At 49.7% G+C, this 56,343-nt stretch carries 61 protein-coding genes and 1 pseudogene (2 of these 62 cut by a window edge); 39 read left to right on the top strand and 23 right to left on the bottom strand.

Annotated elements, in window-relative coordinates; translation table 11 throughout:
* The 11 genes and pseudogenes from R3E63_04470 to R3E63_04420 all read left to right on the top strand — a co-directional run.
* Positions 1-216, top strand: partial view of a methyltransferase domain-containing protein gene (locus R3E63_04470; GenBank protein MEZ5539208.1) — the final stretch only. Its footprint begins 345 nt before the window's first position; 216 of the gene's 561 nt are visible here — the last part of the coding sequence; its start codon lies off the left edge, out of view; it ends in the stop codon at positions 214-216.
* 43 nt (positions 217-259) lie between these two features.
* Positions 260-478, top strand: a complete 219-nt coding sequence (locus R3E63_04465) for a hypothetical protein (GenBank protein ID MEZ5539207.1) — start codon at positions 260-262, stop codon at positions 476-478.
* Positions 460-693, top strand: coding sequence for a hypothetical protein (locus R3E63_04460; protein ID MEZ5539206.1), 234 nt, complete (start codon positions 460-462; stop codon positions 691-693). Before R3E63_04465 ends, R3E63_04460 begins: the two co-directional genes overlap by 19 nt.
* A gap of 33 nt (positions 694-726) precedes the next feature.
* Complete coding sequence (locus tag R3E63_04455) at positions 727-1,830, top strand: DegT/DnrJ/EryC1/StrS family aminotransferase (protein ID MEZ5539205.1); 1,104 nt, start codon at positions 727-729, stop codon at positions 1,828-1,830.
* Entirely contained in the window at positions 1,830-2,363 is a 534-nt protein-coding gene (locus R3E63_04450) for a glycosyltransferase (GenBank protein ID MEZ5539204.1), read from the top strand. Before R3E63_04455 ends, R3E63_04450 begins: the two co-directional genes overlap by 1 nt.
* Before the next feature lie 76 nt (positions 2,364-2,439).
* Positions 2,440-2,724, top strand: a complete 285-nt coding sequence (locus R3E63_04445; GenBank protein ID MEZ5539203.1) for a hypothetical protein — start codon at positions 2,440-2,442, stop codon at positions 2,722-2,724.
* 386 nt (positions 2,725-3,110) lie between these two features.
* Positions 3,111-3,235, top strand: a pseudogene (locus tag R3E63_04440) (isomerase).
* Positions 3,236-4,021: 786 nt separating this feature from the next.
* Positions 4,022-4,261, top strand: a complete 240-nt coding sequence (locus R3E63_04435; protein ID MEZ5539202.1) for a hypothetical protein — start codon at positions 4,022-4,024, stop codon at positions 4,259-4,261.
* Between the two features lie 713 nt (positions 4,262-4,974).
* The gene (locus tag R3E63_04430; protein ID MEZ5539201.1) at positions 4,975-5,181 is read left to right on the top strand and encodes a hypothetical protein; all 207 of its coding nucleotides are present in this window, start codon (positions 4,975-4,977) and stop codon (positions 5,179-5,181) included.
* A 1,191-nt stretch (positions 5,182-6,372) separates the two neighbouring features.
* Positions 6,373-6,756 (top strand): hypothetical protein, encoded by a 384-nt coding sequence (locus R3E63_04425; protein ID MEZ5539200.1) that lies wholly within the window; start codon positions 6,373-6,375, stop codon positions 6,754-6,756.
* Positions 6,757-8,279: 1,523 nt separating this feature from the next.
* Complete coding sequence (locus R3E63_04420; protein ID MEZ5539199.1) at positions 8,280-8,408, top strand: hypothetical protein; 129 nt, start codon at positions 8,280-8,282, stop codon at positions 8,406-8,408.
* A gap of 146 nt (positions 8,409-8,554) precedes the next feature.
* On the opposite strand, the gene R3E63_04415 is transcribed toward R3E63_04420, so the two are convergent.
* Positions 8,555-9,994 (bottom strand): sulfatase, encoded by a 1,440-nt coding sequence (locus R3E63_04415; protein ID MEZ5539198.1) that lies wholly within the window; start codon positions 9,992-9,994, stop codon positions 8,555-8,557.
* Between the two features lie 135 nt (positions 9,995-10,129).
* Between R3E63_04415 and mpl the strand changes: the two genes are divergently transcribed.
* From mpl to R3E63_04390, 5 genes are read left to right on the top strand one after another with little or no spacing between them, the layout of a single operon-like run.
* Positions 10,130-11,485 carry a UDP-N-acetylmuramate:L-alanyl-gamma-D-glutamyl-meso-diaminopimelate ligase gene (gene mpl, locus R3E63_04410; protein ID MEZ5539197.1) on the top strand — a complete coding sequence of 452 codons (1,356 nt, stop codon included), beginning with the start codon at positions 10,130-10,132 and terminating at the stop codon, positions 11,483-11,485.
* Positions 11,486-11,497: 12 nt separating this feature from the next.
* Positions 11,498-13,192, top strand: a complete 1,695-nt coding sequence (locus R3E63_04405) for a hypothetical protein (protein ID MEZ5539196.1) — start codon at positions 11,498-11,500, stop codon at positions 13,190-13,192.
* Entirely contained in the window at positions 13,189-14,046 is an 858-nt protein-coding gene (locus R3E63_04400) for an SIS domain-containing protein (GenBank protein ID MEZ5539195.1), read from the top strand. Before R3E63_04405 ends, R3E63_04400 begins: the two co-directional genes overlap by 4 nt.
* A gap of 19 nt (positions 14,047-14,065) precedes the next feature.
* The gene (locus R3E63_04395; protein MEZ5539194.1) at positions 14,066-14,767 is read left to right on the top strand and encodes a glycosyltransferase family 2 protein; all 702 of its coding nucleotides are present in this window, start codon (positions 14,066-14,068) and stop codon (positions 14,765-14,767) included.
* Positions 14,760-16,214 (top strand): NTP transferase domain-containing protein, encoded by a 1,455-nt coding sequence (locus R3E63_04390; protein ID MEZ5539193.1) that lies wholly within the window; start codon positions 14,760-14,762, stop codon positions 16,212-16,214. The genes R3E63_04395 and R3E63_04390 overlap by 8 nt, the downstream gene beginning before the upstream one ends.
* Here R3E63_04390 and R3E63_04385 read toward each other — a convergent pair whose 3' ends face one another.
* On the bottom strand, positions 16,215-16,493 hold the full coding sequence (locus tag R3E63_04385) for a DUF5665 domain-containing protein (GenBank protein MEZ5539192.1): 279 nt from the start codon (positions 16,491-16,493) through the stop codon (positions 16,215-16,217).
* Between the two features lie 100 nt (positions 16,494-16,593).
* On the opposite strand from R3E63_04385, the gene purE reads away from it, so the two are divergent.
* From purE to R3E63_04345, 8 genes are all read left to right on the top strand, one after another.
* A complete protein-coding gene (gene purE, locus R3E63_04380; protein MEZ5539191.1) occupies positions 16,594-17,097 on the top strand; it encodes a 5-(carboxyamino)imidazole ribonucleotide mutase in 504 nt (167 codons plus the stop codon).
* On the top strand, positions 17,094-18,185 hold the full coding sequence (locus tag R3E63_04375) for a 5-(carboxyamino)imidazole ribonucleotide synthase (protein MEZ5539190.1): 1,092 nt from the start codon (positions 17,094-17,096) through the stop codon (positions 18,183-18,185). The genes purE and R3E63_04375 overlap by 4 nt, the downstream gene beginning before the upstream one ends.
* Positions 18,182-18,841, top strand: coding sequence for a carbonate dehydratase (can, locus tag R3E63_04370; protein ID MEZ5539189.1), 660 nt, complete (start codon positions 18,182-18,184; stop codon positions 18,839-18,841). The genes R3E63_04375 and can overlap by 4 nt, the downstream gene beginning before the upstream one ends.
* Positions 18,842-19,062: 221 nt before the next feature.
* A complete protein-coding gene (locus tag R3E63_04365; protein MEZ5539188.1) occupies positions 19,063-19,272 on the top strand; it encodes a cold-shock protein in 210 nt (69 codons plus the stop codon).
* Positions 19,273-19,367: 95 nt separating this feature from the next.
* Positions 19,368-20,327 carry a glycine--tRNA ligase subunit alpha gene (glyQ, locus tag R3E63_04360; GenBank protein MEZ5539187.1) on the top strand — a complete coding sequence of 320 codons (960 nt, stop codon included), beginning with the start codon at positions 19,368-19,370 and terminating at the stop codon, positions 20,325-20,327.
* Positions 20,327-22,429 carry a glycine--tRNA ligase subunit beta gene (gene glyS, locus R3E63_04355; protein ID MEZ5539186.1) on the top strand — a complete coding sequence of 701 codons (2,103 nt, stop codon included), beginning with the start codon at positions 20,327-20,329 and terminating at the stop codon, positions 22,427-22,429. Before glyQ ends, glyS begins: the two co-directional genes overlap by 1 nt.
* Positions 22,426-23,019: a D-glycero-beta-D-manno-heptose 1,7-bisphosphate 7-phosphatase gene (gene gmhB / locus R3E63_04350; protein MEZ5539185.1), complete on the top strand. Its 594-nt coding sequence runs from the start codon at positions 22,426-22,428 to the stop codon at positions 23,017-23,019. Before glyS ends, gmhB begins: the two co-directional genes overlap by 4 nt.
* Complete coding sequence (locus tag R3E63_04345) at positions 23,009-23,797, top strand: lysophospholipid acyltransferase family protein (protein ID MEZ5539184.1); 789 nt, start codon at positions 23,009-23,011, stop codon at positions 23,795-23,797. The genes gmhB and R3E63_04345 overlap by 11 nt, the downstream gene beginning before the upstream one ends.
* A gap of 4 nt (positions 23,798-23,801) precedes the next feature.
* Here the strand turns inward: R3E63_04345 and R3E63_04340 are convergent, their stop codons facing one another.
* A complete protein-coding gene (locus R3E63_04340; protein ID MEZ5539183.1) occupies positions 23,802-24,407 on the bottom strand; it encodes a TetR/AcrR family transcriptional regulator in 606 nt (201 codons plus the stop codon).
* A gap of 92 nt (positions 24,408-24,499) precedes the next feature.
* On the opposite strand from R3E63_04340, the gene R3E63_04335 reads away from it, so the two are divergent.
* The 6 genes from R3E63_04335 to R3E63_04310 are packed head-to-tail and all read left to right on the top strand — an operon-like array spanning position 24,500 to position 29,960.
* Positions 24,500-25,066, top strand: coding sequence for a hypothetical protein (locus R3E63_04335; GenBank protein MEZ5539182.1), 567 nt, complete (start codon positions 24,500-24,502; stop codon positions 25,064-25,066).
* 30 nt (positions 25,067-25,096) lie between these two features.
* A complete protein-coding gene (locus tag R3E63_04330) occupies positions 25,097-26,422 on the top strand; it encodes a cytochrome P450 (GenBank protein ID MEZ5539181.1) in 1,326 nt (441 codons plus the stop codon).
* A 9-nt stretch (positions 26,423-26,431) separates the two neighbouring features.
* A complete protein-coding gene (locus tag R3E63_04325) occupies positions 26,432-26,635 on the top strand; it encodes a ferredoxin (GenBank protein MEZ5539180.1) in 204 nt (67 codons plus the stop codon).
* 3 nt (positions 26,636-26,638) lie between these two features.
* Entirely contained in the window at positions 26,639-27,667 is a 1,029-nt protein-coding gene (locus tag R3E63_04320; protein MEZ5539179.1) for an NAD-dependent epimerase/dehydratase family protein, read from the top strand.
* Positions 27,664-28,527: a TIGR03619 family F420-dependent LLM class oxidoreductase gene (locus tag R3E63_04315; GenBank protein ID MEZ5539178.1), complete on the top strand. Its 864-nt coding sequence runs from the start codon at positions 27,664-27,666 to the stop codon at positions 28,525-28,527. The genes R3E63_04320 and R3E63_04315 overlap by 4 nt, the downstream gene beginning before the upstream one ends.
* 53 nt (positions 28,528-28,580) lie before the next feature.
* Positions 28,581-29,960, top strand: a complete 1,380-nt coding sequence (locus R3E63_04310; protein ID MEZ5539177.1) for a DUF1329 domain-containing protein — start codon at positions 28,581-28,583, stop codon at positions 29,958-29,960.
* Between the two features lie 15 nt (positions 29,961-29,975).
* On the opposite strand, the gene R3E63_04305 is transcribed toward R3E63_04310, so the two are convergent.
* From R3E63_04305 to R3E63_04240, 14 genes are all read right to left on the bottom strand, one after another.
* Positions 29,976-32,162: a primosomal protein N' gene (locus R3E63_04305; GenBank protein MEZ5539176.1), complete on the bottom strand. Its 2,187-nt coding sequence runs from the start codon at positions 32,160-32,162 to the stop codon at positions 29,976-29,978.
* A complete protein-coding gene (gene ribBA, locus R3E63_04300) occupies positions 32,149-33,258 on the bottom strand; it encodes a bifunctional 3,4-dihydroxy-2-butanone-4-phosphate synthase/GTP cyclohydrolase II (GenBank protein ID MEZ5539175.1) in 1,110 nt (369 codons plus the stop codon). Before ribBA ends, R3E63_04305 begins: the two co-directional genes overlap by 14 nt.
* A gap of 32 nt (positions 33,259-33,290) precedes the next feature.
* Positions 33,291-33,770 carry a VOC family protein gene (locus tag R3E63_04295; GenBank protein MEZ5539174.1) on the bottom strand — a complete coding sequence of 160 codons (480 nt, stop codon included), beginning with the start codon at positions 33,768-33,770 and terminating at the stop codon, positions 33,291-33,293.
* Positions 33,771-33,787: 17 nt separating this feature from the next.
* Positions 33,788-34,990, bottom strand: coding sequence for an acetyl-CoA C-acyltransferase (locus tag R3E63_04290; protein MEZ5539173.1), 1,203 nt, complete (start codon positions 34,988-34,990; stop codon positions 33,788-33,790).
* An 18-nt stretch (positions 34,991-35,008) separates the two neighbouring features.
* Entirely contained in the window at positions 35,009-35,467 is a 459-nt protein-coding gene (locus tag R3E63_04285; GenBank protein MEZ5539172.1) for a MaoC family dehydratase, read from the bottom strand.
* A gap of 16 nt (positions 35,468-35,483) precedes the next feature.
* Entirely contained in the window at positions 35,484-36,281 is a 798-nt protein-coding gene (locus R3E63_04280) for an SDR family oxidoreductase (GenBank protein MEZ5539171.1), read from the bottom strand.
* Positions 36,282-36,407: 126 nt separating this feature from the next.
* On the bottom strand, positions 36,408-37,592 hold the full coding sequence (locus tag R3E63_04275; GenBank protein ID MEZ5539170.1) for an acyl-CoA dehydrogenase family protein: 1,185 nt from the start codon (positions 37,590-37,592) through the stop codon (positions 36,408-36,410).
* Positions 37,593-37,602: 10 nt separating this feature from the next.
* Positions 37,603-38,784 carry an acyl-CoA dehydrogenase family protein gene (locus tag R3E63_04270; GenBank protein ID MEZ5539169.1) on the bottom strand — a complete coding sequence of 394 codons (1,182 nt, stop codon included), beginning with the start codon at positions 38,782-38,784 and terminating at the stop codon, positions 37,603-37,605.
* A 13-nt stretch (positions 38,785-38,797) separates the two neighbouring features.
* Positions 38,798-39,682 (bottom strand): SDR family oxidoreductase, encoded by an 885-nt coding sequence (locus R3E63_04265; protein ID MEZ5539168.1) that lies wholly within the window; start codon positions 39,680-39,682, stop codon positions 38,798-38,800.
* A 33-nt stretch (positions 39,683-39,715) separates the two neighbouring features.
* The gene (locus tag R3E63_04260) at positions 39,716-40,864 is read right to left on the bottom strand and encodes an acetyl-CoA C-acetyltransferase (protein MEZ5539167.1); all 1,149 of its coding nucleotides are present in this window, start codon (positions 40,862-40,864) and stop codon (positions 39,716-39,718) included.
* A gap of 120 nt (positions 40,865-40,984) precedes the next feature.
* On the bottom strand, positions 40,985-42,034 hold the full coding sequence (locus R3E63_04255) for an acyl-CoA dehydrogenase family protein (GenBank protein MEZ5539166.1): 1,050 nt from the start codon (positions 42,032-42,034) through the stop codon (positions 40,985-40,987).
* A gap of 13 nt (positions 42,035-42,047) precedes the next feature.
* On the bottom strand, positions 42,048-43,217 hold the full coding sequence (locus R3E63_04250; protein ID MEZ5539165.1) for an acyl-CoA dehydrogenase family protein: 1,170 nt from the start codon (positions 43,215-43,217) through the stop codon (positions 42,048-42,050).
* Positions 43,218-43,342: 125 nt separating this feature from the next.
* Positions 43,343-43,912, bottom strand: a complete 570-nt coding sequence (locus R3E63_04245; protein ID MEZ5539164.1) for a hypothetical protein — start codon at positions 43,910-43,912, stop codon at positions 43,343-43,345.
* Positions 43,913-45,105: 1,193 nt separating this feature from the next.
* On the bottom strand, positions 45,106-45,531 hold the full coding sequence (locus R3E63_04240) for a hypothetical protein (protein MEZ5539163.1): 426 nt from the start codon (positions 45,529-45,531) through the stop codon (positions 45,106-45,108).
* 103 nt (positions 45,532-45,634) lie between these two features.
* Between R3E63_04240 and R3E63_04235 the strand changes: the two genes are divergently transcribed.
* The 3 genes from R3E63_04235 (at position 45,635) to R3E63_04225 (ending at position 47,666) form a co-directional block, all read left to right on the top strand.
* Positions 45,635-45,760: a hypothetical protein gene (locus R3E63_04235; GenBank protein MEZ5539162.1), complete on the top strand. Its 126-nt coding sequence runs from the start codon at positions 45,635-45,637 to the stop codon at positions 45,758-45,760.
* 282 nt (positions 45,761-46,042) lie between these two features.
* On the top strand, positions 46,043-46,627 hold the full coding sequence (locus tag R3E63_04230) for a glutathione S-transferase N-terminal domain-containing protein (GenBank protein ID MEZ5539161.1): 585 nt from the start codon (positions 46,043-46,045) through the stop codon (positions 46,625-46,627).
* Positions 46,628-46,634: 7 nt separating this feature from the next.
* Positions 46,635-47,666, top strand: coding sequence for a class I SAM-dependent methyltransferase (locus tag R3E63_04225; GenBank protein MEZ5539160.1), 1,032 nt, complete (start codon positions 46,635-46,637; stop codon positions 47,664-47,666).
* An 11-nt stretch (positions 47,667-47,677) separates the two neighbouring features.
* Here R3E63_04225 and R3E63_04220 read toward each other — a convergent pair whose 3' ends face one another.
* Positions 47,678-47,974: a type II toxin-antitoxin system RelE/ParE family toxin gene (locus tag R3E63_04220; GenBank protein ID MEZ5539159.1), complete on the bottom strand. Its 297-nt coding sequence runs from the start codon at positions 47,972-47,974 to the stop codon at positions 47,678-47,680.
* A complete protein-coding gene (locus R3E63_04215; GenBank protein ID MEZ5539158.1) occupies positions 47,962-48,258 on the bottom strand; it encodes a hypothetical protein in 297 nt (98 codons plus the stop codon). Before R3E63_04215 ends, R3E63_04220 begins: the two co-directional genes overlap by 13 nt.
* 131 nt (positions 48,259-48,389) lie before the next feature.
* Between R3E63_04215 and R3E63_04210 the strand changes: the two genes are divergently transcribed.
* The 5 genes from R3E63_04210 (at position 48,390) to metK (ending at position 51,845) form a co-directional block, all read left to right on the top strand.
* Positions 48,390-48,800 carry a rhodanese-like domain-containing protein gene (locus R3E63_04210; protein MEZ5539157.1) on the top strand — a complete coding sequence of 137 codons (411 nt, stop codon included), beginning with the start codon at positions 48,390-48,392 and terminating at the stop codon, positions 48,798-48,800.
* A gap of 4 nt (positions 48,801-48,804) precedes the next feature.
* The gene (grxC, locus tag R3E63_04205; protein MEZ5539156.1) at positions 48,805-49,068 is read left to right on the top strand and encodes a glutaredoxin 3; all 264 of its coding nucleotides are present in this window, start codon (positions 48,805-48,807) and stop codon (positions 49,066-49,068) included.
* 19 nt (positions 49,069-49,087) lie between these two features.
* On the top strand, positions 49,088-49,525 hold the full coding sequence (gene secB, locus R3E63_04200) for a protein-export chaperone SecB (GenBank protein ID MEZ5539155.1): 438 nt from the start codon (positions 49,088-49,090) through the stop codon (positions 49,523-49,525).
* 101 nt (positions 49,526-49,626) lie between these two features.
* Positions 49,627-50,628, top strand: a complete 1,002-nt coding sequence (locus tag R3E63_04195; protein ID MEZ5539154.1) for a metalloregulator ArsR/SmtB family transcription factor — start codon at positions 49,627-49,629, stop codon at positions 50,626-50,628.
* A gap of 23 nt (positions 50,629-50,651) precedes the next feature.
* Positions 50,652-51,845 (top strand): methionine adenosyltransferase, encoded by a 1,194-nt coding sequence (gene metK / locus R3E63_04190; GenBank protein MEZ5539153.1) that lies wholly within the window; start codon positions 50,652-50,654, stop codon positions 51,843-51,845.
* A gap of 2 nt (positions 51,846-51,847) precedes the next feature.
* Here the strand turns inward: metK and R3E63_04185 are convergent, their stop codons facing one another.
* On the bottom strand, positions 51,848-52,351 hold the full coding sequence (locus R3E63_04185; protein ID MEZ5539152.1) for an excalibur calcium-binding domain-containing protein: 504 nt from the start codon (positions 52,349-52,351) through the stop codon (positions 51,848-51,850).
* A 4-nt stretch (positions 52,352-52,355) separates the two neighbouring features.
* The gene (acs, locus tag R3E63_04180; GenBank protein ID MEZ5539151.1) at positions 52,356-54,302 is read right to left on the bottom strand and encodes an acetate--CoA ligase; all 1,947 of its coding nucleotides are present in this window, start codon (positions 54,300-54,302) and stop codon (positions 52,356-52,358) included.
* A gap of 160 nt (positions 54,303-54,462) precedes the next feature.
* Here acs and R3E63_04175 point away from each other — a divergent pair, with 160 nt between their 5' ends.
* Positions 54,463-54,825: a DUF805 domain-containing protein gene (locus R3E63_04175; protein MEZ5539150.1), complete on the top strand. Its 363-nt coding sequence runs from the start codon at positions 54,463-54,465 to the stop codon at positions 54,823-54,825.
* A 70-nt stretch (positions 54,826-54,895) separates the two neighbouring features.
* Here the strand turns inward: R3E63_04175 and ychF are convergent, their stop codons facing one another.
* Complete coding sequence (gene ychF / locus R3E63_04170) at positions 54,896-55,987, bottom strand: redox-regulated ATPase YchF (GenBank protein ID MEZ5539149.1); 1,092 nt, start codon at positions 55,985-55,987, stop codon at positions 54,896-54,898.
* Positions 55,988-56,029: 42 nt separating this feature from the next.
* Positions 56,030-56,343, bottom strand: partial view of an aminoacyl-tRNA hydrolase gene (gene pth / locus R3E63_04165; GenBank protein ID MEZ5539148.1) — the 3' portion only. It continues 274 nt past the right edge of the window; only the last 314 of its 588 coding nucleotides appear in the window; the start codon falls outside the window, past its right edge — the gene reads right to left on this strand; it ends in the stop codon at positions 56,030-56,032.

The following is a 56,343-nucleotide window of genomic DNA, read 5'->3' as shown; positions in this document are numbered from 1 at the left end:
CGTTTTCCTTTTATGTCGGTCAGTGCCTGCGATATTTCTACGAAGTTTTTGCAGAAAGCGGCAGGAGTGGTTGGTACAGATGGCGTGCCTGTTCGCTATTACGCCTGTGATGCCAATTTTTTACCGTTTCGCGATAACAGTTTTGATTTGGTTGTAGGCCACAGTGTTCTGCATCACTTTATTGATTATCAAAAAATTATTCAAAAAGCTCAGTAAATTATTGCGCCCAGGCGGCCAGGCGATTTTTTATGAGCCGGTTTTGCAAGGGAAAATTATCATTGCTTTTGTCGGTGATTTGATGCGTCGCATTGAGCGGCGCACTGAATGGGGTGTTTTAAGCGAGAAAGATGATCAGCGTATCAATCGCATGACGCGTCACATCATGAAAGGAAAATGGATAGGCGATAATCGTGAGCGCCTAGAAAAATGGAAGACAAATATGTCTTTGATATTCATGAAATGCGAAAAGTTGGCATAGAGGCTGGTTTTGAAATCATGGATTACAACAATGTGGAGATGACGGAAAAGGGCTATCGTCACTATGTAAACCAGCATTTATTAATGGAAGGCTTGGCGCCAGACACGATCCAGCAGTTTGCATTTATTGCCAATGCTTATATGAGCACGATCGGAGAGATGACGCCTAATGATATGGTGACACCGATGGGCTATTTTATTTTCAAGAAAAAATAATTTAATAAAACAGATGATTCAGGAAGCAGAAGAATGAGCATCAACAAAATTAACGATCTTTCTTTGCACAACAGCGCCATTGCAGCCGAACTGCACAACGCAGCAGGGCGGGTTATTGATAGCGGCTGGTATGCCATGGGACCAGAAGTCACCGCATTTGAAAAATCTTTCGCTGCGTATTGCGGTGTGGCAGACGCTATTGGTGTTGCTAATGGCACCGAAGCCATTGAGTTGGCGCTGCGCACCGTAGGTGTGGATTGCAATGATGAAGTGATAACGGTTGCCAATGCGGGTTTTTATTCCAGCACGGCGATTCGTGCCATCGGTGCAAAGCCCGTGTATGTGGATGTGTTGGAAAAAAACTTTTTAATGGATCCTGATTGCGCGGCAGCAGCCATCACGCCAAAAACTAAAGCAATCATTGTCACGCATTTGTTCGGTCAGCTGGCGGATATGGATCCGCTGTGTGCGTTAGCCAAAAAACATGGCATTGCTTTAATTGAAGATTGCGCGCAGTCGCACGGTGCACAAGCAGCAAACGGTAAACGCGCAGGTAGTTTTGGTGATATTGCCGCCTTCAGTTTTTTCCCAACAAAAAATTTAGGCGCGTTGGGTGATGGTGGCGCAGTGGTGACATCCAAGGCTGAATTGGCGGCGCGCGTGCGGAGCTTGCGGCAGTATGGCTGGACAATGAAATACACAGTCGCTGATAGCGGTGCGCGCAATAGTCGTTTAGATGAAATGCAGGCAGCACTGCTGTCCGTAAAATTGCCACTGCTTGATGGTTGGAATGAAAAACGCCGCGCAATCGCCAAGCGTTATGCAGAAAAAATTCAACACAAAGCAGTACGAGTCCCGAGCATTACCAGTGTTGATCATGTAGCACATTTGTATGTTATTCGCACTGCGCAACGTGATGCACTGAAAAAACATTTACACGATCATGATATCGCCAGCGATATTCACTATCCGGTAGTGGACTACCATCAGCCTGCGGCTCGTGCAGCGTATGCCACCGTTTCTTTGCTCGTCAGTGAAAAACTGCGCGATGAAATTTTGACGTTGCCGTGTTATCCAGAGCTGACATTGGATGAAGTGGATGTGGTTGCGCAATGCATTAATAGCTGGATTGTCTGATGTACTCGCTCATCATTCCGGTTTATAAAAATGAAGGATCCATTCCTGATTTGTTAGCTGTTTTGTCCGATATGAACACTAAGTTGGCGGATAAGCTGGAAGTGGTGATGGTGGTGGATGGCAGTCCTGACAATTGCTACAGCATTTTGCGTGAACGACTGCCAGAAATGCCTTTTACTTCGCAGTTATTGCTGCATTCGCGCAATTACGGCTCATTCGCCGCTATTCGCGCAGGTATGCAAGTGGCGAGTGGTAATTATTTTGCTGTGATGGCAGCAGATTTACAGGAGCCGCCGGAGTTGGCGTTAGAATTTTTTCAGCTGCTGGAAGCGGATGAGGCAGATGTGGTGGTGGGTACGCGTGATGCGCGCAATGACCCGCTACGCAGTCGCTGGTCATCCGAAATTTTTTGGTGGGTTTATCGCAAATTTATTATTAAAGAAGTTCTACTGGCGGCGTTGATATGTTTGGCTGCAACCGCCAGTTTCTGGCAAACGAGTTATTGTCCTTGGATGAATCTACCAGCCCGCTGATTTGGCTTGTTGTTTTGCTAGGGATTTCGTCGCAAAACCGTCGCTCATCAACGCGAGAACGACACGGCGTCAGTGCGTGGACATTCAAGAAAACCAATTATTAATACAGCATTTTTCTTTCGGATTTGCCATTAAAGTTGTTTTGATTTTGGTGGGTGCAGGTATTGTTCTCTGTACTTTTGGTATGCTAGTTCTTCTATTGAAAGTAACAGGTTGGGTAGTAGAGGTGCCAGGTTATACCGCTACAGTGTTGATCGTGTTGTTTTTTGGCGCACTGAATACCGCAAGGTATTGGATTGCTCGGTGCGTATGTGCGGGCGCGCTTATGCCAACACGCAAGGTAGACCGATATCCGTTGTGATGTGCAGAGTCTTTACAGGAAAAAGCGCGATAACACCTACCCGCAGATAAAGAACTATAAGAGGGGATTCCGTGGATTATTTTGTTCATGCACAAGGTATTTTCGTGATAGCAATAACATTGGCAAAGGCTCGTTATTTGGGCTTTGCGCATGTACTGCCTGGCGCGAGATTGGGCAGTGAGCTGCAATATTTGTGATCATGTTTTTACGAATGATGTAATTCTGGCGATCGTGTTACCGAAATGTGGCGTGCAGCTGGGATGGCATTACTGTTGAAGACGATGTTTTTATCGGCCCTAATGCCACTTTTTGCTCAACGATCCGTTTCCGCGCAGTAAACAATATCCAGAAAAATTCCCGCGCACAGTGATTAGTCGTGGTAATCCATTGGCGCAAATGCCACTATTTTGCCAGGCTCACCATTGGCCAACACGCCATGATTGGCGCGGGCTCTGTGGTAACGCGCTCAGTGCCGGCGAATGCGATTGTTGTTGGAAATCCTGCGCGTATTGTTATTACAGGCATTGGAAGACAATTCGCCAAAACAACTGATGTCGGCGCTGCATTTGCGGATACAGATAAGCCGGGTGTGCGTGAAACCACGTCAAAGGTGTAACGCCAGACACCATGCCACTCGTTACTGATTTACGCGGTAATTTAACGCAGGTGAGTTTAAACAACATATTCCTTTTCCTGTGAATCGTTACTTTATGGTGTTTGATGTGCCGAGCGCAGAAAACACGCGGTGAGCACGCCCACAAGATCTTGCCATCAGTTTTTAATCTAGCAAAGGTAGTGTCAGTGTCGTAAGGAGACGATGTGAAAACGCATAGAGTTTTTATTACAGAGACCTAATCAAGGTGTATTTTTACGGCAAGGACTTGGGGTATTCAGTACAAATATTCTGCAGATGCTGTTGTTGGTATTTACATTACAGCGCTGAAGACTATATTCGTAATTACAACGATTTTTGCATTTGTTAATCAAGATATAAATAGCTGTGCATACAGCGGCGGAAGAAGTATGTCTGATTTAAAACAATGAGATGCAGCGTTGATAAAATTGCCGGCTGTGGCTTTACTGGTTTTGAGTGCTTGTCTCAGGGTATAGTCAATAACAAAGCTGACTAGGTTTTTACTCCTCTGTGTATTGGTGTGTTGGTCACGCTGGCGATATTTTTACATTCTCTGGACCAGATTCAGAAAACCACGCTGAATTCGGCGCAAAAAGGCGGTTGGTCAAGCAGGGCGCTGGGGAATGTATGTGCTGAGGTGCATTGCTGTTGCCTGATGCGGTTATGCCTATTATTCCTATACTCGATAGCCGTGGCTGGTGCCGTGGTTGGCGCAGTATTTTGTGTATTACTTTATCGCCAGTACGCAGTGGCGGCAGATTATGTCGCCGCGCCGTTTCTATCACGGCCCAGTTATTTACTTTGCGTTTTATTTCACAACGCTACATGGCTTGGTATTGCTTTCGCGGTATCTGGCTTTGGTATGTACCTGCTAACAAAAAAGAGTATGGTCGACAACAATAGCTGCTGCAGTATGTTTCTGTTTTAGCATAGCCATCTATCAAGCCATACTGCCATTATTGGCTGCTATTTTTTCCTTGTTTATTGTTTCTTTGATTATTGCATCCGATGCAAGGAAATTGAGATGCTTAATTGTCTACGCTATTCATTTTGTAGCAGCAGTTATTGTCGGGTATGTTGCGATCGTCCTGATTAATAAATTGTTGGTGTTGCATTACAATCAATGGCCGTTTGATTCTTGGTTACATTACAATTTTATAGAACTATCAATTCACAAAGAGCTATTTAATCGAGGCTTTAGAAAAACCTTATTGCGGCAAAACTACTACGTTATACGGGCGGAAAAAGATTACTACCTGTATAATCCTTGGTTAGTTTGAAACTTTTGTTTGCTGCACCTGTCTGGCGACATTGTTCCGCATCATTTGTGCGCCTGTGGCATGGGGATTTCGTGTATTGGCATTGTTGTTGTTGTTGCGCAGCCATTGCCGCTCCGATGGCGATGATAGCGGCGAAACAATGGCTATATGCCGCCTCGTACCGTACTGGTGTTCCACAAGTGCTAGCAGGGCTTGTGTTTTTTATGGATGGGTGTGCGCAGCAATGTAGTGCGTCTATCGCTGCGCTACTTCAACCGTTGGTGCCCGTTCTCTATACAATTTTTGCGTGGCGAATAACGTTACGCATTTTTCAAACCATATGGTGGTAGGCAGATCGTGAGTTGTTCCACCAAAATTCAACAGCAAATTGCTAAGGTGTTGCCAAAAATTGCTCCAGTGAATGACCCTAACGCCTCGTATCCCATGGAGCTGGTTGGATGGATTGAATATCCAGAAACACCCATCTTCACACAGCGAGAAGTGGTTGGTGCTTCTTTTTATAAGGGCTGTTGGCGATGTTGGGCGCACGGAAGGCTTATTTAAAACGATGGGTATTGTGAAACATCGCGCTGCAACCCGGTGAAGAGCGCTTGTCTGTAATTGAACAAGGCAAAGATGATGCCATCGTAGCCTATGAGGGCTCAGTGGATGTAATTAATGGCGTCATTGTGATCAAGTTTCGTGGAAGATAACCAATCAGCTGATGGTGATTTGCCAGCCACCATTGAATGCAACGGAAGTGTGTAAAAAATATTACCCGGCAGTGACGCACAGAGATAGGCGCTATGACAACTTTATTTGATGCATCACCACAATGCTGTGATGCCGACGGTTGAGTTACGGAAGCTACGAATGCGCCGAAAATATTCGTGATATGGCAGACTTGCGCTCCCGTCGGAGACTATCTTTGGTTCAGCCTGCCAATGTGCTTCGATGAAAAAGGCTGAGAGTATTGTAATTCTTCAGTGTAGCATTTGCGCTTTAGTGTTCTTTGTGCGCATATGTATGGTGGCGCTTTATTGAAACAGCATCAAGCCTGTCAGCGCAAAAAAGTCATGACTTATTGCTGATGAGTTTGCTAGTGCATGCAGTATTTTTGTGACCAACAATTTTTATCACGCTGTCCGACCCACCTTCAGCGGTAATGCTGTTGTTTGGTTTGGGTCTGCTGGTTCTCTGTAAACTCCATAAAGGGTCAGAACACGGCAAGTCTGGATTGCTGCTACTGGCGGGTATTTTTCTAGGGTTTTCTGCATGGGTGCGAGCGTTCTATCTTTATCCTGTTTTGTTTTGTGCTGGTATTTTTCTTGGCTATTCCATAAAGGTCGGCAGTGGAAAGAGCTTTTGTTGTTGGTTGCATTGATTCCAGGCGACACAGTTTTTTGTTATGCACGTTTATGGGACATTCAGTTATTTACAGCAGGACACGCAAAACGAGTGGGATGGTGCATCTTAATGCGCCTTTTATTGGGTTTTGATACTGTGATGCCGAGGAATGGGTATTTTTGGTATCCGCAACACTGCGAATCACAGGTGGGGATTTTGGGGGGCTTGATAAGGTAAACATAGAGAAGTCTTATGTGTTATCTCCGAGTGTATTCGCTTTATTTGGGAACATATGAAAATAAAACCTATATTTATTCCGATGCCGGAAGTTACTTGGTGCGCTAATACCTCGAGAATGTCGGCGATATTAAAGCGGATTGGTTTTCAAATTTAGCATGGGAAGGTGATGTGGCAATGTCGCCTAATGGGCAGCAAACGGCGGATAACCTCAATGTTGTTACTCAGAAAAGGGGGGGAGTGGTGATACTGTCTTGCGGTGCTGCCGCTAAGGGACGCCAGACATTTACTTTAGTGTTGGTTGGTGGTCGCCAAAGCCTAAAACAATCAATCGGCAACTGCTGCATGAAGACGACCATGCTATTTGCAAAGAAGCAGTTTTTTATATCGGAAAAACCTCCCACGCTACTTTGTTACGGGTACAACAACAAAGACTGGCTATACGATGTGAATATTGGGCGCACTCCTTACGCAGAGGATGTGACTTCAAGTTCGGTCGCGAAGCAGGTGATTTTTTCTATGTGGGGCGCGGAATTAGAACGGGGTGATAGATAACACGGCATATTGATGCCGCAGGAAAATTACACCAAGCAGTGTGCGTCAGTGGGCGCCTTGGTTATTGGTGATAAATGCGTTTGCATTCTTTATCGTTGCGATAATGCTGTTTAGGTTGTGTTGCTTTCTGGTTCAGAACGAAGGTGGGCATTGCCAGTTACATTTTTTGCTGCTGAAAGTTGGCAGAAAGTGTTGCCATTATTCCTGAACAGCGGTTTGCAACGGGCTGGATGATTGTGCTTTGGTTGTCCACGAGTGCAACGCTACTGGTATTTTTTCGATACACATTACCATCGTATCTAAAAAGGTATACTCAATAGCTATTCTGTTAGTTTTTTGCTGGGCATGATGAGATACACAGTGGCCGGTATGAGTGTACTAGTAGAAATAGCAAAATAACATAAATTTTTCGCAGCGTTTACCGTGCCGCTTTGGAAGATGACATAAAAAATAATAAATACTTTGTGACAGATGATCGAAAGTAGCTGGCTGATAGAAGAAATTTTATTGTTATTTTGTGAGCGTCTTGTTGCGAATCACAAGCAAGACGAGAGCAATCAGGATGACCATTACAGGAGGGCCGCAAAAAACTGTAGTTGGCGGATTTTCAATGCGCTGCCCAGTGCGTTCTTTGATAGTGCGCAACAGGCGCGTAACGCCCTTTTTCAACTTGGCCACATGTAAATCAAATACCCAGTTTTTTGTTGTCGGAGAACTTTAATGGCAAGCAGCCCAAATGCGGTGGGCTGGTTAATCAATGCGTTCAGTTTGCTGCAGTCGTCGGTGGGCGCATCTAACTCTGGACAGGCGTGTGTTTTTTGTAGCGCTGCATCGTAGCCATTCTTTCCGCCATTACTTTACAGCTTTTTGGCAGGTCAGAAATTTCTTAAGGTGATTTCGTAGCCAGAAACTGCCAGCAGTGAACCAGTAAAAGTTAATATTATTAGTGAACCATGGATGCATTGCGAGGCGTATACCAATTGGCCGCCTGCAATATCAGAGGAAGTGTTGTGCACAGCAGTAAGGCGGGAATAATGCTCCAGCGTTTCTTGAGAGAGCATAATTGATATAGCAAGCACAGCAATACGCACAGAGCCAAGGCATGTATTGTTGTTTAGAAAAGCTTAAGCCCAGCAGTCCTTATTAAAAGCACCCATGAAGCCGTAACTGGTATTGCTAGCGCTCAAGTTACTACACCACTAAAATTAATGCCAATACAAAAAGTACACCGCAGAGAATTCTGTGTAGAAAGTGCTCATATACAGTGATGCTTTGGGTCTGACAAAATGACTGCAGTGATTTACAGCGGCATTGGTTAGTAATGCGGGATATCGCGTTCCGATAGAAAAAAATAGACTGGCTAATAAAATAGTCACAGAAAGAAAAATGGCTTTCACAAGGCCAATATTAATGGAAACCAGTGTTTCATCAGTGAAATGATTTTTAAGTTTTGCTAACCTTTATTCCGATACTGGTAAACACATCTGAGCTGGGAAAGCAAGGCGTATTGACGTGCTTATTCAATGAATAGCGTCGAATTGAAAGTATTGTGCTTTATTGGTAATATCAACAAACTTATCGGCAGGCCAAATTTGATGGCAGGTCAGGCGAATCATGTCGTAGTTATTCGCATACGAGCAATGGGGCTGTGAGTGACTAAATCCGAATATGCGGCCGATGCCCATAACAAAACAAACAGGTGCAGCCACGTAATAAGGCGCCACAGGTGAGGTCTCGACGGCGTGTTCATTCGCTATCCTTGCCGTGATAAATGTGGTAGCCGTCAAAGTCTGCGCCCTTACCGCCAACGGCCTGCTTTCGGATCTCCCGTTTGCTGCATCTCTTGCTGTAAGCGTTGTTTCAAAGATTCTTTGATCGCTTTAAATTCTGGGTTGTTAGCAAGGTTATTTAATTGATAAGGATCGCGATCAATGGCGTACAGTTCTTCTGCGGGGCGTTTATCTGCTGCTAAGCGCCAGAATTTTTCGTATTGCGCGCGGTCTGCAATGGTTACTTTACTCGGGGATCCGTCATCAATATCTGCCAAGTTTGGTGGTCGCCCGGCAGGCCAGCGATCGGGTGCCAAGTTGGCAATATAGAGAAATTTATCTGCATGAATAGCGCGAGAAGGATAGCCGCGTCGTTCTAGACGCGCGCCGCCAATGTGGCGCTCAAAACCAGAAAACGCACTATCGCGATTTTTATCAATGCGCCCAGATTTTTCGGCAAATAATTGTTTGCGAAAGCTGCGTCCAGTCATTGCGGCAGGCGGTGTAATGCCTGCGAGATCAAGAAATGTAGGAGCGATATCTGTCAGGCTAATAAAGTCGGTTATGTCTCGATGCTCGGTAACAGCATCGCCCCAGCGCACAGCAAAGGGTTCGTGCGTACCGTATTCATAGTTGGTGCTTTTTGAGCGTGGAAACGGCATGCCGTTATCAGAGGTGTAAACAATGACAGTGTTATCCAACTCACCGCGCGATTCCAATAATTGCAAAATATCGCCCAGTTGTTTATCAAAATATTGAATCTCGTAGAGGTAGTCCGCAATGTCATTACGCACCGTTGGAACATCAGGGAGAAATGGTGGCACGATAATTTTATCTAATTTTATTTCCCCACTTTTTGCGCCAATGCCTGTTTGAAATTCGCGATGAGGTTCGGTGGGTGAAATCCAAAAAGAAAATGGCTGATCCGGTTTTTTTTCATCAAGAAATTGCTTGAAGTTATTGAGCATGTCGAACTGCGTGTACTCAGGTCGTGCATTACTTCTAATTTGGTTATACGCAGGGCCTGCTGGGTTGCCTAGTAATGCTTTGCCAGGTCCCCAGCCTTTACCGGTGTAGCCAATTTTGTAGCCATTTTTTTCTAAAATTTGCTGATAGGTAGTTAGCGATGAGGGAAACTCTCCCCATAATTGTCCAGCAGACCCTAAACGCCAAAAATGTTGCCCAGTCAAAATGGCTGAGCGCGATGCAGTGCAAGTGGGTGCGCTGGCGTAGGCATTGCGAAAGTAAACACCTTCGCTGGCGAGGCGATCAAAATTGGGGGTGCTGACGGCTGGATAGCCAGCAAATGAAGTGTGCTTCCAAGATTGGTCATCGGTGATAACCAATAAAAAATTGGGGCGCTCTAGGGATTTTGGCGGCGGCGTTTTACTAAAGAGCGTATTGCCCAGTAGCAGGCCAATAACAGCCGTAGTAGCCAGTAGAAATTTGAAGCGTATTGAAGAAGACAAAGTGTTGCTCCTCGATGTATGGGGCGCGGTGCAGAATCGTGGAAGTGTAACCACAAGCGCGAGTAGCGTCAGCACTTCCATTCTTGTGCGCGGCAAGCTGCTAGAATTCTTTGACTATTTTGTGGAACAAGCTGTATGCATCTTCATTTTCTCGGCATTTGTGGCACCTTCATGGGCAGCCTCGCCATGTTGGCGCGTGAGTTAGGTCACACCGTGACCGGCTCGGATGCCAATGTCTACCCGCCCATGAGCACGCAATTGCAGCAGCAGGGCATTGCACTCACCGAGGGCTACGATCCCGCGCAGCTGCAACCAGCGCCAGATTTAATCATCGTCGGCAACGCCATGAGTCGTGGCAATCCTTGTGTGGAATACATGTTGGATGCTGGGTTGCCCTACACATCGGGCCCGCAGTGGCTGTGTGATCATGTGTTGCAAGGGCGCTGGGTGCTGGCGGCGGCGGGCACGCACGGTAAAACCACCACGGCAACCATGCTGGCTTGGGTGTTGGATTACGCAGGCATGAAGCCCGGATTTTTAATCGGCGGCGTGCCGCAGTGTTTTCCTGTATCAGCTCGCCTAGGCGAGAGTGATTTTTTTGTTATCGAAGCGGATGAATACGACAGCGCATTTTTTGATAAGCGCAGCAAATTTATTCACTATCGACCTCGTACCGCGATCTTAAATAATTTGGAATTTGATCACGCTGATATTTTTGATGATTTGAGCGCAATCCAAAAACAATTTCATCATTTAGTGCGCACAATTCCACAAAATGGCTTGGTGATTTCACCGCAGGGTTGTGATGCATTGGATAATGTGTTGGCGATGGGCTGCTGGACACCTTCACAAAAAATAGGTGAAGGTGGTGATTGGTCTGCGAAAAAATTGCTCAGTGATGGATCGCATTTTTCGGTGTTGCTACAGGGTGAGGTAGTCGGCGAAGTGCAGTGGCAGCACAGCGGTGAACATAATGTTAGTAATGCCTTGGCGGCTATTGCAGCTGCGCGGCATGTCGGTGTTGCACCTAATGTTGCTTGTGCTGCATTGAGCGCGTTTGCTGGTGTGAAGCGACGATTAGAATTATTGTGCGATGTGAAGGGTGTGCGTGTTTACGATGATTTTGCGCATCACCCAACCGCTATTACTACGACGCTGAATGGTTTGCGTGAACGCGTCGGTAAAGAAAAAATTATCGCTGTATTAGAACCGCGCTCAAATACTATGCGCATGGGTGTGTTTCGCGAACAAATTGCTCCTGCGCTAGATGTGGCAGACGAAGTGGTTTTTTATCAGCCTAAAAATGTGGATTGGGCGCTGTCGGATGTTGCAGCGCAATGTCGTGCGCCAGCACGAGTGGTAGACGATATTGATCAACTGGTAAAAGAGTTGGCAGCTAGTGCAGGTGCTACACATATTTTGATTATGAGCAATGGCGGCTTTGGTGGCTTGCATCAAAAATTAGTCGCTAGTTTAAATTTGCACGCTTAGCGTTCGCTCTCTATGAAATATCCATGGCAAAGTTCACATGCAGGGTGCAAAAAAAGCTGGTGGAATATTTATGGATGGCTAATAAGTGGTTTGTGCGTCTGGCTATCTCTGCGCGTTCTTTACTATGCGATGTTTATTTGGCTGACGCCGATGCGGGAAGAGGTCAGCCTCCTGCATTATATGGCGTGGTTAATAGATGAAAGAAGCTTTACCCCTTATAAAGATGTATTAGACCCAGCATTTCCTGGTTCTATTCTTTTTCATATGGCGATTGGACGCAGCTTGGGCTATAGCGACATTGCCTTTCATTTTGCTGATTCTTTTTGGCTTTCTTTGATGTGCGTTGCGACTGGATTCCTCGTTCGTCCATTTGGACTTCGTATAGTTGCAGTATGCGTTACTGCATGGATGGCAGTTTATTTTAGCTATGGACCTGCAATGTCATTGCAGCGCGACTATGTAGGTATTTTGCCCGTAGTGTTGGCGCTTGTGTTGGCTATAAATATAAAAAATAGGTGCGCGTGGAAATTGTTTTTGATAGGCGCTTTATTTGGACTTGCCACATCCATTAAGCCCCACCTAATTATCGGCGCGCCGGTGGTTGCTTGTGCGTATTTTGCCCAAAGAAGTGGTGATAAATATCTAAATGCAAAATCGGTTCTTGTTGACACTTTCTGGGCAATTTCTGGATTGTTATTCATCTTCGCAGCTTTGGTCTTTTGGTTGTATAGCCAAAATGGGCTCGTAGCTTTTATAGATATGCTTTCGCAGAATATGTTGGTGTATATGCGGGACGATGGGATACGGAGTGATCTGTGGGCGATGCTGGCGCAAACATCTTTGTCTGATTGGGTAAATCAAAATATACCCACTGATTTGGGTGGCGGAAATATAACGGCATCACCTTTGTTTTGGCAATTTAGCAACATTTCCGCACACTTATTGATGGCTTTTTTAGATTGGGGTATTCCTGCTTGTTTGGGCTTGGGTTGGGCATTTTCTCAAATAGATAAGAAGGCGGAGCAGAGGGTATATATAAAAATTTTGTTAGCAATGACGGTTGTGTATTGGTTGTATCCAGTATTGGCGAATAAATACTGGAATTATCATTGGATGCCCTTTCGATATTTTGCATTGTTGTGTTTTTGTTTGCTGTTAGTGCCTTCAACTAAGTCAGGCATGCGAGGAGTAGTTTCATCTTCCATGGCTTTGATATTATTTATTTGGATCATGTATGGAAAAATGTGGCCGCCCAATGGCTCAAGCGTACAAGAAAATTTTGCAGAGTGGCAGAAAAATAAATTTTCTCAAAACAGAGATTCATCTGACGATATTGCACAATTTTTACAAATGCATCTTAATGCTGGGGATGTCGTGCAGCCTATCGACGAAGGTGGTCCTGTCATGCGAGGGATGTTATTGGCCAAAGCTACACTGGCAACGCCCTATATGACATATCGCCAACTACTCGTGAATGAAAGCCATCCCGTTGTGCAGCAGGCTCGCCAACAGTTTCTTGATAAAATTCACCAGAATCCACCTCGATTTTTTATTAATACCTACACAGCGCCTCAAGCTTCATTTTTCGGAGAGCGTTATCGATTTGAGGTATTGGATACGCTGTTGCAGCAGGACTACCATCCAGTGTTGAATAACTGTGGGTCGACGCGATGCTTCCTGACAATCTGGGAGAAAAACAAGCCATGAAGTTGACGACATTGACAGAGCGCATCCGCGAAAACAGCAAAGCGATGCGAAAATCAGAACGCAAAGTTGCCGATTATGTGCAAAACAATTTAAGTGATGTGATCAATATGCGCATCGTAGATTTGGCGGCGCAGGCGGATGTCAGCGAGCCAACAGTGGTACGTTTTTGTCGCGCCGTTGGTTGCGACGGTTTTCAAGAGTTTAAGTTGGCATTAGCGCAAGAGTTGGCCTTGAGTCAGCGGTTCGGGCGCGTGGCGGTGACCGATTCTGATTCCGTTGCTGATTTCAGCCATAAAATTTTTGATGCCACGATTGATACGCTGTTAAAAGTGCGTGATGGCTTGAATGCCGCTAATTTGAGCAAAGCAATTACAGCATTGACGAATGCTAACCGTGTGGAGTTTTACGGTTACGGCGCTTCGGCTGCCGTTGCTGCTGATGCACAGCACCGTTTCTTTCGGTTGCAATTGGCTGCCGCTGCTTACGCGGACACACACATCCAAACCATGTCGGCTTTGTCATTGCAAAAAGGCGATGTAGTCGTGGCAATTTCGCAAAGTGGCCGCACGCGTTCACTGCTGGATATTATTGAATTGGTAAAAGATGTCGGTGCCACCGTCATCGGTATGGCGCCATCGGGAACGCCGATTGCGGAAGCGGCGAGCATTCCTCTGTGTATTGATGTGGAGGAGGAACTGGAAATTTATACGCCGCTGTCGTCGCGTATTGCGCATCTGACGGTCATGGATGTTTTAGCCGTGGGTGTGGCGCAGCGCAAAGGTTCTCGTCTGCAAGGACATTTATTCCGTTTGCATGCAGGTATGAAATCATTGCGTGTGCCGGATGCTGAGTGACGGAGTGCGATAAAACAGCATGACAAAAACAGCGGATGTGATTATTCCTGTCTATAACGAGAGAGAAAACTTGCAGCCGTTATTGCAGCGCCTCTCTGCGTTACCTGTTTTTGATGCCCTGCATTTAATTTTTGTTGATAACGCCTCGACCGATGGCAGCGCCGATTTTTTGGCGGCGGTCCAAAACATTTCTCTGGTTCGACATGGAAGTAATCGCGGTTACGGTGCGTCTTTGCGCAGTGGTATGGCTGCCGCGATTACTGATCGTTGGCTAGTATTGGATGCAGATGGTGAATATCCACCGGAGTGCATTCCTGATTTGTTGATGGCTTTGGAAAAATCTCAGGCTGTGTATGCCAGCCGCTTACTGGGTAAATCTTCAGCGGTAAGTGCGGGTATGCCTTGGTTTAAATGGTTGGGCAATAAAATTATTTCTGGTTTATTTAATGTGTTGTTTCGGCAACAGGTGACAGATTTGTATACAGGCTGTAAAGCTTTACGGCGCGAGAGTATGCAAGGGATTTATTTGCAGCGCGACGGCTTTGAACAAGTGTTGGAGTTGGCTGTTGGCTTGGCGCAGCGCGATATTGTGATTGCAGAAGTTCCTGTCAATTTTTCACCGCGTCAGTGCGGTGCGTCAAAAATGTCGCACGGTGCGGAAACGCTCAAGTTTATTTTTTGGTTGTTGTTTTATCGGTTAAGGAAGCGGCCCAATGAGTGATGCGCCTGAACCTCTATGGGGACTGATTCCCGCTGCGGGCAAAGGTTCGCGCGCCGCGCCGTATACAGAAAATCAACATAAAGCATTGTTAGCCATCAATGGTATGCCGAATATTGAGCGCATCATTGCCATCATGCGAGATGACTTAGCAATCAAAAATATTGTGATTGTGATTGGTCATCTCGGTGAGCAAATTTGTCAGCATTTGGGTGATGGTTCTCGTTTTCATGTGCATCTGCATTATGTAGAGAACACGGATCTCGACAAAGGTTGGGCGTGGTCGGTTTTGTTATCACGGCAATATATTGCTACACATTTTTGTATCATGTTGTGCGATGAATGCTACCTCAGTGCGAATCATGCGGAGTTATTGGCTGTGCCTTGGCGCGAGGCTTTATTCACTTGCGCAAGTATGAAAGTGGATGATGCGGAGTTGATTCGCAAAAATTATGCGTTGATTGCATGCAATGGCGTCTTGCAACAATTGCAAGAAAAACCCGTGGTAGTGAGTAATGATGCAATGGGAACGGGAACTTTTATCTGTTCGCCAAAGATTTTCCCTTGTATTGAACAAGCGTACCAAAAATCTTCTACAGTAGATTTTGTCACTCTACTGAATGATCTATTGCAAGCGGGTGAGCGCGGACAAGCTTTTTCTCTAACAGGCACTTATGTGAACATCAATGATCGCGACTCCTTGGCTTTAGCGCGTTATCACGATCGCAATGTGCATTTTGCAAGCAGTCGAAAAGCGCTGCTGATTTATGCGGAAGGTGACGAAGAAAATATTGCTTTTACGATAGAGCGATACCGTGAGCTATCAGTATTTGATGAAATTTTCGTGGTGCTGCCTGAGCAAAATTTGTTGTTATCTGTCGTGCAAACGATGGGCGTATCTGCCATTCTCTGCCCTACTGGCTGTGTGCGTTATGGTGAGAAATTGCATTACGCCATAAAAAATGTGCAGGCCGATATAATTGCGTTGACGGAAGCGGATTATTCTTTTTCTGCACGCGACATCAGCAAACTGTTTGCTTACTTGTGTGATGCTGACATGGTGATCGGCACGCGCACCACGCGACAGTTGATTGAGCAGGATTCCACGATGCGCGGCTTATTGCGCATGGCGCATACCGCACTAGGTAAGCTGGTGGAAATGTTGTGGTGGGATCGTGAGGCTCGGTTTACCGATGCAGGCTGCACGCTGCGCGTTTTTTGGCGCAGCACTTGGGATGCCATTGCGCCTGAGTTATCGGCGCGTGGGCCAGAGTTTTCTGCCGAGATGATGATTGCTTGCTTGGATAAACGCCTGCGTGTGATTGAAATTCCTGTGAATTATTTCAATCGTAGTGCTTCGCAGATCCGCGCGTATCGCAATCCACGTTCTTTTTGGTCATTTGTGCAATTGATTTTTCGCAAGCGTTTCCAGAAAAAACATGCATTTTGATCAATGCGTCGGCGGTTGTATCTGCGCCAAAATATCTTTGATGAACTCGCCCAAGATGGGCACAAATTGAATTTGTGACAATAAAAAAACAATCAGCGACAAAATAATCCCCGCACCAGCCACGCTACCTAAACCAAACGCCGCTCCTTTCAAAAATTGCAGCAGCAACTCGCGCCAGGTAGAGGGCGGTTTGACAATCAACGGGTGAGTGGCAATTTTTTCGATATGTTGTTCGATGGCGCGGATGCTGCGCTGTGTGTCGTGCTGTGCTTCGCTCATGATTTCCCTCTCGGCTGGTGTGATCGCGCTGTTGCCTGAAGGTTACGGGAGTTTACCCCTTGCGGTAAACTGTGCCGCCTTTCTGCCACGGTTTTAGGCGATGAACGCAAATACTCCTCTTGTCGGTGTCATCATGGGTTCCAGCAGTGACTGGGATACGCTGCAGCACACCGCAGAAACGCTCAAGGAACTCGGCATTCCCCACGAAGTGGAAGTGGTATCGGCACATCGCACGCCCGATAAATTATTCAGCTATGCCGCTGCGGCTGCCGAGCGCGGCTTGGCCATCATCATCGCTGGAGCAGGCGGTGCAGCACATTTGCCTGGTATGGCAGCCTCTAAAACACAGCTGCCCGTACTCGGTGTGCCAGTGCAATCCAAAACACTGAATGGCGTGGATTCGCTGCTTTCTATTGTGCAAATGCCTGCGGGCGTACCTGTGGGTACGATGGCGATTGGCAAAGCGGGTGCCATCAATGCCGCACTGCTTGCCTGTGCCATGCTCGGCAACCAATACCCTGAATATCGCACCGCTTACGAACAATATCGCCAGAAGCAGACGGACAAAGTCCTCGCCCATCCTGATCCGCGGCACCCCGCATGAAAGTAGGCGTGTTGGGTGGCGGTCAATTGGGTCGCATGCTGGGCGTTGCTGGATTGCCCTTGGCGTTGGAGCCTGTTTTTTGGGAGCCGGAAGCAACAGCCTGTGCAGGTTTGATCGGCAACCATCTCTGCGCGCCCTATGAAGATGCCGCTGCACTGGCGCAACTCGTCAGCGCGGTGGATGTTTGTACTTACGAATTTGAAAATGTGCCCAGCGCGGTGTTGAAAACACTCGCTGCACAAGTGCCGGTGTATCCGCCGTTGCGCGCCTTGGAAGTCAGTCAAGATCGTCTGCACGAAAAACAACATTTTGCTTCGTTAGACATTCCAACTGCACCGTATGTTGCTGTAGACAGTGAAGCGGATTTACGCACTGCAGTTGCGCAGTTGGGCTTGCCTGCTATTTTGAAAACGCGTCGCTTTGGTTATGACGGCAAAGGGCAATTTGTATTACGCGGCGAAGCCGATATTGCTGCTGCGTGGCAAACACTCGGCGGCAAGCCGTTAATTCTGGAAGGCTTTGTGCGCTTTCAACGCGAGGTGTCCATCATCGCGGCACGTGCCAAAAATGGCGACTGCGTTTTTTATCCATTATCAGAAAATGTGCATCGTGACGGTATTCTTTTTACTTCACGCGCACTGCTAGCTGATCCATTACAAAAAAAAGCAGAAGCGATTGCTAAACGCTTGCTGGATGATTTGGATTATGTCGGTGTGTTGTGTTTGGAATTGTTTGATGTCGATGGTGCATTGGTCGTGAATGAATTTGCGCCTCGTGTACATAATTCAGGGCATTGGACGATAGAAGGCGCAGAAACATCGCAATTTGAAAACCATGTGCGCGCTGTGGCTGGCCTACCCTTGGGTGAAACAAGCTGCGTGGGTTTTCCAGCGATGGTGAATATTATTGGCACGCTGCCTGTGCTGGATGCCGTGTTGCGCTTGCCGCAAGTACATGTGCATTTTTACGGAAAATCAGAAAAGCCGCTGCGAAAAGTTGGTCATATCACCATTCGCGCGAATAGTATCGAACAGCGTGAAGAAAGAATTACTGCGGTCTTGCAGTTGTTAACGGGAGAACCATTATGAAGTTGTTACCCAATCTTTTTGAGAATAATCGTCAGTGGGCGGAGTCCATCAAGAAAATCCATCCCGATTTTTTTGGTAAGTTGTCTGAGCAGCAGTCGCCAGAATATTTGTGGATAGGTTGTTCCGATTCGCGTGTGCCAGCGAATGAAATTGTCGGTTTGATGCCGGGTGAAGTATTTGTGCATCGCAATGTGGCAAATGTGGTGGTGCATACCGATCTCAATTGCTTGTCAGTGTTGCAATACGCCGTAGAAGTGTTGAAAGTAAAACATGTGATGGTGGTAGGGCATTACGGTTGCGGCGGTGTGCGTGCAGCGATGAGCAATCAAAAATTTGGTTTGATTGATAACTGGCTGCGCAACATCAAAGATATTTATCGCCAACACCATGAAAAATTAGATGCCATTGAAGATGAAGAGCAGCGCGTTAATTTGTTTTGTGAGTTGAATGTGGTGGAGCAGGTCAACAATGTCTGCCATACCACCATCGTGCAAGATGCTTGGGATCGCGGTCAGGAGTTGGCGGTACACGGCTGGATCTACTCGCTGCGCAACGGTTGGCTAAAAGATTTGAATGTATGCATCACCGGCAAAGAGCAGTTGGACGATATCTACCGCGTAGGCTCTGAGCTGGAAGGGAACGAAGCGAAGAACTGAGCAACGGCGCTGGAAAAAACGCTTTACATCCGATGTCAACTGCATACACTGGAACGACTGAAAAACTACAGTTACACAGAAATACCGAAGGCTCGTTAGCAACATCGCTTGTCAGCAGTAGTACCGCTTGGTTTCTTCCCGAGTAAGTGCTGGATTTTCAGATAAACCGTCCGCTTTGCGGATTATCTTCATTTATCTGGGCAAGACCCGGGAGTAATAAAATGTCTAACCAAGCTACTGGCAAAGTTAAGTGGTTCAACGAAAGCAAAGGCTTCGGCTTCATCGAGCAAGACAATGGCAAAGATGTGTTCGTACACTTCAGCGCTATCCAAGGCTCAGGCTTCAAAACTTTGGCTGAAGGCCAACGCGTCAGCTTCGAAGTGACTCAAGGCCAAAAAGGCCCACAAGCTAGCAACGTACAAGCTATCTAATACGCTGCTCAGCCAGAAGAAGCCGCCTCCACAGGCGGCTTTTTTTATGCCTGTATAATGCGCGCTTCCTTAAAAATGTAGCGGATGTCACTGTCGTGAGCTCTTCCTCTGTTGATGTTTCCACCTTCCAAGGGCTGATACTCGCCCTGCAACAATACTGGGCGCGCCAAGGTTGCGTGATTTTGCAGCCGCTGGATATGGAGGTGGGTGCGGGCACTTTTCACCCCGCCACTTTTTTGCGCGCCATCGGCCCTGAAACTTGGAACGCCGCCTATGTGCAGCCCTGCCGCCGTCCTGCGGATGGTCGCTATGGTGAAAACCCCAACCGCTTGCAGCACTACTATCAGTTTCAGGTGGTGTTGAAGCCATCGCCCGACAACATCCAGCAGTTGTATCTCGATTCGCTGACGGCGCTCGGTATCGACACCACCGTGCACGATGTGCGTTTCGTGGAAGACAACTGGGAATCGCCTACACTCGGCGCTTGGGGCTTGGGTTGGGAAGTATGGCTGAACGGCATGGAAGTTACGCAGTTCACTTACTTTCAACAAGTCGGCGGTTTGGAATGTTTTCCTGTCACTGGCGAAATCACTTACGGTTTGGAACGCATTGCGATGTATTTGCAGGGCGTGGATTCGATTTTTGATTTGGTGTGGACGCTGGGGCCCAATGGCAAGCCAGTCACTTACGGCGATGTGTTTCATCAAAACGAAGTGGAGATGTCACATTTCAATTTTGAAGAAGCCAATGTCGATTTCTTGTTTCAATGTTTCGATACCTACGAGCGCGAATCTAATCGCTTGATGGAAAAATGCTTGCCATTACCTGCGTATGAAATGGTGATGAAAGCCTCGCACGCATTTAATTTGCTGGATGCGCGCCACGCGATTTCTGTGACAGAAAGGCAGCGCTATATTTTGCGCGTACGCACTTTGGCGCGCGCTGTCGCACAAGCGTATTTCGATGCGCGATTGGCGTTGCAGTTTCCACTCGCACCCGCTGCATTGCGCGATGAAGTGATAGCGCGCGCTGCACAACAAAAGGGAGATCTGTGATGTCTAACGCTCCTCTCGCACAAGATTTTTTGGTGGAAATTGGCACAGAAGAATTGCCGCCGAAAGCTTTAAAAGAACTGTTAAAAAGTTTTGCGTTAACGCTGTATCGCGAATTGGATGCCGCTGGACTTCGTTACGACAAACAGGCGTCGCAATTGTTTGCTGCACCGCGCCGCTTGGCTGCGCGCGTAGTTGCGTTGTCGGCTACGCAAGCGGATCGCGCGGTAGAAAAGCAAGGGCCGTTTGTGGCACAGGCTTTTGCAGCGGATGGCAAACCGACACCAGCGGCGGCGGGTTTTGCCAAAAGCAATGGTGTTACGGTAGAGCAACTAGAGCGCGCGCCTTCCGATAAAGGTGAACGCTTGGTTTTTCGCGCGCTGGAAAAAGGTCGCAGTGCAGTCGAGCTGCTGCCGGCGATGGTAGAAAAAGCGCTGCAAGAATTGCCAATTCCTAAACGCATGCGCTGGGGTTCGCGGCGTGTGGAGTTTGTGCGCCCTGTGCATTGGTTGGTGATGTTGTACGGCAGTGATGTGATTGATTGCGAAATTTTGGCGCAAAAAGCAGGGCGCATCACGCGCGGGCATCGCTTTCATGCGGCGGGCGATTTATCGATAGCTACGCCTGCTGATTATCAGCAGTTATTGCGCGATCATTTTGTCGAAGCCTGTTTTGCCAATCGCCGCAAAAAAATTGTCGCGCAAGTAGAAAAAGTAGCAGAGAACTTGGGCGGCAAAGCCGTTATCGAGCGCGAATTGCTGGATGAAGTCACCGCGTTGGTGGAATGGCCGGTTGCGTTGGCGGGAAAATTTGAAGAGCGTTTCTTGGAAGTGCCGCAAGAAGCCTTGATTTCATCCATGAGCGAGCATCAAAAATATTTTCATGTGGTGGACGCGCAGGGCAAGTTGCTGCCACATTTCATCACTGTGGCAAATATTGAAAGCAAAGATGCCGCTAAAGTAATCGATGGCAATGAGCGCGTGATTCGTCCGCGCTTATCGGATGCCGCTTTCTTTTTCAATACCGATTTGAAAACAGCGTTGGCTGATCGCTGTGAAAAATTAAAAACAATCGTGTTCCAAGCAGAATTGGGTTCGTTGTTTGATAAAAGCGAGCGCGTGGCTGCGTTGGCAGAGTTTATTGCAGAACAAATTGGCGGCAATCGTGACTGGGCTGCGCGTGCCGGTCAGCTCAGCAAATGCGATTTGGTGTCCAACATGGTGCAAGAATTTGACACCATGCAGGGTATCGCAGGCAGTTATTACGCTAAACACGATGGTGAGCCGGATGAAGTGGCTGCCGCGATGCGTGAGCAATACTTGCCAAAATTTGCCGGCGATGCTGTGCCGCAAACGCTGACGGGTTGCGCGGTGGCGCTGGCAGATCGCTTGGATACTTTGGTAGGCATTTTTGGTATCGGACAAATCCCCACCGGTTCGAAAGACCCGTTCGCACTGCGTCGCGCCAGTATTGGTGCGCTCAATATTTTATTGAAACGCGAATTAAATTTGGATTTGCGTGCATTAATTACGCAGGCGCGTAAAAACTTTGCTGTGCCATTCAAAACAGCGGATGTCGAAGAAAAAGTATTGGATTACATGCTGGAACGATTGCGCGGTATTTGTTTGGATGAACAAATCGCCACCGAAACTTTTAATGCCGTTGCAGCTAAACAGTTATCCGTACCTTTGGATATTTATCAGCGCGCTCTGGCAGTGCACAGCTTTACCCAGTTGCCACAAGCCGCGAGTTTGGCGGCGGCGAATAAACGGGTATCGAATATTCTCAGCAAATCGGCTGATGGTGTTTCCATTGCGTCGAGTGTGAATGCAGCTTTGTTACAAGAAGATGCTGAAAAAGTGTTGGCGGCTGCGTTAGCAGAAAAAACAGCATTGGTTGCACCATTGTTTGCCAGTAAAAATTACACACAAACACTGGCAGCGCTGGCGGATTTGCGCGAGCCGGTGGATGCGTTTTTTGATGGCGTGATGGTGATGGCAGAAGACGCTGCGCTGCGCAGTAATCGCTTGGCGCTACTGGCGCAGTTGCAAGCGCTGTTTTTGCAAGTGGCCGATATTTCACAATTAGTGCCGGATAAAAAATGAAATTAGTCATACTCGATCGCGATGGCGTCATCAACGAAGATTCTGATACCTTTGTCAAAACACCGGACGAATGGATTCCGATTGATGGCAGCATCGAAGCCATCGCGCGTTTGTATGAACACGGTTTTGTAATTGCGGTAGCCACCAATCAATCGGGCATTGGTCGCGGTTTAATTACCGAAGATGCCTTAGATGTCATGCACGAACATTTGTTGGATTTAGTGCGCGATGCCGGCGGCGATATCGCCACCATCGCGTGGTGTCCGCACAAACCAGAAGATTTGTGCGATTGTCGCAAACCGCAATCGGGTTTGTTTGATCAAATTGCCAATACTTTGGGTTGTGATTTGGAGGGTTCTTTCGTCATTGGTGACAGCCTGCGCGATTTGCAAGCGGGCGTGGCGCGCGGTTGTATTCCTGTGTTGGTGCGCACCGGCAAAGGTGAAAAAACGGAAAAGAAAATGCTGGAAGACGACAGCGACGAATTTGAAGGCGTAGAAGTTTTCGATAATTTAAGCGAAGCGGCAGATTTTTTAATTGCGCAAACGCCGCGCGACATCGTGCAGGAATGGCTAGACGATGAGTATTGAGAAAACACCAGCTTCTGATGCGCCTGATTTTTCGCCAAAAGTCAGCGGTGCTTTCCGCTTGTTTTGTGCGTTGCGCTCACTGATTTTTTATATTGGTTACGGATTGTTGACGGCCTTTATTGCCACCACAGCCGCTTTGTTCGTGAGATGGTTGGGTTATCGCGCTTGTATTTACTACATTAACTTGTGGAATCGAGGTGTGATTGTGTGGTTGCGCATCGTGTGCGGTGTGCGTTATCGCGTGGAAGGTTTGGAAAATATTCCTGCGCGCCCTTATGTGGTGGTGGCGAAACATCAAAGCCAGTGGGAGACTTTTTTTCTACAGTTGCCGTTTACTCCGGTATGCACAATTTTGAAAAAAGAGTTATTAAAAATCCCCGTGTTTGGCTGGGGTTTGGCAACCGTTAAACCGATTGCAATTGATCGCAGCGCGCAGCGAGAAGCCTTGAAATACATTATCGAAGCAGGGCGCGCGCGCTTGGCTGAAGGTATTTGTGTGCTGATTTTTCCTGAAGGCACGCGCACACCAGTCGGCAAAGTCGGACGCTATGCGCGCAGTGGCGCGGACCTCGCCATCAAAGCGCAAGTGCCGTTGTTGCCGGTGGCGCACAATGCCGGTGAATGTTGGCCGGGAAAACAATTTGTTAAATATCCAGGCGTAGTGACTGTTGTTATTGGCGCGCCGCTGCTGCCCGATGGCTGTGACAGCAAAACGCTGATGACGCGCGCCGAGCAGTGGATAGAGAGCGAAGTGCAGCGCGTGTCGCAGTATCGCTAACTCGCTATACCAACAACGCCGCACACGCAGTGACTAGCGCGGGAAAAACATCCTCCGGCACGCTGCGTTTCGGCCACTGGCCGATCAGTCTGTTATCGACAAAGCCGCGCAAGGCGGCGAAGAAAATCTGCCGTGCGGCATTATTGCCTGCGTGATCCGCAGCAAACTCGGGAAAAATCCCCTGCCACAATTCCGCCATCCGCAGTGACCAGCGTTTCACATAGGTTTTGGTGTTGAGCGTCAGCTCAGGGTCGCGCGGCAAATTCAGCAGCAGCTCCATGGTGGCGAGGTAGGCGGGGTGGTTGAGCAACTGCCACGAGCGTTCCGCCAGTAATTGCAGGCGCTCACGCACGGTTTTGTCTTCACCGCTGCGCGCCAAGTTGTCCAACTCCGTGATGTAGGCGGCGATAATGCTGTCTAGCACGGCGCGGTAGATGCCGGCGCGATCGGCAAAATGGTACTGAATCACCCCCCAGCTCAAGCTAGCTTGGCGCGCGATGCGGTTGCTAGTGGCGCGGTGGTAGCCCTCGTTGGCGAGGCAGTGGATGGCGGCGTCGATCACGGCGAGGCGTGTTTTTTCACTGGTGCGCGATACGGCTTTGCGGGGCATTCCTCGTATTCCTATAGCTGATTGTTGCGTTGACAATAAAATTATAGCTTGTACTATAATTTTTTCATCACCATTCAGGAAAGGAGCAGGGCATGGCTTACGCGCGCGAAGAATTAGAAAAAACTATGAATATCTGGTTGCAGGCAAACGAGAAAGCGGAAGCCACGGGCGACTGGCGCTGTTTGGCGGATTGCTACACGGAAGATTGCTATTACGCATGGGATATTCCAACGGGTTTGTACGAAGCGCGCGGTCGCGAAAATATTCGCGCCACTTGTGTCGGTGATGCAATGGATCCTTATGCAGGTTGGACTTATCCCTACGAAAAAATTGTCATTGATGAAAAAAAAGGTGAAGCATTTTGTTGGTGGTGGCAAACACCGCCGAAAGATGGCAGCGGCAATGCCTTAAAAAATACGGATGGCTCACCGATGCGTGTGATTGGTGCCTCGTGGTTCAAATACGGCGGCAATTATCAATGGTGCGAACAGCGCGATTTTTACGATTTTGGCAAAACCATGGAGTTTATTGATCAATGCGCAGATAAAGGTGCGCTGAGCCCGTTGGCGATGGAGCGCAGACAAGAGCGCAACAAAATGATGATCAAAATGTTAGAAGCGCGTTTGGCGTATTTGAAAAAAAGTGTGGGCGAAGCTTAATTTTTTGGAGATAACCATTTGGAGATAGCCATGAGCAAGCCGATTCCAAAACTCAGTGGTGCAAAACCAGAAACTGGTCACTACGAAGAGTATCAAGTTAATCAACCAAAATTTTTGATGCGCGTGCGGCAAGAGTGCGGTGATGTTGGCGAATACAATTTGATGGGGCAGCCGCATGTGTTGATGTCTGGGCCTGATGCGCAGGAAGCGTGGTGTCGCGCGCCCGATGAAGTGTTAGGACAGTCGGCAGCGTATAAAGGCATGGTGCCTGTGTTCGGTAAAGATGTTTTATTTGATACGCCGCTGGAGCGTTTGAAGCAGCAATTAAAAATTCAAGTCGATGCGCTGCGTTATCAAAACATGAAAGCTTACGCCGGTGTGATTGCGGATGAAGTGCGCGACTTCACCAATCAATGGGGTGAAAGCGGCGAATTGGATATGGTGGACGAGTTTGTGCGTCTCACTTTGTACACTTCCACCAGTTGTTTGTTGGGTGTGGATTTCCGCCGCGACATGACGGATGAATTCAGTGCACTGTATCGCGATTTAGAGCACGCGGTCATTGCGATTGCATTTATCGACCCGTATTTGCCGCTGCCAGAATTTGAAGCGCGCGATAAAGCGCGTGTGCGTTTGGGTGAAATGGTGGAGGAAATTGTCGCGAAGCGCCGTGCGTCTGACAAAGAGTACACAGACGCACTGCACACTTTTATGACGGCCACTTACAGTGACGGCTCAAAAATGTCGCCGCATGAAATTACTGGTTTGCTGATTGCCACTATGTTCGCCGGCCATCACACCAGTTCCGGTACAGCGACTTGGACGCTGGTGGAGTTTTTGCGCAATCCGCAATTTATGGCTGAAGTAAAACAAGAATTGGCAGAAGTATTTGCCGATGGTGGTGAAGTCTCGCATCACGCCATGCGCGGCATGCCAAAAATGGAAGCGTTTATTCGTGAAGTTCTGCGCGTGCATCCACCTTTATCGACGCTTATTCGCGTGGTGGAAGAAGATTTTCACTATCAGGATTTTGTGATTCCAAAAGGTTATCGCGTAGTGATGTCGCCAGGGGTGGCGCACAAAATTGCGGAAGTGTTTCCTGAACCAGAAAAGTTCGATATGCACAGACCTGAACCTGAGCATTTATTTGCATGGATGGCTTTCGGTGGTGGTCGCCATAAATGCGCGGGCAACGCCTTTGCGATTTTGCAGTTGAAAGCGATTTTTGCCACGCTGCTGTTGGATTTTGATTTTGAGTTGTCAAATCCGAAAGAATCTTATGTCGATGATCACAGCGGTATGACGGTCAAACCTTTAGCGCCGATGACGGTGCGCTACAAACGCAAGAAAAAATAGGTGGCGACAATGCGCATCACAGTTGATCTCGATTTATGCCAAGGGCACAGCGTGTGCATGGAAGAATGCCCAGAGGTTTTTACGGTTCAGGATACGCCTGACGGTTACCCGCAAGTGGTGGTGTTGCAAGAATCGCCAGACGAATCACTGCGTGAAAAAGTGATGAATGCTGTGCGCGGTTGTCCCAATCGTGTGATTCGTATTGAGGATTGAACAATGCGCGTACTGGTCACAGGAAGTACCGGTTTTGTTGGCTTTCATGTGCTGCGCACCTTAAAACGCAACGCGCATGAAGTGGTGGTGTTGGTGCGCAACACAGAAAAAGCACAGCAATTATTTTCGCGTTACGGCGTGACGGTTGATCGTATGGTGGTGGGTTCTATCACCGATGCTGCTGTGGTGCGTGATGCATTGCAAGGTTGCGATGCGGTTGTGCATGCAGCGGCAGTAACGCCCACGCAAGTAGCGAGTGAAAAAGAATTATTTTCCACCAATGTCGATGGTGTAAAAAATGTGATTGATGCAGCGTGTGAGTGCGGCATCAATAACATCGTGTATGTTTCCAGTATCACAGCAATTTTTAATACCAATCCTGCGCGCATGAGTGCGGATGCACCGATTGCTCAATCCAAGCACGCTTACGGACAAAGCAAAGTGCAAGCAGAGCGATATGTACGCGACATGCAGGCAAAAAATAAGGGCATCAAAACCGTTTATCCGGGTGGCATTATTGGGCCGGATGATCCGGGGCGTTCTGCAACATTGATGTCGCTGTTGTATCGCATGACGCAAGGTTTTCGCATCACCAGCGGTGGCACGCAACAAATTGATGTGCGTGATCTCGCTGCGTTTATTGTTGCATTGTTAGAAAAAAATGACGGCAAAGCTGCGCGCCATCTCACTGCGGGGCATTACATGGCGTGGGAAACTTTTGCTGATTTGCTCGATGACATCAGCGGCAAAAAATTGCCACGCAGTGCAGTGGCAGGCTGGAAGTTGCGTCTGTTTGGTCGTGTCACGGATTTCAAACGCTTATTCAAACCTGATCCTTCGCCGATTTCTGCAGAAACGATGCGCTATGCCACGCAGTGGCCTTGTGTAAAAAATAGCGAAACCATGCAAGAGCTTGGGGTGCATCTGCGCAGTACACAGGAAACTTTTACCGACACTCTGCGCTGGATGGGTGAAACCGGTTTGTTGGATAAACGCGCGCTACCTAAATTATTCATGGAGACTTCATCATGAAGTTCTGGCAATCGCTCGCTTTTTGCGAATTGGATCAAGTGGTTGAACTGGCTAAGTTTTCGGAAGATTTAGGTTTTTACGGCGTGTCGTTTGGCGACCATTTGATCACCACGAAAACGCAAGTGGATGAATATCTTTATACACAAAACGGACAAGTGTTTTGGCATCCAGAAACGCATTGGCCTGACCCTTGGGTCATTGCCGCCGCGATTGCGCAGCAAACCCAAAAGCTACAATTTTTGACCACGATTTATGTGTTGCCAATGCGCGACAGTTTTAATGCGGCAAAGGCGATTTCCACCGCCGCGTATTTGTCCAATAACCGCATCATCATGGGGGTGGGGATTGGTTGGCAGAAAACGGAATTTGCATTAACAGGGCAGGATTTTCACACGCGCGGCAAACGCACAGACGAACAATTAGCGGTGATGGCGAAATTGATGTCGGGTGAAATGGTGGAGCATCACGGTGAGTTTCACAATTTTGCGCCGCTGCAAATGTCACCAGGTACCACAAAACCTGTGCCGGTTTTTATCGGCGGCGATAGCGATGCTGCGTTTCGTCGCGCCGCGCAACACGATGGTTGGTTGGGTTTGCGTTACACGGAGGAACAACTGCCAGCGGTGCTGCAAAAAATTCACGCAGCGCGTGCAGAGGCGGGCACTTTAGAGCGAGCGTTTGATGTGTGGACTGCCGTTCTCAATCCCAGCGCAGGCACTTTTGAGCGTGTGGAAGCGATGGGTGTCACCATGACCAATGGCGCGAACTTTATGGTAGATGGCAAAATTGTTCCCACTGACATCGACTTCAAGAAAAAACGCATTGAGGCGTTTGCAAAACAATTTATTGCGGTATCCTAGCCAAAGGACAGACAAGCAATAGTCTGACAATAAAAATAAAGGCTAGGAGAAAAATGATGCGTCGCAATGCGTTCGTCGGTTTATTGGGCGGTAGTTTGTTGTTGCTATCGGTGTCGAGTTGGGCTGCGGTTTCGCAAGTGGAAGCGGATAAATTAGGCACAACACTGACACCGATGGGCGCCAATCCTGCGGGCAATGCGGAGGGCACGATTCCGAAATGGACAGGCAGTCTTCTCGGCGTTCCCTCCGGTGTAAATTACAAAGGCACAGGTACGCATTACCCCAGCCCCTACCCCGATGAAAAACCCTTATTCACCATTACGGCAAAAAATTACACGCAGTATTTAAAAAATCTGACCGATGGTCAGATTGCGATGTTCAAAAAATACCCTGAAACTTTCTACATGCCAATCTATCCATCGCATCGCGATGTGCGTTACAGCGATCGCGTGCATGAAAATACTAAATTGAACGCGCTGTATACCGGCTTAGGGGCAGACGGCAATAGCGCAACGGATGTGTATTTTGGTGTGCCGTTTCCTATTCCAAAAAATGCAGCAGAAGTATTGTGGAATCACATGGCTTCGCCCATGTTGGGCGCAACAGAAGGCATAGTAGATGCGGCTGCGGTTTACTCTAATGGTGAAGTCAATATGCGGCAGTCTATTGAAAATCGCTATGTGCAGTATTATTCAAAAAATACAACGCGTGAAGAATTTAATAAATCCAATATTGCTGCGATGGTAATGGTGCAGCTCACAGAGCCGGCACGAGAAAAGGGTACCGTGGTTTTGGTACACGAATACAAAAATGTGAGTGATACTTCGCGCGATGCGTGGGTGTATTTACCTGGCGTGCGCCGTGTGCGTCGCTCACCGAGTATTGCGTATGATTTTCCTGACAGCGCGGGTGGTTTGCGTACAGTAGATGATGCGATGTTATTTAATGGCGCCAATTCGCGTTACACCTGGAAATTAGAAGGACAGCGTGAATTATTTATTCCCTATAACAACAACGATCTGGATGATCCAAAAGTTACTTACAAAGAATTGTTAACACCAAACCATCTCAATCCAAAATACATGCGCTATGAGTTACACCGTTGCAATGTGATTTTGGCAGAACTGCGCGAAGGGAAACGACATATTTATTCTAAACGCAGACTGTATACCGATGAGGATACTTGGGCAGCAGTGCTGGCCGATAACTACGATAGCCAAGGACAATTATGGCGCACCAATTTTCGCAGCATGGTCGATCAATACGATCTCCCAGGTATGGGTGCGCGTATGGAGGTGTATCACGATTTACAAAAAGGCGCGTACTTGGCAAATTATTTAATCAATGAACAAAAAGGCCCGCCGCGTTATGTGGATCCTGCGTTGCCGACAAGTTTTTACACGCCAGCGATGGTACGGCAGTTAGGGAAGTAATTTTTTCGGAATGCGTTAACTCGCTGGATCCACATCCAGCGACCAGCGCAACCCTTTCGGTAATTTTTGTTGTTCCGCAAATGCACAAAACTTGGCGAGTGTTTTTTGTAACTCGCTGCGGTTGCTGCTTTTGATTTGTATATCAAAACGATAAAAACTCGCGCGCTTTTCCATGAGTGCAGGCCAAGGGCCTGCAAGTTGTACGCCTAATTCACACGCCGCTTGCAAGGCAGGTAGCCAGTTTTTTAATAGTTGTTGTGCATGGTGCGGATCGGTGTGCTCTGCACGCAGCAGTGCGAGATGTGTGTACGGCGGCAATGCCGCAGCTTGCCTTTCGCCCAATAATTGCCGCGCGAGTTGTTGATAGCCTTCTTTGAGCAGCGTACGCAACAGCGGGTGTTCTGCATAGCGACTTTGTATTAAGACTCTCCCTGGTTTTTCTGCACGCCCCGCACGCCCCGCAACTTGCTCGAGTAACTGCCCCATTTTTTCTGCGCCGCGAAAATCAGCAGAAAATAAACCGCTGTCGATATCTAAAATGACTACCAGCGTGACATGCGGGAAGTGATGACCTTTCGCCAACATTTGCGTGCCAATCAACAAGCTGGGATTGCCCTGATGAATTTTTTCCAATGCATCGTGCAGTGATTTTTTGCGCGACATGCTGTCGCGATCAATGCGAATGACAGGATATTCAGCAAATTGCTCGTTAAAAAAATGCTCGCTGCGCTGTGTGCCAATCCCAATAGCATCTAAACGCGTACTCTCACATTGTGGGCAATCGCGCGGTAGTTTTTCGTAATAGTCGCAGTGGTGGCAGCGCAACTGCTGTGTTTTTTTGTGTACGGTTAATTTGGCAGAGCAGTGCGGGCAACTGGCTTGCCAGCGGCAGTCGGCACACAGCAATGCGGGCGCATAGCCGCGACGGTTAAGAAAAACCAACACTTGATTGCCAGCCGCTAATTCATTGCGCATCGCTTGCAGCAGTGGTGCGCTAATGCCTTCAGTCAGCGCAATACGATTGGTGTCGATCACTTCAATCGTCGGTGGTTTTGCATTGCCGGCTCGCTGCGTTAATCGCCAATGTTGATAGCGATTGTGCATGGCGTTATGTAGCGTTTCTAAGGATGGCGTTGCGCTGCCGAGTACAACGGGAATGTTTTCGCGCTGTGCGCGCAAGACAGCGAGATCGCGCGCGGAATAGCGGAAACTATCCTGCTGTTTGAAAGAGCTGTCGTGTTCTTCGTCGACAATAATAATGCCGGTGCGTGCAAGCGGCGTGAATAAAGCCGAGCGCGTGCCGATCACAATGCCGACTTCACCGCGCCGCGCGCGCTGCCATGCAGCATAGCGTTCGCCTGCGGCTAGCGCAGAGTGCAATACCACGACGGGGCAGCGAAAGCGGCGACGAAAACGCGCCACTGTTTGCGGCGTTAAACCAATTTCTGGCACCAACACCAATGCTTGTTCACTGCGTGTTAAAACTTTTTCGATCAGCTGCAAATACACTTCTGTTTTGCCGCTGCCAGTAACACCTTCCAGTAATGTGGCAGAAAATTTTCCCATGCTGACGCCAGTAACCGCAACGCGCTGTTCTTCGTTTAATGCAAGATGGGGTTCGGCTAATAAATTCTGCGTATCAAATGGCGTGGGTGTTGGTATGAAAGATTCCAATAAACCGCGATCGCACAGCGTTTTGATTTGTGCGCTGGAATAGCCTGCTTCTGTGATGGCTTCTCGTGTTGCGCTTTCTTGTAGCAACCATTGATAAAGCGAAAATAATTTACTGCCGGTACGTAAACTATTTTCTGCACACGGCACGGCGCGCCATTGCAAATCACTGGCGAGTTCAGTGGATTTTCCTGCTCGCAAAGTGTGCGGCAACAATGTGTGTAACACTTCACCCAATGGATATTGGTAGTACTGCGCTGCCCACTGCGCCAACTCAAACAACACGGGTGTTAACGGTGGTTCGTCGTCGAGTATTTCATGCGCGCGTTTAAGTTTTTCTAGTGGAAATTCGCTGTGCTCGCTGCATTCAACTAAAACACCAATCAGTTCTTGGCGACCAAACGGCACGCGCAATCGCACGCCAGCTTGCAAAGTGTGCGATAAAGTATTTTCAGGAGCGAGATAGTCGAACAGGCGCCGCAGCGGAACCGGCAGTGCTACACGCAATACCGTTGCCTTATTCGCAGGCAATGTGCTCGACCACTTCGAGATCGTAGCCGGAAATCGCGCGGTAACGCAGCGGTTGACCGAGTATGCGCATTTTCCCTACGCCCAACTCGCGCAAAATTTGCCCGCCGACACCGACGGTTTTGTGTACATTCGGGCTGGCTGCGGTTTTTTGCAGCGGTTTTTTGCCGAGCATCGTTAACGCACTGTCGTGTAATTCTTCCACCGACTCGGATTGATGAATCAGCACCAACACGCCTTTGCCTTCGGCGGCAATTTTTTCCATACAGCGGCGCACATTCCAAATTTTTGCGCCTGGCGGTTGTGCGCAAAATAAATCGCGCATTGCGGTGGCTAAATGTACGCGCACTAGCGTCGGTTCATCGGCACGAATATCGCCTTTGACTAAAGCGTAGTGATATTCAGCGTCTGTTTTGTTGATAAAAGTGACGAGCTCAAATTCGCCGTAATCGGTTTGTATCGGTGCGCGGTGCGCGATTTCTACGGTGCGCTCATTGGCTAAACGGTAGTGAATTAAATTGGCGATGGTGCCAATTTTTAAGCCGTGTTCTTTGGCGAAAATTTCTAAATCAGGGCGGCGCGACATGGTGCCGTCGTCATTCATAATTTCACAAATCACACCAGCGGATTCCAAACCGGCGAGGCGCGCCAAATCGCACGCCGCTTCGGTGTGGCCCGTGCGCGATAACACGCCGCCAGGCTCTGCCATCAGTGGAAAAATATGACCAGGTTGTACGATGTCGCTTGCCTGCGCATTTTTTGCGGCAGCAACTTGCACAGTGCGTGCGCGATCAGCGGCAGAAATGCCCGTGGTAACACCAGTTGCCGCTTCAATCGACAAAGTAAATTTGGTGCCAAAACCGGAAGCATTTTTTTGCACCATCAAGGGCAAACCTAAACGCTGACAGCGCTCGCGCGACATCGGCATGCAAATCAAACCGCGCGCATATTTCGCCATGAAGTTGATGTGTTCAGCGCCGCAGTGTTCAGCGGCCATGATGATGTCGCCTTCGTTCTCGCGATCTTCATCGTCCATCAAAATCACCATTTTTCCGGCGCGGATATCGGCGATCAATTCTTCGGTGGTGTTCATTTGCATGCTGCCGTACTCAAAAAAGTTTTAGGCTGTTTTTAGATAGAAACTGTTGCGCCATAACGCGCCAATTCGGCGTTGATGTCTAAACGCTCAACGGTGCCGCCGTGTTCCCACTCGCCCCAATCGTGGCGCGGAATGGTGAAGGCAATTTCCAATTCGTTGCCGTCGGGATCCGTACCGTACACCGATTTGGTCGCGCCGTGGCTGGAGGCGCCCGTCAGTGCGTTGGCGGCTTGCAGCGCGTGCATAGCGGCGGCGAGATCTTCGATGGTATTCACTTTCCAAGCGATGTGATACAGACCGACAGCGCCGCGTGCGGAGCGGCGGGTGGCGGGGTCCGTTTGGAATAGGCCGAGGTCGTGATGCTGCTCACTGTTGGGTGCGCGCAGCAGGCAGGCGCCGCCGTCCGTAACCACTTCCCGCAGACCGAGCACGCGGGTGTAGAACGCTTTCGATTGTTCTACATCGCGCACCCAGTACACGGCGTGGTCGATGCGACTGACGGCGAAGCTCATCGCGCAGGGCAGCTGTGTTAGAACACTTCGAACAGACCGGCTGCGCCTTGACCGCCGCCGATACACATGGTCACCACGACGAACTTCGCGCCACGGCGTTTACCTTCCAGCAGCGCGTGGCCAACCATGCGCGCGCCGCTCATGCCGAAGGGGTGACCGATGGAGATCGCGCCGCCGTTCACATTCATGATGTCGTTTGGGATGCCCAATTTGTCGCGGCAGTAAATCACCTGCGATGCGAAAGCTTCGTTCAATTCCCACAGACCGATGTCGCTCATTTGCAAACCGTGACGCGCCAGTAACTTAGGCACAGCGAATACAGGACCAATGCCCATTTCGTCCGATCTACAGCCCGCCACCGCCAAGCCGCGATACGCACCCAATGCTTGCAGACCTTGTTTCTGCGCGAGTGTGCTGTCCATCAACAAGCAAGCGGCAGCGCCGTCAGACAACTGCGACGAATTGCCTGCGGTGACGAATTTGCCTTCTTTCACCCACTGACCGTCTTTCCACACCGGCTCCAATTTTGCCAAGCCTTCGAGCGTGGTGTCGGCGCGGTTGCAGTCGTCGCGATCAACAACCGTTTCTTTGAAAGTGGTTTCTTTGGTTTCTTTATTGAACACCGACATCGTGGTTTTCATCGGCACGATTTCGTCGTTAAAGATGCCATTTTTTTGCGCCGCCGCTGTGCGCATTTGGCTTTGATACGAATATTCATCCTGCGCTTGGCGTGAAATGTTGTAGCGCTCAGCCACTACTTCGCCGGTTTCCAACATCGGAATGTAAGCGGCAGGGTCGAGCGCTTTCACCACTTCCGATTGCGAACGGAAAGTATTTTTATGTTTGTTTTGCGTGAGAGAAATGGATTCCACGCCACCAGCCACGGCGATGTCGATTTCGTTGCACATAATCGCTTTGGCAGCAGTGGCAATCGTCATCAAACCAGAAGCACATTGTCTTTCCATCGCCATGCCAGCCACCGTTTCTGGCAAACCGCCAGCAATCGCCGCCAAGCGTCCCAAACAATACGCTTGCGTACCTTGTTGCGCCGCTGCGCCGAACAACACATCTTCAACAGATGCAGGATCAATACCGGCGCGCGCAACCACAGCGCGCACGACATGACCTGCCATGGCTGGCGCTTCGGTTTCGTTAAAGCCGCCGCGAAATGATTTGGCTAAACCGGTGCGAGCGGTGGATACGATGACTGCTTCTCTCATGGCGATTACCTTTTTGATTTATTCAGGAAAGTAGCGCGAAATGGTGTCTACCACACACGCCGGTTTATCGGAGCCTTCAATTTCCACGGTGACGCGAATCACGGCTTGAATGCCGCCTTTTTCTTCGCTGGCTTCTACCAATTCGCCAACACCGCGAATGCGTGAATCCACTTTTACGGGCATGGGGAAACGAATTTTTCCGCAGCCGACATTCACACCCATTTTGATGCCTTGCACATCGACGATTTGCGGCAGAAATAAATTCACCAGCGACAGCGTGAGATAACCGTGTGCAATGCACGCGCCGAAAGGACCTTCTTTGGCTCTCACCGGATCAACATGTATCCATTGGTGATCGCCCGTCGCATCCGCAAAAGTATTGATGCGTTGTTGATCGACCAACAACCATTCGCTGCTGCCGAGTGGCTTGCCTACGGCTTGCAATAATTCATTGGGGTGTTTGAAAACAGTCGTCATGTTTTTGCTCTCGTTTTTAAGCACGCTGCGCTGAAACGGCGAGAATTTCGCCTGTCATGTAAGAGGAATAATCTGAGGCGAGGAACATCATCACATTCGCCACTTCCCACACTTCTGCGCCGCGACCGTAGGCTTCTTTGCCTTCCAGCTCTTTCAACAATTCTTCTGGTGCGGATTTTTTTAACATCGGATGCACCGCTAACGATGGCGCTACTGCGTTGATGCGCACACCAAACTCTGCGCCTTCCACTGCCGCGCAGCGCGTCAATGCCATCACGCCCGCTTTGGCGGCTGCGTAATGGGATTGTTCTTTTTGTGCACGCCAGCCGAGTACGGAGGCGTTGTTGACGATCACGCCGCCAGTGCCGCGCGCTTTCATCACTTGCATCATGTAGCGCGTCATACGCATGGTGCCGTTCAGTGTCACATCAATGACTTTGAACCATTCTGGATCTTCCATTTCCACTAACGATTTAGAAGTGCCGAGACCGGCGTTGTTGATCAAAATATCAATACCTTTTAATTCTTTTTCCGCAAAGTCGATCAACGCGCGCACTTCATCTTCCACTGCGACATTACAGGTTTTACCCCACACCGCTTGCAGTCCGGTTTCTTCTTTCAATTTTTCGACCGAGGCTTGCAGACGACCTTCATGCACATCGCTGATCACAATCGCGCGACAACCTTCTTCTACTGCTTTTTTTGCAGCGGCGAAACCGATGCCGACACCGGCTGCTGCGGTAATCAAAACGGATTTGCCTTTCAGTAAACCGTGACCTGCTACATATTCTGGGTTTTTAACAAAATCTTGCATTATTTTTTCCTCATTGTGTGACCCCCTCGCCCCTGCGGGGCACTCCCCCTACTTCGCAGGGGGAGGTTTCATCCTCTCCTATGAAATAGGGGAGGTGCCGCGTAGCGGCGGAGGGGTCAGTTTTCGTTATCTACCTTTCGCTTCTTTCGGCATACCCAAACCGCGTTCGGCAATGATGTTGCGCTGAATTTGGTTGGTGCCGCCATAAATGGTGTCGGAGCGCGTGAACAAATACATGGATTGCAGACGCGTTAAGTTGTACGGCGCGCTTTCCAACATTTCTGCTTCTGGGCCTAACACATCCATCGCCAGCACGCCGAGATTGCGGTGCCAGCTCGCCCAGTGCAATTTGTAAACCAGTGAAGATTTATCGAGCGCACCGTCATCGCCAGATGACAACATACGCATCGCGTTGTAACGCATTAAACGCAAACCGGTGTGCGCTTCCGCAATGCGTTGACGCAATGCTGGATCTTTTGCTGCGCCATTTTCTTTGGCGATACGCACGATTTCATTCAACTCGTTTTGAAACAACATTTGTTGACCGAGTGTAGAAACGCCGCGCTCAAAACCGAGCAAACCCATCGCCACTTTCCAGCCGTCGCCTGGGTTGCCGACGATGTCATCCGCCACCGCGTCATCAAAAAATACTTCGTTGAATTCAGATGTGCCGGTCAACTGTTCAATCGGGCGCACGGTGGCGCCAAGCTGATGCATGGAGACGAGAAAAAAGCCCAGCCCTTTGTGCGCGACAGAATCGGGATCGGTGCGCGCAACGACAAAACACCAATCGGATTCGTGTGCCAGCGAGGTCCACACTTTTTGTCCGTTGATGATCCACTTTCCTTTTGCTTCGTCAAAACGCGCTTTGGTTTTGACATTGGCGAGATCGGAGCCCGCGCCAGGTTCGGAATAACCTTGGCACCACAATTCTTTGCCGGATACGATGCCAGGCAGGTATTTTTTCTTTTGCTCTTCGCTGCCAAACGCGATGAGTGTTGGCCCCGCCAAACCTTCACCGATGTGACCGACGCGCCCCGGCGCACCGGCACGGGCGTACTCTTCAAAGAAAATCACTTGTTGTTCGATGGATGCACCGCGACCGCCGCAGTCTTTTGGCCAGCCGACGCAAGTCCAACCGCCTTCGGCTAATTTTTGTTCCCACTGTTTTCTTTCGTGCGGAAACATGTGTTCATCGCCGGGACCGCCGCGAAATTTTAGTTGTTCAAATTCGCCAACCAAATTGGCTTGCAACCACGCGGCGATTTCTGCGCGAAATAATTCATCTTCTTTGCTGAAAGTCAGTTTCATTGCGCCACCCTCAATCCAGCAACATCTGTGCAATCAGTTCGCGCTGTTGCGCACTGTTGCCGAGAAACAATTCGCTGCTTTTTGCGCGTTTGAAAAACAAATGCACATCGTATTCCCAAGTAAAACCCACGCCGCCGTACAGTTGAATCGCGGAGCCTGCATTGAAAAAGAAAGTGTCGGAGCAATAGCCTTTTGCCATCGCCGCCGCTTCATGCAATTCAGCAGCGATGGTTTTATCTCCTGTAGGATCCAATGCTTCTTGCGCCACGCAAGCTGCGTAATACACGGCAGAGCGCGACACTTCACATTTCAGCATCATGTCAGCGGCTTTGTGTTTGATGGCTTGGAAGCTGGCAATGCTGCGACCGAATTGCACGCGCTCTTGTGTGAACGCGACGGTGCGATCGAGAATTTCTTGCGCGCCGCCCATTTGCTCTGCGGCGACAGCAACTTTAATCAAGCTGATGATGCTGTGCAGTTGCGGCCACGCTTGCGCTTCTGCGCCCATCAATGCAGAAGCGGGTACAGAAACATTATTCAGTGCAATGTCTGCTTGATGGCGCGTTTGATCCATCGTCGGCGTCCATGTGCGTGCAACGCCTGCGGTGTTGGCAGGTACAGCAAACAGAGAAATACCATTTTCGCCGTGAGAATTTTCTGCGCGTGCGGCGATGATTAAAAGATCCGCCGTGTGACCGTCGATGATATAGCGCAGTGTGCCATTTAAGGCAAAGTTGTCACCCACTTTTTGGTAAGTGGCGGTGACAGCATCTGCGCCCCAGTTGCCGCCGTGTTGTGCTGCGGCAGCACCGGTGTAGGCGAGTGTGGCCGTGAGTTCACCTTCAACAATTTTTGGCAAATATTCTGCTTGTTGTGCTTCGTTACCCGCGATTAATAATGCGTTAACACCCATTGCTACTGTAGAGAAAAACGGTGAGCACAATAAAACGCGCCCCATTTGTTCCAGCACCGCTGCGAGCTCGACAAAACCTAAACCCATGCCGCCGTGTTGCTCAGGAATGGTGATCGCTTGGAAGCACAATTCTGTGCAGATGCGTTGCCACAATTCAGCGTCGTAACCCGCTTCAGTTGCCATGGCTTTGCGCACGGCTTCCGAAGTCGATACATCTTGCAAAAAACTTTCCGCAGTTTCGCGGATCATTTTTTGTTCGTCGGTGAATCTAAATTCCACAGTAGACCTCGTATCAAGTACCGTAAACTTTTTGCGCAGGCACTTCTTTCGCCAATAATTCTTTCATCGCGGTGCCCACTTCTGCAGGCATCCAACGCGCGCCTTTATCGACACCGGCGGTAGTGCGCCAGCCATCAGCGATAGAAATTTTTCCGCCTTCTGATTCAAACACGCGGCCGGTGACATGCGCAGCTTCCGCCGAGCCCAACCACGCGAGCAGTGAAGAAACATTTTCCGGTGCCCAGTAATCGAAGCTGCCATCCGTTGGTGCCGCCATGCGTGTTGCCATGGATTCCACGGCGGTGGTCATGCCTGTGCGTGCAGCCGGTGCAATCGCGTTGGCGGTGATGCCGTAACGGCCGAGTTCAGCGGCTTGGTTCAGCGTCAGCGCCGCGATACCGGCTTTAGCAGCCGCGTAATTGGATTGACCAACCGAGCCCTGCAAGCCTGCGCCAGAAGTGGTGTTGATGATGCGCGCATCCACCGTTTTACCCGCTTTGGATTGATCGCGCCAGTAGTGCACCGCGTGCGAAGAAATACAGAAATGGCCTTTCAAATGCACAGCCATGATCGCATCCCATTCTGCTTCGCTCATGGAAGCAAACATACGGTCGCGGTTGATGCCGGCGTTGTTCAACACGATGTGCAAATCACCGTAAGCAGCAATCGCTTCTTTCACCGCGTTTTCGCTGTCGGCGTAGTTGGTGATGTCTGAAGTGTTGACGATGGCTTTGCCGCCCGCCGCTGTAATTTCATCGACTACTTTTTGTGCGGCATCGCGATTGATATCGTTGACGACAACTGCACAACCTTCCGCAGCAAACACTTTGGCATGCGCTGCGCCCAAACCGCCGCCTGCGCCGGTGATGATGGCAACGCGATTATCCAAAATACCCATGATCAAATCCTCACAAAAAAATTATAAAAATACTTACAGTCTTTCGATGATGGTGACATTGGCCTGACCGCCGCCTTCACACATGGTTTGTAAACCGTAACGACCGCCCGTGCGCTCCAATTCGTGCAACAGCGTAGTCATCAAGCGCGCACCGGTTGCACCCAGCGGATGACCGAGAGCAATCGCGCCGCCATTGACATTGGTTTTCGCGTGGTCGTAACCCGTTTCTTTCAACCAAGCCATCACCACCGAAGCAAACGCTTCGTTGATTTCGACTAAATCGATATCCGACATTTTCATGCCCGCTTTTTTCAGTGCGTACTGCGTGGCAGAAATCGGTGCGGTGAGCATCCAAATCGGATCTTCTGCACGCACGCTCATGTGGTGTATGCGCGCCCGCGGTTTCAAGTTGTAACGCTTCAAGGCATTTTCAGAAACAATCAACATCGCCGATGAAGCATCACATGTTTGTGACGATACAGCCGCAGTGACTTTGTCACAACCGAACAGAAAATCCAGCTCCGCCATTTTTTCTAAAGAAGACTGGCGTGGCGTTTCATCGTGTTCTACGCCAGCCATCGGAATGATTTCGCGCTTGAAGCGACCTTCGGCAATCGCTTGCAATGCGCGCGTGTGCGATTCCAGTGAAAAAATTTCCAAATCTTTGCGCGACAGATTCCATTTATCGGCAATCATCTGTGCCGATTTGAATTGTGTTGGCGGCTCTGCACCGTAGCGCGTAACCCAACCCGTTGAGCCACTGAACGGATCTTTGAAACCCATCGGTTCGGCCGCGGTCATGGCAGAAGAAATCGGTATTTGCGTCATGGTTTGCACGCCGCCCGCGACGATGACATCCATCGTGCCGCTCATCACCGCTTGCGCCGCAAAATGCACGGCTTGCTGCGAAGAACCGCATTGGCGATCAATCGTCGTGCCTGGCACTTCTTGCGATAAACCGGCAGCGAGCCACGCGGTGCGCGCGATATCGCCTGCCAAAGGGCCGATGGTATCGACGCAACCAAAAATCACATCGTCGTATTCGTTGTCGGGAATACCGTTGCGCTCAACAATCGCTTTCAGCACATGCGCGCCGAGATCTGCGCCGTGTACTTGTGCAAGACCGCCTTTGCGGCGACCAGTAGGTGAACGAACTGCATCAACAATATAGGCTTCTGGCATTGCTAGTCTCCAATGGTGACCCCCTCGCCCTTGCGGGCACTCCCCCTACTTCGCAGGGGGAGATTTTATCCTCCCCTATGCAATAGGGGAGGTGCTGCGCAGCAGCGGAGGGGTAGTGTTTTAAAAAGTATTGCCCGCACCGATTTTCGCGTCATCACGCAACACAAAATCTGCCACGCGATTTTTATGAAACGCGACATCGCCCCAAGTGTTGTTCAACGCCCACGCTTTTTTCATAAAGATGTGCATATCCACTTCCCAGGTGTAACCCATCGCGCCGTGCACTTGTATGCCGTTTTTTGCGCCGAGCAGCGAAGCCTCGCTCGCAGCAATTTTGGCGTGCGATACATGCACGGCAGTGTCTGCATGATTATTTGCCAAGGAATACGCTGCGCGATGTACAACGGCTTTCGCGTATTCCAACGGTACAGCAACATTTGCAAGGCGATGTTTCACCGCTTGGAATGAACCAATCGCTTTGCCGAACTGCGTACGCTCGCTGGTATATTTCACGGAAATTTCGATCATGCGCTGTGTGAGACCGAGTGCTTGTGCAGCTGCGCCCAACACCCCCGCGTTAAACGCATCCGCAATAATTTTTTTCGCTTCTTCGCCGCGCGCAACACAAGTGGCGGCGGATGGCGTCCAAGCAACGCTGAACAATTTGCGCGAAGGATCGATGCTTTCGTTGTGCGTCAATTGCACCATGCTTTTGGTGACAGCGTGAATTTCATCGCCGTTTTGCAGCAGCAATAAATCCGCCACATGCGCATCTGTGACCAACAAGTTTTGCGCTAAACCGACAGCCACTTTCGCTTCGCCGGAAGCTATGCGCGGCAGCCACGCAAACTTCACTGCGTCATCGGGCAGGGCGTTGATCATCGGCACAGCAACCAACACGGTGTCGACTAAAGATTCAGGCAGCGCAACAAAACCGCAAGCTTCCGCGAGCAACACAAAATCGACCGCGTTCATGCCCATGCCACCAAATTCTTCCGGCACGGTGAGGCCGGTTAAGCCCATGCCCGCCATCGCTTGCCACACCTCTTCGTTGCGGCCGCTTTCTGTTTCCCAGCGCGCGCGAATGTGTTCCGGAGTGACTTCGTTGACGAGAAATTTTTTCACTTCGTCTTGGAACAGCAACTGGTCTTCGGTGAAGGTAAAGTCCATCGCGATGCTCCTCTTAGCGCGGCATGCCGAGCATGCGCTCAGCGATGATGTTGCGTTGAATTTCGTTGGTGCCGGCGTAAATCGGGCCAGACTGCGCAAACAAGAAGCCGTCCAACCAAGTGCCCACGCCAGCCGCCGCCGGTGCGTGCGGCAGCAACTCCGCGCGCGCCGACAAAATGCTCATCGCGGTTTCGTGCATGCGTTGATCCAACTCCGACCAGAAGATTTTGTTGGTGGAAGATTCCGGACCGATCTTGCCGCCTTTGTTCAAACGGCAAGCGGTTTGGTAAGTGGTCAGCGTGTAGGCTTCGGCATCCAAGTAGGCGCGGGTTACGGCATCGCGCACCGTGGGGTCGCGGTCGGCGTCGGCGCGATTGGCTTTGTACAACTCCACCAAGCGGCGTGCTGTGTTTTGGAAGCGCGCAGGCGAACGCAGCATCAAACCGCGTTCAAAACCGGCAGTCGCCATCGCCACTTGCCAGCCTTCGCCTTCGTTGCCGAGGCGGCGTTCCACCGGCACTTTCACATTGTCGAAGAAGATTTCGGCAAAACCGGGCAGGCCGTCCAACTGCGGAATCGGGCGCACAGTGATGCCCGGTAGGTTCAGCGGCACGAGGATAAAAGTCAGGCCGTGGTGGCGGCTAGAGTTCGGGTCCGTGCGGAACATGCCGAAGCACTGATCAGCCCATACCGCGCGGGTAGACCAAGTTTTTTGCCCGTTGATGATGTAGTGCGTGCCGTCTTCAGTCAGCTCGGCTTTGGAGCGAATGGCCGCCATGTCTGAACCCGCGCCCGGTTCAGACCAACCCTGCGCCCACACTTCGGTGCCGTTCGCCATTTTCGGCAGAATGTCCGCTTTCTGCTCCGGCGTGCCGTACTCCATCAAGGTAGGGCCGAGCAAGAAAATGCCGTTTTGATTGACGCGCAGCGGTGCGCCAGCGCGCCAGTATTCCTCTTCAAAAATCAGCCATTGGATCAAATCGCACGCGCGACCACCGAGCGCTTCCGGCCAAGTCACCATGCCCCAGCGACCGCTGTTGAGTTTGGCTTCCCACTCGCGGTGCTGCTTAAATCCTTCCTCGGTATCGAAAGATTGCAGCGGCGTTTTGGGGACATTGGCTTCAAGCCACGCGCGAACTTCAGCGCGAAAGGCCTTTTGCTGATCGGTATAGGCTAGATCCATGGGCAGTCTCGCAAAATAGGGAGCGGATATCAGCCAAGCAGGGCTGAAAAACGGGCGGCGATGATACCACGCGGGCGGGGGTGTTCCCTAAGTCCAGCGCAGGCGAGCAGCGGCAGTCTGTAGAGCTAACTGAGCACTGGGAACTGGCGTAGTTTTGCGCTAACGCAGGAGAAGAGTTGAGTGCATGCCAGTAGCCAAATAAAAATCATTGGCGCGATGATGAAGCATTGTTCGGGGATGATGATTAAAGCTTGAGCGAATGAAAAAATAACAATGGAAACAGCCATAAGGCGCGCTGGATTAGCGAACAGTGTTTTGTGATTTTGCACCAGAAACAGTAGCGCGGCAAAAATGGCAAGGATGTTGGCGACTAGCAATAATGGACGTTTTGGGCGCAAAACATCTGGGTGAATGTCTTTAATATCAGTGTCGGTATATGCCGTCATTGCTGAGCCTGCTTCTAGCTGAGGCCCCCAAGCATAGAGCGACAGTGGCATGGGCGATGGCACGGAATTGTCATTGGTAAAAGGCATATTGCCAATACTTAGACCGTAATTGCCAGCATTGGATGTTTCGCTGCTGATAAAAAAACGCTGAGGCTGTGAGGTTAGTCTGACAACTTTTTTTGCAATAACAGATGCTCTGTCATAATGAAAAAAAGCAATCGTTATGTTGCTTGGATTTTCAGACCACATCCAGATACTAAAGGTGTATTTTGTGTGGGCTTGCAGAGAAATCCATGTGGCTATGTATGCATCGGTGGAAGCTGGGATAGTTTTTTGTATCGTGCGGAATTTTGTAGCATAGTCTCTGAGGAAATCATTGGATATTTACTTATGCGTTAACCATAAGTCGGCATGTTTTCGTTATCTTCACTGAGGAGTTTATTGTTGGTGGTAGCTATCAATAAAAGTCACATTTTTATAGCTACCAAATAGAAAGCGGTTCGATTGTAAAAGCAGCCAAAAAAGCGATGGAAATCTCTTCTTTTAGGCTGGGCAGCAGGCCATGTTATTCCGCAGTGTTGAGGCTGTGAATACATTGGAAATAATGGCAAAACAGTGTCGTAGCCCAGTTTTTTGAGTTGAGGTGTGTCTGTCCATGCATTCGATGCAGTGGTAATGTAGGCAATCTTCCCGCTGACTTTGTGGGTGTGCATGACTTGAACAGCAGGAAAAAATAATGCGCTCAAAATAAAAATATGAGCTATTTTTTTGTATTCCCGACGCAAGCAAAGAAAAGCCGATAAAGCAAATTGCTACGCTGGCGAGCAATGGGTAAAAAAGTAGGAAAGATCGTATCCATGCGGCAAGCCCAATCATAGAACTGCCAGCAGTGATGCATATTAGGTTAGGGAATGTGTTGGTATTGTGCGAAAGTGGCAGTAGCCAGATGCCGTTTAGCATTAGCAATGTAGATGGCGGGTCAGACAGCGAAGTAAAAAGTGTTGGCCATAAAAAAATGGTGTGTATCAAATAGTTAGCAATAACAAGAAATATGGTTGGACAATTGACGTGTTTGCGTGTTTGCGTGATTGCGTGTTTGCGTTTAAAGAGAGTAGGGCAGACGGATAGCAGAGGAAACTAGCAATACGTGAGGTTGGTAAACCAACGCCTATCAGGTAGCCCCAGCGTTGGTAAACTAAACCAGTAGCCCAACGCCCGGGCGTGTTTCGTCATAGCGCAGTTGATGTAGTGCGCATTTCGCACCTATTTTCTTAAATACGAGCCTGCATCACAGCACTGTTGAAAAAAGTTGGCAAAAAAGAAGCCGAATTATGCCTGAAAATCCTTGTTGTATTTTTAGCGGGGGCGGAATTATTTTTATGCTAACGCAACAGCTTATGGAAGATTTCTGCAACGCACCAACATCTTGGGCGTGAGTTCCATCACCAGTTCATCGCGCTGGTTGAACAGCAGATTTTTGCAGGTGACGATGCCGTGGTCGGGGCGTGAGATTTCGACAGCCGCGCTTCCAGTACGCGAACTTCCAAACGCAGCACATCGCCCGCGCAAACGGGTAGCAGCAAGTTCATGTGCTCCACACCCAAACCGGCGGAGTAGGCGGGGCAGCGGTCGAGGTTGTTCACCAGCCACGAGCGCGCAGATGATGAGCAAAGCCGGGGCGGACCAACTGCCTGAACACGGAATCTTTGGCGGCGATGGGGTCGGTGTGGAAAGGTCTGATCGAAACGGCGCCCGAATTCGGGAGATTTCGCCTCGGTGACGAGATAGCCGCCCGCGCGGGCGACGAAATCGGGCGTCATGTCCTCAAAGTAGGCCAGAGGCCCCGGATGAAAGCCGGCAACAGACATAGTGGTTGCGTCCAAAAAGGGGCGCTCAGTTTATCCTGAGCTGCTGCCGCCGTTACACTGCACGTTTCCGCAACACCGCCGTATTTCACACAGGAGAATTGTTATGGCTGTTACCTCGCAAAAGAAGCGCTCGATGTCGGCATCATCACCAACAACGCGAAAAATGCTGGCGTTTTATCGCGATGCGTTGGGCTTGGCGCAAGAGCCGTCGATTCCATTCCGGGCTTAGGCACGATTCACCGCCTCGTTTGCGGCAACAGCATTTTGCGCATCATCGCGGCGGATAACGCGATTGAGTAAGACAGGCGCGTTGCACGTCGCAATGGTATTCGCTATTTGACCATCAACATCAGCAATCTCGATGAAGTCGTCGCCGATTGCAAAACCTGCGTTCAATTGCGGTGGATATTCGCGAATCTGCGCCCTGGCGCTGCGCTGCTGTCAGTTGCAAGATCCCGATGGCAACTATGTTGAATTTATTTGTGCGGGTTGAGTGTTGAGGAGAAATAGTATGAAACTTTACGGAAGTTTTACCTCACCTTATGTGCGCCACATCCGCATTGCTTTATTGGAAAGTGGCATGCCCTGTGTGTTTGTCGAAACGGATGCAGCCGCCAGCGCCACGCTGTCACCCACGCAAAAAGTGCCGTTTTTGAAATACACGGAAAACGGGCAAGAAAAACATTTGAGTGATTCCAGCGCAATTTTGAAATATATCCGTGAAAAAAGTGGTAAAACATTTTTTAACGATGATAAAAACACGCTGGCGGCGTTTAATGATTTTTGTACAGCCAATACTTTGCTAGATGCGGCTATCAATCTGTTTTATTTGGAAAAAGACGGCGTGACGCCAACGAGCAGTGTTTACATGGCGCGCCAGCAAGCGCGTTTACAAACGGGTTTGGCAGAGTTAAATAAATTGACATTTTCTAGCGCAGCACCGTTTAGTGAAGCGGAGTTGCGTATCGCCTGCTTCCTTGATTGGGCGCTGTTCAGAAAGCGTTTGTCGATAGATGGGCTTGCGTCGCTGCAAAAGTTGCTCATTGATATGAATCAATACGCACACTTTGCCAACACCGCGCCGCCGCAAGGCTGATTGCAGGGTGTTGGATGCGTTGTTAGAAAATAATCTCGCACCGGCTTTTGCGCGGCGAGAATCCATACTCGCTTTGCAAAAGAGCAACGCGCTGCGCGTTTTTCACGGCGCGGGCGAAGTAGTGTGTGGCGAGACGAAATTTCGCACCCTGCTGCAACAGTTGTCGATAGATCGCTTTGGCGGTCATGCGTGGCTGACTTTTTGGGATGCAGAAAAGGGCGATGGTGGTCGATCACTGTTTGCAGAAAAACTGCAGCAACCGCTGATCGTTTTTTTGCAGAAGTATTTCGCTTCAGCGGTGTTGCAATATCGACCGCGCAAAGGTGTGATTGGTGATCCTGTTGTGTTGTTTGGTACGCCGCCCGCCGAGCGTTTTGTGGTGCATGAAGGCGCAGCGCAATTTTCCGTACAGTTGCAAGGCGTGAAGCATCCAGGGCTGTTTTTAGATCACGCACCGCTACGCCAGTGGTTGTTGCACAACAGCAAAAATCTGTGCGTGTTGAATACATTCGCTTACACCGGCAGTTTGTCTGTTGCGGCGGCCTTGGGTGGTGCGAGTCATGTCACAACCTTGGATTTATCCAAAGCCACCACGCGTTGGGCACAAGAAAATGGCGAACTAAACGGTTTGCGCGATGAACGTGCACGTTGGATTGCCGGCGATGTCTTTGAGTGGTTGCCGCGCTTGAAACGTGAAATTGCACAGGGAAAACAGCCAGCCTATGACATGGTGATTGCCGATCCGCCTTCATTTTCGCGCAGCGATAAAGCGTATTTTCGACAGCAAAAGATTAACTGCGCTGCATGTTTGTTGTTGGATGTGCTGGCACCGAATGGGTTGTTGATTACCTCCATCAACTCCGCACAAATTTCATGGACGCAGTACGAAAAAGATTTGCTGCAAGCCGCGCAGCAAAAAGGCTGTCGCTTGCAAGTGTTGCAACGATTGGAACAGCCTGCCAGCTTCCCTAACTGGCTGGACGAGCAGGCGAGTGAGCGCTATTTGAAGGGCTTCATCCTGCGCGTGGTGCCAAATTAGCTATTGAAAGTTTAGTCAGGCGTGTAGCCCGCTTCACGCTGATGATGTATGGCAAGGATCAGTACAACATCCTCTTTCTGCTCGTAGCTGTACAAAGCCAGATAGCCAGATTGCCCGCGAGAAATAACCAGTTCTCTCAATTCTTGTTCAACTGCGCGACCAATCAGTGGATGATTGTTGAGTATTTGTATCGCCTCAGTAATCAGGTGAATGGTTTCAGTGACAGCCGTAGGTTCTGTCTGTAAAAGAAAATCCGTGAGTCGATCCAGATCAGCAAACGCTTGTTGGGAATAAATTAAGCGCGCCAAGTTTTGCTTCTCGGTTTTCTTGCTGTTTTTCCTTGTACACGCGCTTGCAGATAGGCGTGCACTTCGTCAGCAGCATAGCCTTGACCGGACGCGAGTGTTTCTTCTCTAGTAGCTGTGGCATCAGCAATGAGCTGTGCGCGTTTTTCGGCGTTGGTTGCTGCAGTGCGAATGGCATCCACCATAAAAGCGTGCGGCGTGATGCCTTGCATTTGCGCAGCTGTAGTGGCGAGTTTTTTCACTTCTTCTGGCAATTTAAGAGATGTGGTAGGCGATGTGATGGGCATAGCTGTTTGCCGCCTTAAGATTGGTGTCACCATGGTAACACTTTGGTCGCGTGGTGGAGGTTCATCCTGCGCGTAGCGCCAAATTAGCCGTGTATACTGCCGCTCCCTAAAACTGCTCAGTCACATTCTTTATGGCTCAATTTCTTACTTTTATCAGTCAGCAGTGGATGTTGGTGTCGTTGCTGTTGTCGTTGGTTGGCTTGTATTTGTGGAATGAAAACCGCCGTGCTGGCGCGGGTGTTTCGATACATCAACTGACACATCAGGTGAACAACGCCAATGCGGTGGTGGTGGATTTGCGTGAGCCGAAAGAGTTTCGTGAAGGGCATGTCGTTGATGCCATCAACATTCCTTACGCCAAATTGGCAGAGCGCATGGCGGAATTGGATAAGGCGCGCCCTGTGGTGCTCGTCGATAAAATGGGCCAACACAGCGCCACGGTGGGGCGTACGCTGCGGCAAGCAGGCTATCAGGTGTCGCGCTTAAATGGCGGTATGAGCGAGTGGACGGCATCCAATCTGCCCGTCGTGAAAGGAGGCTGATGTCGTGCCTAAAGTCACTGTTTATTCGTCAGATTTCTGCCCTTTTTGTCGCCGCGCTAAAGCTTTGCTGACCAGCAAAGGCGTGGTATTTGAAGAAATTTGCGTTGATGGTCGCAGCGATGTGCGTGCTGAAATGGCGGCGCGCGCGGGTCGCAACACGGTGCCGCAAATCTGGATAGGCGAACGCCACATTGGTGGTTGCGATGACTTACACGCACTGGATGATGCTGGTGAGTTGGATGGTTTGTTAGCAGTTACTCACGCTTAGAGTATTGATGGAGAAAGTTATGTCAGAAGAAGGTTTGCAGTTCGGTATCCAGCGCGTCTATATCAAGGATGTCTCTTTTGAGTCGCCGCAGGGCGTGTTGCTGTTTAACAAACAGATTTCACCTGCGATTGAACAAGACATTGCCATGTCGGTTACTACGGTGGCGGAAGATCACTACGAAGTGGTGCTGACATTGACCATCACCGCAAAAGAAGGTGAGCAGGTGCTGTTTTTAGTGGAAGTGCATCAGGCGGGTATTTTTGGTATTCGCGGCGCGAATGAAGAGCAGTTACGCAAAATTACCTCCACGCAGTGCCCAACAATCCTGTTTCCCTACGCGCGCCAATTGATTGATAGCCTGCTGCAACACGCCTCATTGGCTCCATTGCTGTTGCCGCCGATCAATTTTGATGCCTTGAGTTTCCAACCTAAGCCAGAAGATACAGTTACGCATTAACTTTCTGGATGCTAAAAAGCTATATCAAAAAACTTTGATATAGCTTCAGGCTCTGCTAGTATCGCCGTCCCAAATTTTGTTTGCGATGCGCCGATACGGTCATGTTGCCCCACGCCACCTCAACACCTGACCCCAGCAGCGATAGCCTGCATTTGGCCAGCTATTTGAAAGCTGTAGCGGATCCGCTACGGCTGATGGTGTTGCGTCTGCTGAAGCAAGATTCCTTCGCTGTGTTGGAGCTGTGCAGCTTGCTGGCGGTGAAGCAATCGGGCATGAGCCATCACCTGAAAATCTTGGCACAGGCCGGTTTGGTGGCGACGCGCCGTGAGGGCAATACCATTTTTTATCGCCGTGTGACCGCCGCAGAAGTGGCGGATGCCGCGTTGCAGCAGGCGTTGTTCGCACGCGTAGATGGCATGCCGTTGGATGCGGAAATCGCCGAGCGTTTACTGGCTGTGCAACGCGAGCGCACGGCGAGTTCAAAAGAATTTTTTGCAGAAAACGCTGCGCTGTTTCGTCAGCAGCAAGAACAAATTGCGGATTACGAATTGTATGGTTCGGCGGTGGCGGCGTTGTTGGATCGTTTGGTGCTGCCTGCGCGTCAACACGCAATAGAGATTGGCCCCGGTAACGGGCAGTTTCTCAGTGAATTAGCTGCGCGTTTTACAACGGTGTTGGCTATCGACAACAACCAACCGATGTTGGCGCAAGCCGCTGAAACTGTGCGCGAGCAACAATTAAACAATGTCTCGTTGCAGTGCTGTGAAATTGCAGAGTTGTCGCCGACGATTCAGCCAGATTGTGTGGTGTTGAATATGGTGTTGCACCACACTTCATCACCGGCAGAAGTCATCGCGGCAATTAGTCATTTATTGCCGCCGCAAGCGGTGCTGTTGATTTGCGAGCTGTCGCACCATCAACAAACTTGGGTGAAAGAATCGTGCGGCGATATTTGGCTCGGTTTTGATCCGAATGATTTAACCGATTGGTTAACGCAAGCCGGTTTTGCTTGCGAGCACAGTCAGTATTTGGCTTTACGCAATGGTTTCCAAATTCAAATTCACGCGGCGCGCAAGTTGCCGTCTTCCATCCACTCGTTTTAATTGTTTCATGCAGGAGAGTTATTATGTCTGAGTATTCTATTTTCACTTCTGAATCGGTGTCTGAAGGTCATCCAGACAAAATGGCGGATCAAGTATCCGATGCGATTCTTGATGCGATTCTGGAACAAGATCAGTACGCGCGCGTTGCCTGCGAAACGCTGGTAAAAACCGGCGTAGCGATTGTTGCCGGTGAAATCACCACAACAGCCGTTGTTGATTACGAAAAAATTATTCGCGGTGTAATTAATGACATCGGTTACAACAGTTCCGATGTGTATTTCGATGGCAGCACTTGCGGCGTGTTGAATTTGCTCGGTCAACAATCACCAGATATTGCACAAGGCGTGGATCGCGCCAAACCGGAAGATCAAGGCGCGGGCGACCAAGGTTTGATGTTTGGTTACGCGGCGAACGAAACCGATGTGTTGATGCCGGCGCCGATTCAATACGCGCACCGTTTGGTGGAGCGCCAAGCCGAAGCGCGCAAATCCGGTTTGTTGCCTTGGCTGCGCCCTGATGCGAAATCGCAAGTCACTTTTCGCTACGAAAACGGCAAACCAGTGGCGGTGGATGCGATTGTGTTATCAACACAACACGCAGCGGATGTGAGCGATAGAGATATTCACGATGGCGTAATGGATTTGGTCATCAAGCATGTCATTCCTGCGCAGTGGATGTCGAAAGAAACCAAAATCTACATCAACCCAACCGGTCGTTTTGAAATCGGTGGTCCGATGGGCGATTGTGGTTTGACCGGCAGAAAAATTATTGTCGATTCTTACGGCGGTATGGCGCGTCACGGCGGCGGTGCTTTCTCTGGCAAAGATCCATCGAAAGTGGATCGCTCAGCGGCGTATGCCGGTCGTTATGTGGCAAAAAACATTGTCGCAGCGGGTTTGGCCGATCGCTGTGAAATTCAAGTGTCTTACGCGATTGGTGTGGCAGAGCCGACTTCGGTTTCCATCAACACTTTTGGTACCGGCAAAGTATCGGATGAAAAAATTGTGCAATTAGTGCGCGAGTTTTTTGATCTGCGCCCTTACGGCTTAACGCGCCAGTTGGATTTGCTGCATCCGATTTATCGTGCTACCGCTTCTTATGGTCACTTCGGTCGTCCATCGGAAGAAATTCTGTTCAACGGTAAGCCGTGCACAACCTTTACTTGGGAGCGCACCGACAAAGCCGAAGCCCTGCGTGATGCGGCGGGTTTGAAGTAAAACTAAAACCTGCTGTCATTTTCACAAGGATGGCCGTCGTTATCGCCGTCCATCTTTGTGTTAGGGCAATTTTTTACAAAAAATTCTGCTTCTGCTCGTGAAGTCATTTGGCTGCAATACTGTCTGCCGTCACAGCGAAAAGAAGATTGTGTTGTTTGTGTTGAAGTTGTATAGACAGATGTTGTATTGCTAGTGGTTGGTGGTGCTATTGTTTTTTGTATAGTGCTGGAAAAATTGGATGTGTAAGAAGTAAGTTTGTTGGTGATAGGGAAAGCTATATTGTCTTGCAATAACGCAGAGCCAATTATTAAAGCAAGACCAAACACCTGCGTGAGAAAAGGTTTTTTCGCGCTCTGCCAATGAATGATTAAATAAAACAAAGAAATAAAAGGCAGGAACAGCACGCCCAATCCCCACAGGATGCTGGTTTTGAAAGCGGCGATGAGATAGCCAAGCCCGCCAATGATGAAAATAATAATTCCGATCAAAAAAACGATAGTGCTCATGATTTTATTTCGCTGCGTGTTTGTGGTTATTGATCAAATGCTCAACGACGGACGGATCCGCCAGCGTAGAAATATCGCCAATGTTTTCTATGTCGTTTTCTGCAATTTTGCGCAAAATACGTCGCATGATTTTTCCTGAGCGCGTTTTCGGCAGTGCGAGCGCCCACTGAATTTTGTCGGGCTTGGCAATCGCGCCAATTTCTTTGGTGCAGTATTGCGCGAGTTCGTTTTCTAAAGTGGTGTCGCCGTGTTCGCCGTGCATCAAAGTTACAAAACAATAAATGCCTTGGCCTTTGATGTCGTGCGGATAGCCGACCACAGCGGCTTCAGCAACTTTCGGGTGCAACACGAGTGCGGATTCAATTTCCGCTGTGCCTAAACGATGACCGGAAACATTGAGCACATCGTCCACACGCCCCGTGATCCAGTAGTAGCCGTCGGCATCGCGGCGCGCGCCGTCGCCCGTGAAGTAATAGCCAGGGTATTGCGAAAAATAGGTGTCGATTAAGCGTTGGTGATTGCCGTACACCGTGCGAATTTGTGCAGGCCACGAGGCTTTCATCGCCAGCATACCTTCGCCTGCACCGAGAATTTCTTGCCCGTTTTGATCGAGTAACACCGGCTGCACGCCGAACACAGGCAGCGTCGCCGAGCCAGGTTTGGCGGCAATGGCGTGCGGTAGCGGCGTAATCATGTGCACGCCCGTTTCCGTTTGCCACCATGTATCGACAACTGGGCAGCGACCATCGCCCACCACGCGGTGATACCACGCCCAAGCTTCGGGGTTGATCGGCTCGCCCACTGTGCCGAGCAGGCGCAAGCTACTGCGTGAAGTACGCGTCACGAATGCATCGCCCTGAGCCATCAAGGCGCGAATAGCCGTGGGCGCGGTGTAGAGAATGTTGACTTGGTGTTGGTCGCACACTTGCCAGAAACGCGAGGCATCGGGCCATGTCGGTACGCCTTCAAACATCAGTGTAGTTGCGCCGTTGGCGAGTGGGCCGTACACGGTGTAGGAATGCCCTGTCACCCAGCCGACATCGGCGGTGCACCAAAAAATCTCGCCGTCTTGGTAATCGAAGGTATGGCGAAAAGTCATCGCCGTCATCAACAAATAACCAGCGGTGGTGTGCAGTACGCCTTTGGGTTTGCCGGTGGAGCCGGAGGTGTAGAGGATGAACAGCGGGTCTTCTGCGCCCATCCATTCCGGTTCGCAATCGTCGGGCTGCTGGCTGACGAGGCTGTGATACCAGACATCGCGCGGCTCGTACCAAGCAATATGACCACCAGTGTGGCGCACGGTCAGTACGGTGTGTACGAGCGGGCAGTGTTGTAATGCGGTATCGACGCAGGCTTTCAGTGGGATGGCTTTGCCGCCGCGCACGCCTTCATCCGCTGTGATCACCACACGGCAGTCAGCATCGAGGATGCGATCTTTCAGCGACTCCGCCGAAAAACCGCCGAATACCACAGAGTGCACCGCGCCGATGCGCGCGCAAGCCAACATCGCGTAAGCCGCTTCAGGGATCATCGGCAGATAAATGCACACGCGGTCGCCGCGCTGTACGCCGCGTTCTTTCAGTGCGTTGGCGAGCTGGCAGACATGGCGATGCAATGCGCGGTAAGTGATGTGGCGCGTGTTGTCTGGGGTATCGCCCTCCCACACGATGGCGGTTTGCTCACCGCGCGTGGCGAGGTGGCGGTCGATGCAATTGACGCTGACATTGAGCAGCGCGCCTTCAAACCAGCGCGCTTGCCCTTGCTTCATGTCGCAATCGGAAACCTGATCCCACAGCCGCTCAAAATCCAAAAATTCGCGCGCGCGCTCTGCCCAAAAAACATCGGGCTGTGCAATGGAGTGCCGATACAGCGCATCGTATTTTTCGCGATCAATGTGCGTGGCAAAGCGCTCGGTGGCAGGGAAGGGGCAGGTATAAGTGGGATGAGACATAACAGCTCCTTGCGTATAGCGTTTTGGCTATCCTACCTGTCTTGTCTGTCACTTGAACAGCTGCGAGTGTTTGTGGTGTGATGGCTTTGCTGTGCGAATTGAGGCAGTACGGATTCAGATGGCTATCAAAATAGACTGATAAAAAATAAAGGAGTTGGTTATGGAACAATTTGAGTATTTCACTTCCGCTGTGCAGCAGTATGTCAATTTTGAGGGGCGCAACACGCGCACCCAATATTGGATGTTCATATTGTTTTACATCGTGCTCTATATCGGTTGCGCCATTGTTGACGGCGTGCTCGGCACCTATTTTATTGCCGCAGTATTTTCTTTGGCCTTGTTGTTGCCCAGCATCGCTGCTGCTACGCGGCGCTTGCACGACACTGGTCGCAGTGGTTGGTGGCAGTTGATTGGTTTAATTCCATTGATTGGTTGGATTGTTTTGATTGTCTTTCTTGCCCAAGACACACACCCAGGTGAAAACCAATACGGTCCTAATCCCAAAGAAACGGCTAACGCTTAAAAAACTGTTAAAAACAAAAACGCCGACAGTGTTGAGCTGCCGGCGTTTTTTTAATTGTGCTGCTGATGGTTTACACATTAAACCGAAAATGCATCACATCGCCATCTTTCACGATGTAATCTTTGCCTTCTAAACGCCACTTGCCCGCGTCTTTGCAGCCCTGCTCACCTTGGTGTTGTACAAAATCGTCGTAAGACATCACTTCGGCGCGAATAAAACCTTTTTCAAAGTCGGTGTGAATGACGGCAGCAGCTTTGGGCGCGGTGCTGCCAATTTTTACTGTCCATGCGCGCACTTCTTTTACGCCGGCAGTGAAGTAGGTTTGCAGGCTTAACAACTGATAGCCAGCGCGAATCACGCGATTCAGTCCTGGCTCTTCCATGCCCAGCGTTTCTAAAAACTCGGCTTTGTCTGCTTCGTCGAGTTCTGCAATTTCCGCTTCAATTTTGTTGCAGATGGGTACAACCACTGAGCCTTCTTCGCTGGCTAATTGTTTCACTGCATCGAGATGCGGGTTGTTATCAAAACCGTCTTCCGCAACATTGGCGATATACATGGTGGGTTTGGTGGTGATCAAACACAGCGGTTTTAACAGCGCGAGTTCATCGGCATCGAGTTTTATGATGCTGGCGCGTTTGCCTTCTGCTAAAACGGGCTGAATTTTGTCCAGCACTGCTTTTAATTGTTGTGCATCTTTGTCGCCGCTTTTGGCTTGTTTTTGGCAGCGCAGCAAAGTTTTTTCTACGGTGTCGAGATCGGCGAGCGCCAATTCCATGTTGATGATTTCAATATCGTCGAGCGGATTGATGCGGTTGGCGACATGAATCACATTGTCATCTTCAAAACAGCGCACGACATGAGCAATCGCATCGGTTTCGCGAATATTGGCGAGAAATTTATTGCCGAGGCCTTCGCCTTTTGATGCGCCTGCCACTAAACCAGCGATATCCACAAACTCCATGGTGGTGGGAAGAATACGCTCAGGGTTCACAATTGCGGCAAGTGCATCGAGGCGCGCATCGGGCATGGGCACGATGCCGGTGTTGGGTTCGATGGTGCAGAACGGAAAGTTTTGCGCTTCGATGCCCGCTTTAGTCAGTGCATTAAATAGCGTGGATTTTCCTACATTGGGTAAACCGACGATGCCGCAATTAAATCCCATAATTTTTTCCTCAATAAAATCTGAAAAGTTTTTCTATCTAAATTATTTTTTATCGGAGTGTAGTTGCAACATGGCTTTGTCCATATTGCCGCTCACGACATCGGGCAGTACGCGTAATGCGTTGACCATAGCGTCGGCGGTTAATTCAAACTCTGCAACCGGCGCGCGCTTCAACACAAAATCGGACACTATTTTGGGGTTGCCTGGATGGCCGATGCCGATACGCAATCGTGCAAACGAATTTTGATTGCCGAGTGCGCTGACAATATCGCGCAGGCCGTTGTGGCCGCCATGACCTCCGCCAACTTTTAAGCGTGCGCTGCCAGGGAGGATATCAAGCTCATCGTGCGCCACTA

The organism is Pseudomonadales bacterium (assembly GCA_041395665.1).
GTDB lineage: Bacteria > Pseudomonadota > Gammaproteobacteria > Pseudomonadales > UBA7239 > UBA7239.
This window is presented reverse-complemented; position numbering and strand designations above follow the sequence as displayed.

What these genes read in the sequence shown, in the direction of transcription:
- R3E63_04460 (MEZ5539206.1), top strand. Translation starts at nt 460, where the DNA reads ATGCGAAAAGTTGGCATAGAGGCTGGTTTTGAAATCATGGATTACAAC.
- R3E63_04455 (MEZ5539205.1), top strand. Translation starts at nt 727, where the DNA reads ATGAGCATCAACAAAATTAACGATCTTTCTTTGCACAACAGCGCCATT.
- R3E63_04450 (MEZ5539204.1), top strand. Translation starts at nt 1,830, where the DNA reads ATGTACTCGCTCATCATTCCGGTTTATAAAAATGAAGGATCCATTCCT.
- R3E63_04435 (MEZ5539202.1), top strand. Translation starts at nt 4,022, where the DNA reads ATGCCTATTATTCCTATACTCGATAGCCGTGGCTGGTGCCGTGGTTGG.
- R3E63_04420 (MEZ5539199.1), top strand. Translation starts at nt 8,280, where the DNA reads ATGAATAGCGTCGAATTGAAAGTATTGTGCTTTATTGGTAATATCAAC.
- mpl (MEZ5539197.1), top strand. Translation starts at nt 10,130, where the DNA reads ATGCATCTTCATTTTCTCGGCATTTGTGGCACCTTCATGGGCAGCCTC.
- R3E63_04405 (MEZ5539196.1), top strand. Translation starts at nt 11,498, where the DNA reads ATGAAATATCCATGGCAAAGTTCACATGCAGGGTGCAAAAAAAGCTGG.
- R3E63_04400 (MEZ5539195.1), top strand. Translation starts at nt 13,189, where the DNA reads ATGAAGTTGACGACATTGACAGAGCGCATCCGCGAAAACAGCAAAGCG.
- R3E63_04395 (MEZ5539194.1), top strand. Translation starts at nt 14,066, where the DNA reads ATGACAAAAACAGCGGATGTGATTATTCCTGTCTATAACGAGAGAGAA.
- R3E63_04390 (MEZ5539193.1), top strand. Translation starts at nt 14,760, where the DNA reads ATGAGTGATGCGCCTGAACCTCTATGGGGACTGATTCCCGCTGCGGGC.
- R3E63_04385 (MEZ5539192.1), bottom strand. Translation starts at nt 16,493, where the DNA reads ATGAGCGAAGCACAGCACGACACACAGCGCAGCATCCGCGCCATCGAA.
- purE (MEZ5539191.1), top strand. Translation starts at nt 16,594, where the DNA reads ATGAACGCAAATACTCCTCTTGTCGGTGTCATCATGGGTTCCAGCAGT.
- R3E63_04375 (MEZ5539190.1), top strand. Translation starts at nt 17,094, where the DNA reads ATGAAAGTAGGCGTGTTGGGTGGCGGTCAATTGGGTCGCATGCTGGGC.
- can (MEZ5539189.1), top strand. Translation starts at nt 18,182, where the DNA reads ATGAAGTTGTTACCCAATCTTTTTGAGAATAATCGTCAGTGGGCGGAG.
- R3E63_04365 (MEZ5539188.1), top strand. Translation starts at nt 19,063, where the DNA reads ATGTCTAACCAAGCTACTGGCAAAGTTAAGTGGTTCAACGAAAGCAAA.
- glyS (MEZ5539186.1), top strand. Translation starts at nt 20,327, where the DNA reads ATGTCTAACGCTCCTCTCGCACAAGATTTTTTGGTGGAAATTGGCACA.
- gmhB (MEZ5539185.1), top strand. Translation starts at nt 22,426, where the DNA reads ATGAAATTAGTCATACTCGATCGCGATGGCGTCATCAACGAAGATTCT.
- R3E63_04345 (MEZ5539184.1), top strand. Translation starts at nt 23,009, where the DNA reads ATGAGTATTGAGAAAACACCAGCTTCTGATGCGCCTGATTTTTCGCCA.
- R3E63_04340 (MEZ5539183.1), bottom strand. Translation starts at nt 24,407, where the DNA reads ATGCCCCGCAAAGCCGTATCGCGCACCAGTGAAAAAACACGCCTCGCC.
- R3E63_04335 (MEZ5539182.1), top strand. Translation starts at nt 24,500, where the DNA reads ATGGCTTACGCGCGCGAAGAATTAGAAAAAACTATGAATATCTGGTTG.
- R3E63_04330 (MEZ5539181.1), top strand. Translation starts at nt 25,097, where the DNA reads ATGAGCAAGCCGATTCCAAAACTCAGTGGTGCAAAACCAGAAACTGGT.
- R3E63_04325 (MEZ5539180.1), top strand. Translation starts at nt 26,432, where the DNA reads ATGCGCATCACAGTTGATCTCGATTTATGCCAAGGGCACAGCGTGTGC.
- R3E63_04320 (MEZ5539179.1), top strand. Translation starts at nt 26,639, where the DNA reads ATGCGCGTACTGGTCACAGGAAGTACCGGTTTTGTTGGCTTTCATGTG.
- R3E63_04315 (MEZ5539178.1), top strand. Translation starts at nt 27,664, where the DNA reads ATGAAGTTCTGGCAATCGCTCGCTTTTTGCGAATTGGATCAAGTGGTT.
- R3E63_04310 (MEZ5539177.1), top strand. Translation starts at nt 28,581, where the DNA reads ATGATGCGTCGCAATGCGTTCGTCGGTTTATTGGGCGGTAGTTTGTTG.
- ribBA (MEZ5539175.1), bottom strand. Translation starts at nt 33,258, where the DNA reads ATGCAAATGAACACCACCGAAGAATTGATCGCCGATATCCGCGCCGGA.
- R3E63_04295 (MEZ5539174.1), bottom strand. Translation starts at nt 33,770, where the DNA reads ATGAGCTTCGCCGTCAGTCGCATCGACCACGCCGTGTACTGGGTGCGC.
- R3E63_04290 (MEZ5539173.1), bottom strand. Translation starts at nt 34,990, where the DNA reads ATGAGAGAAGCAGTCATCGTATCCACCGCTCGCACCGGTTTAGCCAAA.
- R3E63_04285 (MEZ5539172.1), bottom strand. Translation starts at nt 35,467, where the DNA reads ATGACGACTGTTTTCAAACACCCCAATGAATTATTGCAAGCCGTAGGC.
- R3E63_04280 (MEZ5539171.1), bottom strand. Translation starts at nt 36,281, where the DNA reads ATGCAAGATTTTGTTAAAAACCCAGAATATGTAGCAGGTCACGGTTTA.
- R3E63_04275 (MEZ5539170.1), bottom strand. Translation starts at nt 37,592, where the DNA reads ATGAAACTGACTTTCAGCAAAGAAGATGAATTATTTCGCGCAGAAATC.
- R3E63_04265 (MEZ5539168.1), bottom strand. Translation starts at nt 39,682, where the DNA reads ATGGGTATTTTGGATAATCGCGTTGCCATCATCACCGGCGCAGGCGGC.
- R3E63_04260 (MEZ5539167.1), bottom strand. Translation starts at nt 40,864, where the DNA reads ATGCCAGAAGCCTATATTGTTGATGCAGTTCGTTCACCTACTGGTCGC.
- R3E63_04255 (MEZ5539166.1), bottom strand. Translation starts at nt 42,034, where the DNA reads ATGGACTTTACCTTCACCGAAGACCAGTTGCTGTTCCAAGACGAAGTG.
- R3E63_04250 (MEZ5539165.1), bottom strand. Translation starts at nt 43,217, where the DNA reads ATGGATCTAGCCTATACCGATCAGCAAAAGGCCTTTCGCGCTGAAGTT.
- R3E63_04245 (MEZ5539164.1), bottom strand. Translation starts at nt 43,912, where the DNA reads ATGTGGTCTGAAAATCCAAGCAACATAACGATTGCTTTTTTTCATTAT.
- R3E63_04240 (MEZ5539163.1), bottom strand. Translation starts at nt 45,531, where the DNA reads ATGTCTGTTGCCGGCTTTCATCCGGGGCCTCTGGCCTACTTTGAGGAC.
- R3E63_04235 (MEZ5539162.1), top strand. Translation starts at nt 45,635, where the DNA reads ATGGCTGTTACCTCGCAAAAGAAGCGCTCGATGTCGGCATCATCACCA.
- R3E63_04230 (MEZ5539161.1), top strand. Translation starts at nt 46,043, where the DNA reads ATGAAACTTTACGGAAGTTTTACCTCACCTTATGTGCGCCACATCCGC.
- R3E63_04215 (MEZ5539158.1), bottom strand. Translation starts at nt 48,258, where the DNA reads ATGCCCATCACATCGCCTACCACATCTCTTAAATTGCCAGAAGAAGTG.
- R3E63_04210 (MEZ5539157.1), top strand. Translation starts at nt 48,390, where the DNA reads ATGGCTCAATTTCTTACTTTTATCAGTCAGCAGTGGATGTTGGTGTCG.
- secB (MEZ5539155.1), top strand. Translation starts at nt 49,088, where the DNA reads ATGTCAGAAGAAGGTTTGCAGTTCGGTATCCAGCGCGTCTATATCAAG.
- R3E63_04195 (MEZ5539154.1), top strand. Translation starts at nt 49,627, where the DNA reads ATGTTGCCCCACGCCACCTCAACACCTGACCCCAGCAGCGATAGCCTG.
- metK (MEZ5539153.1), top strand. Translation starts at nt 50,652, where the DNA reads ATGTCTGAGTATTCTATTTTCACTTCTGAATCGGTGTCTGAAGGTCAT.
- R3E63_04185 (MEZ5539152.1), bottom strand. Translation starts at nt 52,351, where the DNA reads ATGAGCACTATCGTTTTTTTGATCGGAATTATTATTTTCATCATTGGC.
- acs (MEZ5539151.1), bottom strand. Translation starts at nt 54,302, where the DNA reads ATGTCTCATCCCACTTATACCTGCCCCTTCCCTGCCACCGAGCGCTTT.
- R3E63_04175 (MEZ5539150.1), top strand. Translation starts at nt 54,463, where the DNA reads ATGGAACAATTTGAGTATTTCACTTCCGCTGTGCAGCAGTATGTCAAT.
- ychF (MEZ5539149.1), bottom strand. Translation starts at nt 55,987, where the DNA reads ATGGGATTTAATTGCGGCATCGTCGGTTTACCCAATGTAGGAAAATCC.